We start from the raw sequence: 43,013 nt of genomic DNA, 5'->3' as shown, positions 1-43,013 counted from the left end.
CAACTGGCATAAGGTCCTTCGCTCTGCTCAGGATGACAGGCGGGTTTCGTTGAAGTTGAAAGGCTTTTGCGCCCAACTCAACATCTAAAATTCGACACTCCCTACAACCCGGTGCGGATCTGGCCGGCGGCGGAGGCCAGCTTCTGGTTGAGGTGACGCAGGGCATCGTACTCGAAGCCGTGGCCGTCATAGGCAGCTTGGGCCGTGAGGTTGGAGAGGTTTTGCAGAGAATCAGCAATTTTGGTGATGTCGCTGCTGGTAGAGCCACCAATCATGCCGCGCAGGTGACGCATTTCGTCGACCATCGACGCGCTGATTTTGCCGTCGAAACCTTGCAGGCGGTTGATCCACTGGTCGAGCAGACCGGTGGCGTCCACGCGGTGCAGATCGTTGTCCATGGCGGCAATGGTGTTTTCGATATCGGAGGTAACAGACATGAGCAGGGAAATTGAAGAAGGAAAAACGGTTTTTCTACGGGCGCTTTACGGTGGCTGTTGCGGGCCGCCCATTGAGCCGGCAAGATAGGGGCATTATCTTCGACCACCAATTCTGACCCGCCAGACAGCCTTTTCGGTGCTGGCCTACCTCCTACCCTATGCGGCAGCACGTACGCGAGTGGTTGCGGCGCTACCTGCCGGCCGAGCTGGCCTCGGTGGCAGCCACGCTGCTGGGCGCGGCCCTGGCTTACGCCCTCACTCAGCAGCGCCTCACGGCTGCCCTCGCTGCCACCTGGGCCGGCAACGTGGCCTACTTCGGCCTGATCCTGGCCCGCGACGTGCGCACCACCCAGCGCCGCTTGCAGGCCACTGGTCATACCTACACTACCTCGGATTTGCTACGCAACCTGCGGGCGCTGGTGATTGAGTTTGGTGTGGCCGAAGTGCTCGACAGCTTCCTGATTCGCCCTACCCTACTGTACTACGTGCCGCTGTGGGTAGGCAATTTTGCCGGAGGTGTATTGCTGGCTAAGTTCGCGGCCGACGTCACGTTTTACGTGCCGGCCATTATCGGCTATGAGCTCAGTAAGAAAGGTTGATAACTACTAGTTGTTGGCTGTTAGCTTCCCATCGAACGAAAAGCTAACAGCCAACAGCTATTAGCTATCAGCTTATTTAAGCTCCATCGGCAGCCAGTAATTGTTGTTGGGATTCGCGTCGGGCAGTAGGTTGTCGGGGTTGAGGAGCACCAGAGCCAGGGGCGAGGTGGAGGGGTAGCGGAACGTCCAGGTGCCGCCGCGTTGCCACACTTCCACGGGTAGCTTCACGCGCCCTACCTTGCCATTGCTTTCACGCACGGCCACAAACACCGGCATGGCGGCGCGGTCCTTGTTTTCGATGGTGATGAGGGCACCCTGGGCAGGGTCCTGGTTCACATAGCTGACGGTGGTAACGGCCTGGTCGAGCAGCCAGTTTTCCAGAAACCACTCCTTCCAGAACCAACCCAAGTCCTCACCACCCACGTCTTCCATGGTCCGGAAGAAGTCTTTGGGGGTAGGGTGCTTGAAAGCCCAGCGCTTGATGTACGTGCGAAACGCGTAGTCGAACCGCTCCGGTCCCAAGATGGCCTCGCGCAATAGCACTAGCCCGAAGGCCGGCTTGGAGTAGGCCGCAAAGCCCAGATATTGGGATTGCGTGACGTCGGGTGCCGTGTAGGGCACATCGGCATCGGGCACCCGGAGCAGGTAAGGCAGAATGTACTTGGCGCTGTCGCTGTTAGGCTTGTACTCGCCGTTGTTGAAGTTGCGGGTGCTGTGAATGTTGATAAAGGTGTTGAAGCCCTCGTCCATCCACGGGTACTTGCGCTCGTTGGAGCCCACAATCATCGGAAACCAATTATGGCCGAACTCGTGGTCGGTCACGCTCCACAGGCGGCCGCCCTTCGAGTTGGCGCTGCAAAACACGATGCCCGGATACTCCATGCCGCCCACAATGCCCGCCACGTTGGTCGCCACGGGGTAGGTATATTCAAACCACTGCTTGGAGTTGTATTCGATGCTGTGCTTCACGTACTCCGTGGAGCGCCCCCAGGCCGAATCGGCAGCCACCTCGGGCGGGTAGAGCGACATAGCCAGCGACTTCTTGCCGCTAGGCAGGTTCATGCGGGCTGCGTCCCACACGAAGGCCGGCGAGGCGGCCCAGGCCACGTCGCGGGCCTGCTGGCAGCGGAAGTGCCACGTCAGGCGGCCGTTTTTGCCGGCCGGACGCGAGCTGGGTTGCGTCACCTCAGCGGGCGTGCGCACCATCACGGTTTTATCGGAGTTGGCGGCCTGTTGCAGGCGCTGCTGTTGGGCCGAGGTCAGCACTTCTTTGGGGTTCACCAACTCGCCCGAGCCGCCCACGATGTAATTGGCGGGCACGTTGATGGTATAGTCGAAGTCACCGTATTCAAGATAAAACTCGCCCGCGCCGAGGTAGGGCAGCGTATTCCAGCCCTCCACATCGTCGTACACGGCCATGCGCGGGTACCACTGCGCTATTTCGTAAATCTGGCCGTTGGGCGTCTGCTTACGGCCCAGACGGTCGGAGCCGTACTCCGGGATGTAGAACGAGTAGTCGATGCTGATGCGCAGCTTGTCGCCGTTGGGCTTCAGGGCCTCGGGCAGCTGAATCTGCATGCGCGTGTCCGTCACCACGTACTTGGCTGTGCTTTTCTTGCCGTGCAGCTCAATGCGCACCGTTTGGAGGCTGTCGCCACCGGCGGGCTCATCGGCCGCGTTGCCGAAGCGGGCGCCGTTGCGGGCCCCGCGGATGGGCGTTGTCAGGGCGCCGCGGGAGGTGCGCTTGAACAGGTTCTGATCGAGCTGCACCCACACGAAGGGTAGGGCGCTGGGGCTGTTGTTGGTGTAGGTGATGGTGACGGAGCCGTTGACCCGCTCCTGTTTTTCGTCCAGCGTAGCGTTGATCTGGTAGCTGGCCGCGTTTTGCCAGTAGGAAGCGCCGGGCTGGCCGCCGCCCGTGCGGTAGGCCGTACCGGGATCGTTCTGAAACAGCGGCGAAAACAGCGTGTGGGCGTCGTAGGTGCCAGCGTTGGGGGTTTGGACCTGGGCCTGGGCAGTAGCAGCCGTGAGGCCAACGGCAGCGGCTAATAGAAAACGAAGTTTACGCATTCAGCTAAAAGATGGGAATGGAGGGTGGTGGAATGGTCAAGACTAGTATGAAGGTGCCGACGAAGGTGCATCGGCATCCTGTCGTTTTTATGAACGACTCACATCTAGCTTTCAGATTGCACGGGAGACATAAAAGTTTTGTTTACGCCTCCCGCTATTACCATATAACATCCGAAAAGCACTATTTTTCGGCATGCGTTTCTGCCTTCTGCTGTTTGTAAGCCTGTTTCTCGCGGCTTGTCAGTCCAACCCTACCTGCCCGCCGCTGCCGGCGCCCTACACCATTCAGCACCCGGCCTGGGCGGCCCACGCCAGCATCTACCAGGTGAATGTGCGGCAGTACACGCCCGCGGGTACATTTCGGGCGTTTGAGGCGCATTTGCCCCGCTTGCAGCAAATGGGGGTAGGGATTTTGTGGCTGATGCCAGTGCAGCCCATCGGGGTGGAAAAACGCAAGGGCACGTTGGGCAGCCCCTACTCTATCCAGGACTACCGCGCCGTGAACTCCGAATTAGGTACGATGGCTGATTTGCAGCACCTAATTCAGGAAGCGCACCGGTTGGGCATGCATGTGATACTGGACTGGGTAGCCAACCACACCAGTTGGGACAGCGAGCTGGCCCAGCAGCATCCCGAATGGTTCACCAAAGGCGAAAACGGCGGCTTTGTAGCCCCTGTAGCCGATTGGCAGGACGTTATTGACCTCGATTATAGCAAGCCGGAGTTGCGCCAGTATATGACCGAAACCATGGCCTACTGGGTGAAAACCGCCGGGTTCGATGGCTTCCGTTGCGATGTGGCTGGCATGGTGCCCACCGATTTCTGGAACGACACGCGCCGGGAGCTGGAGAAAATTCAGCCCGTATTTATGCTGGCCGAGTGGGACGAGCTGCACCACCCGCCCTTCCTGAAAGCCGGCGAGTTCACGCCCAACACCCACCTGCTCGAACAGGCTTTCGATGCCACCTACGCCCTGCGCCTGCACTACTTGCTCGACAGCATCGCCCAGGGCAAACAGCCCGTGGCGGCCATCGACGCCTACCGACAAGCGGAGCGCGCCAAATACCCGGCGGGCATCTACCTGATGAATTTCACCAGCAGTCATGACGTGAACAGCTGGGACGGCACCGAGTATGAACGCCTGGGCGAAAACGCGCTGGCTATGGCTGTGCTCACCACTACCCTACCCGGCATTCCGATGGTGTATAGCGGGCAGGAAGCGGGCTTTGAACGGCGCCTGAAGTTCTTCGACAAAGACCAGATCGACTGGAACGCCTACCCTCTGGGCGACTTCTACACCAAGCTATTGCAACTCAAAAAGCGTAGCGCAGCCCTCACCAACGGTGACGCGTGCGCTACCTTCGAGCGCCTGTCCACGCCGGCTGGCGTGTATGCGTTCTACCGCCAGGGCCAGACGGTCCCTACCGATTCGGCCACTACAACGCCGGATACGCCCGCTACTGCGCGTCGCACCGGCAGCCGTGCACCAAGCACCGCCACGGTGGTGGTCTGCGTGAATCCCTCCGACCAGGAGCAGGCGTTTGGCCTACCCCAGGTGCCCGCAGGAACCTACCGCGAAATCTTCAGTGAGCGGACGTTGCGTCTGGGCGCTCGCAGCCGCGTCTCGCTCACGCCGCATGGGTACCAGGTATATGAGCTGATGGAAGCGGCAGCACAGGAGTAAAACGGTGTTGCCGGTCGGACGCCTAGGGCGTCGGACCGGTTGCCATTGCTGATGCCTGCGCCGCGGGGAGTAGGCGTCAGCAGGAGATTGGAGCAACGTAGCGACGATGACCGGTCGGACGCCTACGACGTCGGACCGGCAGGCGCAAACAATCAGACCGAACCGGACCTCCGGGCTGCTCTTGCGTATAGGACGGTACGTTTCGTTTCCGTCAACGCTGTTTTCATGCACGATTTCACCCCGCATCCGCACGAGCATTTATTTCAGGTTCAACACCCCGAGTGGGCTGCGCACGCCAGCATTTACGAAGTAAACGTGCGCCAGTACACGCCCGAAGGCACGTTTCGGGCGTTTGCCGAGCACCTGCCGCGCCTAGCGGCGATGGGCGTTGGCATTGTGTGGCTCATGCCGATTCACCCGATTGGGGAGCTGCACCGCAAGGGCACGCTGGGCAGCCAATACGCCGTGCGTGACTACTTCGCGGTGAATCCGGAGTTCGGCACGCTGGATGATTTGCGCTATGTGGTAGAAGAAGCGCACCGCCTGGACATGCACGTGATTCTGGACTGGGTAGCCAACCATACCAGTTGGGACAACCTGCTGGTAACCGAGCACCCCGAGTGGTTCACCAAGGACGAAAACGGCCAAATGGTGCCGCCCATTCCTGATTGGGAAGACGTGGTAGACTTGGACTACCACAGCCAGGAACTGCGCCGCTATATGACCGACGCCCTGCTCTATTGGGTGCGCGAGGCCGACATCGACGGCTACCGCTGCGACGTGGCCGGACTAGTGCCTACCGATTTCTGGGATGCTGCCCGCCAGGAGCTGGATCAGGTGAAACCCGTATTTATGCTGGCCGAGTGGGACGAGCTGTACCCCTCGGGCGGGCAAACCTGGGAGAACTTCAACAGCAACACCCGCCTGCTAGAGCGCGCCTTTGACATGACCTTTGGTCTGCGCCTCCACTATTTCCTCGACCACGTGGCTGAGGGCAAGCAACCGCTGCGCGAGGTAGATGCCTACCTCGCCGCCGAACGGGCCAAATACCCGCGTAATGTGTATCTGATGCACTTCACCAGCAACCACGACGTGAACAGCTGGGACGGCACCGAGTACGAGCGCCTGGGCGAAAACGCCCTACCCTTCGCCGTGCTGTGCACCCTGCTACCGGGTATGCCGCTGGTCTACACCGGTCAGGAAGCCGCTCTGAATAAGCGCCTCGCCTTCTTCGACAGAGATACGATTGACTGGAACGACTACCCCTTGCAGGCCTTCTACACCACGCTACTCCAGCTCAAAAAGCGCCACGCGGCCCTGCACAATGGCGTCCGCGAAAGCCGCTTCGAGCGGCTGCCAGCGCCAGATGCGGCTTATGCTTTTGTGCGTTGGCATGGAGAAGCGGCTGTGCTAGTGGTGGTAAACAGCACCCCTACTCCGCTGGAATGGGAACTACCCGACACCGTAACCAATGCCTGGTACGACGTGTTCAGCGGCCTTACGGAGGAGCTATTGCCGGGTAGGGCGCTGACGGTGGAAGCTCACGGCTGGCGGGTGCTGGAGTACGTAGCGTAAAAAGTCATTTGTATACCCTGTAGAGACGCATACTTGCGTCTCGTCGTTGAACGATTTGCGTCAGCACTGTTCTGGCGAACAACATCAGCAACGACGAGACGCAAGTATGCGTCTCTACATCCTGAAACTACCCACCCGCCCATGCCCGTTCCCCACCTCACCCTCGACCTTCGCGGCCTCACCACCAAGGCCGATTTGCATATGTTTTTCAAGCGGGAATTGGCGTTTGAGGACTGGTACGGTGTCAGCTGGGATGCTTTCTGGGACAGTATTGTGGCCATTGCCGATATGCCCATCATACTCACCTTGCAGCACTGGCAGGACTTCGCCGCGGCCTGCCCGCGGGACATGGAAATCCTGCGGCAGGTAGTGGCTGATTACAACGACTACGTGCCCGGCAAGCGCATCGAGCTGGACCCGCCGGCCTAAACTTATTGCTTGCCTATCGGGTACTACTACCCGGAGCCCTACCCGGTTCCTACCCACTTATTCTTTCAATCTTTCTCATGGAAAAACGCGAACTGGGCCGCTCTGGCCTGTATATCGCCCCGCTGGTGCTGGGCAGCAACGTATTTGGCTGGACCGCCGACGAACAAACTTCTTTCCGCGTACTCGACACGTTTGTGGGCGAGGGCGGCAACGCCATCGATACGGCCAACGTGTACTCGGCTTGGGTGCCTGGCCACCAGGGCGGCGAGTCGGAAACCATACTTGGCAAGTGGCTGCAACAACGCCACCGCCGCGACGACATCATTATCGCCACCAAGGTAGGGATGCAGATGGGCGACGGCTCCCAGGGCCTGGCCAAAGACTACATTAAGAAGTCGGTGGAAGCCTCGTTGCGCCGCCTGCAAACCGACTACATCGACCTGTACCAGTCGCACAAAGACGACGAGACGCTGCCCGTAGAGGAGCCCTTGCAGGCCTACGCCGAGCTGATTCAGGAAGGAAAAATCCGGGCCATTGGGGCCAGCAACTTCTCGGCTGAGCGCCTGCGTGCGGCCCTGCAAGCCAGCACCGACCAGGACCTACCCCGTTACGAGTCGCTGCAACCCGAGTACAACCTCTACGACCGGGAAGACTTCGAGAAGCAATTGCTGCCCGTGGTGCAGGAGTTCGGCATCGGCGTGATTCCGTATTACGGCCTGGCTTCGGGCTTCCTCACGGGCAAATACCGCTCAGAAGACGACTTGCAGAAAAGCCAGCGCGGTGGCGGCATCGGCAAGAAATACCTGAACGACCGGGGTTTCAAGGTGCTGGCCGCTCTGGATGAGGTAGCCGAACGCCACCACGCCACCCAGGCCCAGGTGGCCCTCGCCTGGATTATGGCCCAGCCCGGCCTCACGGCCCCCATTGCCAGTGCTACCAACATGGAGCAGGTGCGTGACATTATGAAGGCGACCATCCTCACGCTCAGCCCCGACGACGTAAAAATCCTGACCGACGCCAGCGCTTACTGAGGAGTTTACGTAGTAGCCCTACCCAACGGCCCGAATCCGCACGTGCGTGGTTCGGGCCGTTGGGTTTTGTAGCTATTTGCTTGTTTATTATGGAGCAGATTACTCCTTTCGATTGGCACCGCATGTTGTGGTCCGAGGATGCGCCGCCGGCTTTTTTGTGGGAAGTTCTGCTGCGCTGCGTTGTCACCTATCTGCTGGTGCTGGGCGCTCTGCGCGTAACGGGTAGGCGCGGCGTGCGGCAGTTGTCCATCTTCGAGCTGAGCATCATTCTGGCCCTGGGCTCGGCCGGCGGCGACGCCATGTTTTACCAAGATGTGCCCCTGCTGCACGTGGCGGTGGTGTTCGTGGTAGTGCCCACATTGTACCTGATTTTCAACCGGATAACCGAGAAGTCGGTAAAGTTCAGCAACTGGCTGGAAGGTGCTACCATCTGCCTGATTGAGGACGGTGTGATTGACATAGAGGAGTTTCGCAAGCACAACCTTACCTATAAGGAGCTGTTTGGTGAGTTGCGCCAGCGGCAGGTAGAGCACCTGGGGCAGGTGCGCAAAATGTATATGGAGGCTACCGGCGAAATCAGCGTCTTTTTCTACCCCACCACCGAACCCGTGCGCCCTGGCCTACCTATTTGGCCCGAGGTACTGAAAACAGCGCAGGCCCACGTAGCGGAGCCCGGCAGCTATGCCTGCACCGAATGTGGCCGTGTTGTGGAGCTGCCGGCGGCTACGTCCGTTTGCACCGGCTGCCACCAGAACTGCTGGGTACCCGCCTGCACCCGCCAGCGAGAGACATAGGCAATTAGGCCGCTACGTTACTATAGCGCCGCCGGTCTACCTTGCACCCATGAAATTGTCGACAACGCTTCCCGTGCTGGGGTTGGCTTCTTTTCCAGGCATACCTGTGCAGCGACCCTATTACGCGGAGCACCTACAGACACACGTTGCCAACTTTCCTCACGTTGCCACGGCCCATGCCCACGATTTCTACCTGCTGCTATACGTAACGGCCGGCCATGGCACGCACACCATCGATTTGGTTACGTACGACCTGCGGCCAGGAAGTTTGTTTTTTATAGCGCCTGGCCAAGTGCACCGCTGGCACTTGTCTGCCGATGTGCAGGGCATTATTGTTTTTTTCACGGCTGATTTCTACCTGTTTCGGTATCCGGAGAATCAGCTGTTTAATTACCCTTTTTTCACTCCCGCACAGCTGCCCGTTCTCTACCTGGTTCCCAACGAAACCGAGCTATACCCGCTGTTTGCCCGGCTGCTGGCAGAAAATACCACTGCCCATTCCAATCAGGCTGAAGTAGTTCGTTCCTACCTGCACTTGTTGCTAGAGCTGGCTACCCGCCACTACGCCCAGCCCGATACCGCACTGCCTACCCTCAGCCACAGCGAAGCACAAATCCGGGAATTTGGCCGCCTACTCAACCAACACTTTCGCACGCACCGCACCGTGCATGCCTACGCTCACTTGCTGCACCTCACGGCCAACCACCTGAACGCCGTGTGCCGACAGCGACTCAATAAAACAGCCAGCTCTCTCATTCACGAACGGGTAGTGATGGAAGCACAGCGCCTACTTACGCACTCGGCGCAGTCGGTGGCACAGGTAGCAGCAGCCTTGGGCTTCGAAGATGCCTCTTACTTCAGCCGATACTTCCGCAAATACAGCGGCCAAACGCCCGAAGTCTTTCGGCGGACCCGTTGATTTGTCCTGTAGTTGCCCGCAAGTAGTCCGTGCAGACTCGGGCCGGGCAAGGTACTTTTGCACCTGTTGTGGGGTACTCTTCTTACAAGAACCAGCCACAGCTTCCTATTGCGCGTAGAATGGCTATTGCGCGTTCTTTTTTCCTGCTGCCCTATGCAACCTATCCAATCGTCTGTTCTTGCTTCGCTTGCTCAGCGCTGCCCACGCTGCCACCAGGGGCCGCTGTTTACGCACGGCGCCTACAATCTTTCGCACTTCACCGATATGCCCGAACGCTGCCCCGTGTGTGGGCAGGCCTACGAACCAGAAACTGGTTTCTACTGGGGCGCTATGTACATCAGCTTTGCCTTCAGCACGGGCATTATGTTGATAGTGGGCGTGCTGCTCTACTACCTCGCCGGCGACCCCGACACGTGGGTGTATGTGTCGGCGGTGGCTTTGGTGACGGTGGTGCTGTCTCCGCTCAGCCTGCGCTACTCCCGCACCTTCATGCTCTACCTGTTTGGCGGCATCAGCTACGACCCTGATTGGGCCAACCACGCGCCCGTGCGGCGGCGCGGGTAGCAAAACCTTTCACTAGCAGTTGCTTAAATAAAACCTTACCGTAAAAGAGCACAGCCTATGCTTGCGCTGCAACGCGTCCATCACATTGCCATTATCTGCACCAATTACCCCGTCTCAAAGCACTTTTATACGCAGGTGCTAGGCTTGCAGGTAGAGCGCGAGGTGTACCGCGAGGCGCGCGACTCTTGGAAGCTGGATTTGCTGCTGGATGGGCAATACATTATCGAGTTATTTTCGTTTCCTACCCCGCCGCCCCGCCCCAGTCGGCCCGAGGCGGCGGGCCTGCGCCACTTGGCCTTCGCCGTAGCCGATCTGGATGCAGCCGTGGCGCACCTGATGCAGCACAACGTCCAGACCGAGCTCATTCGGGTAGACGAGTTTACCGGACGGCGCTTCACGTTCTTCGCCGACCCCGACGGCCTACCTCTGGAGCTGTACGAGGGGTAGATTTTCCACTACTGGTCTTAGCAGCAGAAGCCAACAGCCGCGCGCTCGTTGGCTTTTTTGCGTGGGGTGATATAGCAATATTTCATTGTAATACTCTTGTCTCAGCGCAGGCTAAGACAATGCTCCGCTCTACTATATTTCTATTTCTCTTTTTAGGAATAATAGCGTATAGATAGTCTATTATTCATTCTATCGTGCACAACTGAACATTCGCCGAAATAGATGTACATACACTAATACGCATTCTACCTTTGCTGCATCCAATTAGTATTTCTTCTACCCGTTGTTATGCAGCATTTCACCCAGCGTTTACTAGCAGTACTTTTCTTTGTTATCCTAGCTGGAAGCACCCGTGCTCAGACTGTAGTAAACCTTGCTCTGAATCAGCCTACTATGGCTTCGTCTTTCGAAAACGAAGCTAGCTACCCCGCTTCTGCGGCCACCGATGGTAAGTTAAATACGCGGTGGTCGAGCCAGTTTAAGCACGATCCGGAATGGATTTATGTAGACCTGGGCTCTATCGTTTCATTTGATCGGGTGAAACTGAATTGGGAAGGAGCCTATGCTAAAGACTACCTTCTTCAGATATCCAATAATGGGACTAGCTGGACAACAATCCGTACTATCACCGGCAATACGGAACTGGTAAACGACTTTTCGGCGCTGCATGCCATGGCCCGTTACGTGCGGGTATACGGCACCGCCCGCAGTCAGGAGTTATATGGCTATTCGCTGTTTGAGATTGGGGTGTATAATGTATCCAATCTAGCCTTTGGGAAGCCCGGCACTGCTTCCTCTACCCTCGGCAACAACACCACAGCCAACGCATTTGATGAGAAAGACAACACACGCTGGGAAAGTACCCACGGCATCGACCCAGGCTGGCTGTACGTGGACTTGGGCCAAGTATATACCATCAACGAAATCAAGCTAATCTGGGAAACTGCAGCCGGCAAAGACTTTCTGGTGCAGGTATCCAACGATGCCACTACCTGGACTACCGTACGGAAGGTGGCCGGTAATACCAGCCTCCTCAACGATTATGCTGGTCTGAACGTGCAGGGCCGCTACGTACGGATGTATGGCACCGCCCGCACCACTCAGTATGGCTATTCGCTCTACGAGTTTGCGGTATATGGTTCCGGTAACGGCGCCGCCTTGGTTCCCCTACCCGTCACGCTAACGTCTTTCACGGCGGCGGCAAGCCACAACGGCGTGCAGCTGTGCTGGACCACGGCCACCGAGAAAGACAACCAGGGTTTTGAGGTGCAACGCTCCGTGGATGGTGCTGCCTTTGAGCGTGTTGCTTACCAGCGCGGTGCCGGCACCAGCACCAGCACACGCTCCTACCACTACCTGGATACCAACGCCCCAACGGGCCTGGTGTACTACCGCCTGCTCCAAACCGACACCGACGGCACCACTACGTACAGTCCAGTAATAGCCACACAAGTAACTCGTCAGGAAGCTGTTGTATCTGTTACCTACAGCGTCTACCCCAACCCTGCCACGGAAGAAGCCCACCTGGCCTGGACCACCACCGCCCCCACGCCGGTTGTACTGCACGTATACGATGCCCAAGGCAAAGCCATAGCCCAGCGTACGTTGACGGAGGAATACGGCCAGAACAGCCTGGTCCTCGATCTGCACTCCTACCCCACTGGTATCTACTTCCTAGCCCTGCGCAATGCTACCGGCGTGGTGTATCAAACCAGAGTGGTGAAACAGTAAGCTGCTGGTCTAGCAAACAGAAAAGCCCGCTACCATTGGTTGGTAGCGGGCTTTTCTGTGTTTCATTGGCAAGAGGTAGCTTACTCTACTATCAATTTCTGCACTACGCTGCGGTTCGGCAGCTCAGCTTCGAGCAGATATACTCCCTTCGCGAGGGTGTGCCGCACGGTCATTTCGGTGGCATTTTTGGGAGGAACCTGCACAAGCACTTCCCTACCCGTGAGGTCGCGCACCACCACGCGGGTAGGCTGCTGCCGGCCGTCTTCGAACCGCACCCGGAAGCTGCCGCGGCTGGGATTGGGGTAGACTGACAGGATAGCCGCAGCCTGTGCGGTTTTGTTGCTAAGCGTTGATTGATACTTGAATTCCAGCCAGTTCAGGTTGAAGGAGCTGGTCTGCATCAGCACGCGCAGCACGTGGCGCCCGGCGGTAAGCGGCACCAGGGTAGGCGCCGTGAAGGTGCGCCAGGTTTGCCAGCCGCCCGTGACGGCAAACGCGGCCGTGTGCAGGTCTTGGGCCGTGCCGCTGTCCATCAGCTGGAGCTTCACCGCCCCCGCCGTCGACTCGCTGGCCACGCGGTAGTCTACCTGGTACATGCCCGACTGGTTTACGCGCACCACGTACTCCAGGTAGTCGCCGGGGTCGGCGTGGCCCACGTTGAGGCCACCGTCGGTGTCGGAGCTGTTTTCGGTTTCGAGGCCACTGTTGACGGTGAAGTTGGCCGCCTTGATTTTGCCCGGAATCAGGTTGGTAATAACTTCTACTTTATTGATGATGAACTGAACATCAAAAGCTTGCAGCGCCTCGCCGGTGGTGGCTTTCACGTCGCCCGTCCCGTCGTAGCTCACCTTCACCACGGTAGTAGGCGTGGCGGCTTGTGGCAGCACCAACACCACTTGCTGAGTGGCGTTCAGCGAAGCAGCACCAATGGTAGCGGCCGTACCATTCAGCAGCAAGCCAAAGCCTTTATTGCTGACGGAGGTAGGCGCCACGGGCCGGTTCAGCGTCAACAGCACGGCCGTGCCATCTGCATTAGTCTCACCCGACACCACGCGCAGCGGCGTACCGGCTGGCACGCTGGTCAGGCGGAACTGCATCCAGTTCAGATTGAACTCGCCCGATACCACATCGATGCGCAGCTGCTGGTCGCCGGCAGTCAGGCTAAAGGGCTTGCCCGACACGGTTTGCCAGGTTTGCCAGCCGTTGGTGCGGGCCACCGTGAGGGTTTCCAGCAGCGTCGTCTGCCCATTCACCACGCTCGACACGTTGATGACGCTGGGGCCGGCGTTGTCGCTGGCTACGCGGTAGTCTACCTGGTAGGTGCCGGTTTCCTTCACCGTCACGTTGTAGCCGAAATAGTCGCCGGGGTTGAGGTAGCCCACCTGTGAGCCGCCGCCCACGTCGGCCGCACCGCCGATGCTCACGCCTTCATTCACGTCGAGGTTCTCGGCCTCCAGGCGCCCCGGAATGATTTTCTGCGTGGCCGGATTCACCAAATCCACCATCACGGGCTGGTTGGTGAAAGCGGCCAGCGCCACGCCGGCGTCGTTGGCGACGGCAGTGCCAGCGTAGCTCACCGTCACCACGTCACCGTAGGTCACAGGCTGGGCCAGCGTGAGCGTGAGCCGCTGCGGGCTACCCGCGGGCTGCGCTGCCGCGCTGACGGTTGCATTCGTGCCGTTCACCTGCACCGAGAAGCCCGCGGGCGTCGTCACGGCCGCCAGCGCCTGATTAAACGTCAGCACAATGCTTTTGCCTACCTCAGCCGTGCTGGCTGAAAGCAGTTGCGGCGCCGCCGTGGCCGCGTGCGGAGCACTGAATTGCAGGTAGTTGAGGTTGAATCCACCATTCACCACGTACAGGCGCAACTGGTTGGTGCCGGCTGTCAGGTACAGGTCCTTGATGTCGGCTGAGGTCCATTTCGACCAGTCGCCGGAACTGGGTAGGGTGACGGTTTTAGTGAGCGGCACGCCGTTGCTGGTCAACCGAATCTGCCCGCCGCCGCTGGCCGAGGCAATGCGCACCTCCACATCGTAGAGGCCGGTGGTAGGCACTTGCACGGTGTATTGTAGCCATTCGCCGGTCGAAATCCAACCCACACCGTAACCCGTGCTCACGGCGTCGGAGTTGCCTTCAATATCCACCCCGTCGTTGCGGTAGCTCCAGCCTTGGTTCCAGGCCTGATAGGTGTTGGTATTGGTATGGTACGTGGCCGTGTCGAGGTCGTAGTAGGCGGCACCGTTGCGGCCCAGGTCGTAGTCGACGGCAAACAGCGGCGTAGTTGTATTGAGCGTGTAGCGCTTAAAAGCCTTGGTAGCCCCAGGCGTTTGCACCTGCCGGAACATTGCGTCGATATAATCGGGGTGATAGAAGCAGTTTTCTACCTTGTAGTTAGTGGCCAGCGCCAGCAGCGCAGCCGAGGCCTCGGCCGCCGAAGGCTGCGTGCCGGTGCCCTTCCAGTAGTCCAGCAGGCGCTGGTAGCTGGCGGGCTTGCGCACTTCCAGCGGCGTGTTCAGCCCTACCTTCTTATACGTCCACCACGACCAGCCAATGTGGTTGTCTTCCAGCAGCTTAATGGCGGCGCGGTGCCAGGGGTTGGAGTTCTCGCCCGACTCGCCCATCCACAGCGGCACGTTGTAGCGGCTGCTCAGATCCAGCATTCCCTGGATAGAAGCCTTGTCGTTGTAGTTCCAGTATTTATGGAAGCTCAGCACCACGTTGTTGTCGCTCATGGGCCACAAGCCGTTGTGGTTGTTGGCGAAGCAATTGCCTTCGATGTAGATAATATGCTGCTTATCCACCTCCCGGATAGCGGCGGTGATGTCGGTGAGCAGGGCTTTGAGCGGGGCGTTGGTCTGCTCGTCGCAGCCCTGGGCGCCGGCGCCAGCCGTGAAGTTCCAGTTGGTTTCGTTGATGAGGTCGTAGCCGCCAATCCAGGGCTCATTGGCGTAGTGCTCGGCAATGCGCCGCCACAGGGCCACCGTTTTTTGGCGGTTGGCCGCGCTTTCCCACAGGGCGGGCTTGCTGGGGTCGTAGTCCGATATAGCGGCATCCTTGCCCTGGCCGCCGGGGGTAGCGTGCAGGTCCAGAATCAAATACACGTGGTTGGCCTTGCACCACTCCAACAAGCGGTCGGTCAGCTCGAAACCCTTCGGCCGCCAGGTATTCTGCCCGGCCACCGGCTCCTCCTCAATGGGCGCCGTGAACAGGTTGTAGTGCAGGGGTAGGCGGATAGAGTTGAAGCCCCAGCGCGCCAGCGAATCCACGTCGCGCTTGGTGATGTAGTTATCGAGCCAGGCGTCGTAGAACGCTTGGGTTTGCGCGTCGCCTACTAGGCCCTTGATCTTGGCGCGCAGCTCGTGCTGGGTGTTGGCAACGCTCTCCGTTTGTAGCATGTAGCCTTCTTGTAGCATCCAGCCGCCCAGGCCCATGCCGCGTAGCAGCACCTCCTGCCCTTGGTCGTTCACGATGCGGCGGCCGTCGGCGCGCAGTAGTTGGCCGTAGCCGGGAGCAGCGCCCAGCAGCAACAATAGCAAGAGCCAGACGGCCCGTGCGGGTAGCATTTTTTTCATGCGAATGGTGGAATTTGGAAAGGTTAGGGGTCGGAAGGGTAGGCGGCACGCACGAGGGCACCACGGGGTAGCAAGCGGCGCATACAGCAGCCGCACTTACTGGATAATAGCCTGAATAAAAGATAAAAATCAGGTACTTGAAAGCGCTGCTTTGCGTAAATCACCCCATCTTTCCAGTCAGAATCCGGTTGCGTGTGCTGTAAGCGTATAGCCCATAACCGTAAAAAATTGCGCAACACAGCGTGTTCTACCTTTCAGATGCGCTTGTTCCGTCATTCTGTTCTACCTTGCTTTTTCTATGTCTTCTCCTCCTACTGCTCCCCTCCCCTACCTCATCATCGACTTCGACAGCACGTTCACGCAAGTGGAAGGCCTCGACGAGCTAGCCGACATTGCCCTCACTGGCGACCCCAGCCGGGAGAAAATTGTGGGCGAAATCCGCGCCCTCACCGACCAGGGCATGAACGGCAGCATTAATTTTTCGGAGTCGTTGCGGCGGCGGCTGGCCTTGCTGCCGGCCCGACGCGAGCACCTGCCGCTGCTGGTAGAGCGTTTGAAAGGCAAAGTGTCGGACAGTATCCGGCGCAACGGCGACTTTTTCCGGCAGTTTCCGGGGCGGGTGTATATTATTAGTAGTGGCTTCCGGGAATTTATTGAGCCGGTGGTAGCCGATTTCGGCATCACCGCCGACTACGTGCTGGCCAATACCTTCACCTACGACCAGGAAGGCCGCATCACCGGCTTCGACCCGGAGAATGTGCTCAGCCGCGACGGTGGCAAGATTGAGCAACTGCGCCGCCTCGACCTGACCGGCGACGTGTATGCCCTCGGCGACGGCTACACCGACTACCAGATCCGCGAGGCCGGCCTGGCCAACCGCTTCTACGCCTTCACCGAAAACGTGTCGCGCGAGGCCGTAGTGGCCCGCGCCGACGAGATTCTACCTTCTTTCGACGAGTTTTTGTACCAGAACAAACTACCCATGTCGCTTTCCTACCCCAAAAACCGCATCCGCGTCTTGCTACTCGAAAATGTTGAAGCCTCGGCCGAAAAGCTGTTCCGCGACGAAGGCTACCAGGTAGATATTGTGGCTGGCGGGCTGGACGAGGACGAGCTGGTGGAGCGCATTCAGGGCGTGAGCATCCTGGGTATTCGCTCCAAAACCAACGTTACGCAGCGCGTGCTGGACGCCGCCAACCGTCTCATTGCGGTGGGCGCCTTTTGCATCGGCACCAACCAGATTGACCTCACGGGTTGCATGAAAAAGGGCGTGGCCGTGTTCAACGCCCCCTTCAGCAACACCCGCTCGGTGGTGGAACTGACACTGGCCGAAATCATTATGCTGGCCCGCCGCATTCCGGAGAAAAACCCCAAGATGCACCAGGGCGAGTGGGACAAGTCGGCGAAGGGTGCGTTTGAGATTCGCGGCAAAAAGCTGGGCATTGTGGGCTACGGCAACATCGGGGCGCAGCTCTCAGTAGTGGCCGAGGCAGTGGGCCTGCAAGTGTACTACTACGATGTGGCCGAGAAGCTGCAACTCGGCAACGCCACCAAGTGCCGCACCCTCGACGAGTTGCTGCAACAAGCCGACATCGTGACCCTGCACATCGACGGCCGGCCCGAGAACAAGAACTTCATCGGGGCCGAGCACTTTGCCCAGATGCAGCCCGGTGCGCTGTTCATCAACAACGCCCGCGGCCACGTGGTAGACGTGCCCGCCCTGGCCGAAGCTCTGCGCTCGGGCCACCTGGGCGGTGCGGCCATCGACGTATTCCCGCACGAGCCCAAGACCAACGACGAAAGCTTTGAAAGCGAGCTGCGCGGCCTACCCAACGTGCTGCTCACGCCCCACATTGGCGGCAGCACGGCCGAGGCCCAGCGCAACATTGCGCACTTTGTGCCCGAACGCATCATGGACTACATCAACAGCGGCAACACCCAGCAGAGCGTCAACTTCCCCAACATCCAACTGCCCGAGCAGCAGGCGCACCGCCTCATCCACATTCACGCCAACGTACCCGGCGTGCTGGCCCGCATCAACAACGTGCTGGCTACCCGCCACGTGAACATTTTGGGGCAGTACCTGAAAACCAACGAGCACATCGGCTACGTGATTACCGATGTAGACAAGCAATACGAGCCCGAGCTGCTGGACGAATTGCGCCAGGTAGAGCACACCATTAAGTTCCGGGTGCTATATTAGGCTGTCTTTCAGCCACCTGCCGTGCTAAGCGCCGCGCAAAACCCAGGGAGACGCCGCCCGGGTTTTGCGCGGCGCTTGGCATTTAGGCCAGGTAAAATTATATGTGTAGTACCTGTTCTTTCACTTATAACTCTATTTCAATGAAAAAGTATCTGCTTGTTTTATTTCTCGCGGCGCCTTGGGTAGCACAGGCGCAAACACCTATTCCTTTCACCGTGAAAGGCACTATTGGCAAGCTAAATCCACCAGATAAGGTGTATATGTTGTGCGATGGTGATTTTATCGCTTCTGCCTCGCCCATCAACGGTGTATTTGAAATAACAGGCACTGTTGATACGCCCCGTTGGGCGTGGCTATTGTTGGCGCGGGATGGTAAAAGTGTTTACACTGTGGGAGCTGAACGATTATCGTTGTTCTTGAGCAAAGGCACTATCACAGTAAGCAGCACCGATTCGATACACAAAGCCATCATCAAGGGACCAAAACCCATGATGGAGTATCAGGCGCTACAAGCATCTATTAAACAGGCGTACACCGACCACCGACGCCAACCAGCACCCCATACTACCGACACGCTAATAATTAAGAACTGGCGAAAGGCGCAAGACTCGATTTTTAGTAGGAAGAGCACCCAGATACTCAAAGCATACGCCCAGGCTAATCCTACCTCTTTTGTAAGTTTGGATGCCCTCCAACGAGCCGGGGGAATATCTGTGCCCAACTATGAGGAGGTAGGGCTACTGTACCAGAAACTCAGCCCAGAGGTGCGCAATAGCCCCGAAGGCCGGAAGTACGGCGAACTGCTACAGGTGGTCAAGAAGGCGAGTAGTCCACCAGCAAGCGCCTACCGCGTTACGGCGAAGATGCCCAACCAAGTAGCCGGCGCGAAATCACAAGCCCTTCCAGTTGTCCCAGATTCGGTGATAAGGAAGGCGGTTATGCAGTACCAAGAATCGCAGGCAGCCACTTATCAGGCCGTACATGAGCATCGCCGCAAGGCACGTAATCAACAACTGGCCGCCTACGTCAAAGCTCATCCCGATTCCTACGTCAGCTTGGACGCTGTGATGCAGATTGGTGGCCCGGTACCAGACTACGCCGAAGTAGCTCCACTTTACAAAGCGCTATCACCTGCAATAAAAAACACATCAGAAGGTAAGAAATACGGCGAGAAGTTATCCGTTTTGGCTGCTACTGCCGTGGGTGCGCAGGCCCCTGGCTTCACCCAGCCAACGCCCGAGGGCAAACAAGTATCATTGGCTGACTACCGCGGCAAATATGTATTAATTGATTTCTGGGCCTCGTGGTGCGGGCCGTGCCGGGCCGAAAATCCTAACGTTGTAAAACTTTATAATGATTTCAAGCACAAGAAGTTCGATGTTTTGAGCGTTTCACTTGACAGTGAAGAAGACCGCGAAAAATGGCTAAAGGCTGTGCAAACGGACCAACTCGCCTGGACGCAGGTATCGGACCTGAAAGGCTGGGACAATCAGGCGGCCAAGCTCTACCACATACAAGCCATTCCACAGAACTTCCTGGTAGACCCCAGCGGCAAAATCGTAGCCACTAACCTGCGCGGCGACGAGTTGCAGGCGGCTTTAGACAAGTATATCAAGTAGCACACAAACGCTTTATTCTTTCACCTGTTTACTTCTATTTTCATGAAAAAGTATCTGCTTACCCTATTAGTCGCAGCGCCCTACCTAGTGCAGGCGCAAACTTCCTTTCCCTACACCGTGAAAGGCACCGTTGGCAAGCTCAATGCGCCAGCGAAAATCTATTTGGTGCGGGGTATTCAACCACTAGATTCCACTGTGTTGAAAGATGGTGGGTTTGAGTTTAAAGGCTCCACTGACCGCCCCATGGAGGTGGATATTGTGGTGCAGCGCAATGGCAAGCTGAAAGATGGTTTCTCACTTTCCCGCAACCGTACCAGACTTTTTCTAGAGCCCGGCCCTGTTATAGTTGCTACCCCCGATTCACTGCCGAATGCCACGTTTACGGGTACGCAAATGACAGCGGACTATAACAAAATGAAGGCTTCTTTTGCGCCTATCGTAGCCAAAACAAAGGCTTTCGGCGCAGAAGCCCAGAAAGCCTCGCCGCAGGAACAGAAGGACCCAGCGTTCCGGGAGCGTATGCAGGAAAAATTTAATGACATCAACAAGGAATATCAGCAAGCCTACGCAGCCTTCATTAAAGCCAACCCTGCTTCCTGGGTGAGCCTAGACGTGATGCAGTTTGCAGCGGGCAACGTGCCCCAATATGCAGAGCTGGCATCGCTTTATAATGCGCTGTCGCCTACCCTTCAAAACACTCCTGAAGGGCAACGTTACAAAGCAATGTTGCCAGGGTTGCAAGCTATTGCTATTGGCGCGCAGGCGCCCAACTTCACCCAGCACACCCCCGAGGGCAAACAGGTATCGTTGGCCGACTATCGCGGTAAGTACGTGCTGGTCGACTTCTGGGCGTCGTGGTGCGGCCCTTGCCGCCAGGAAAATCCCAACGTTACGAAGGCTTATACTGCTTATAAAGGCAAGAATTTCGATATCCTGGCCGTATCATTGGACGATGAAAAAGCAAAGTGGGTGAAAGCCGTACAGGAAGATAAGTTGGCTTGGACGCAGGTATCGGACCTACAAGGCACGAAAGGTGACGTGGCAACTCGCTACCACATACAAGCCATTCCGCAGAACTTCTTGGTTGACCCCAGCGGCAAAATAGTAGCCGTGAATCTGCGCGGCGCCGATCTGCAAACGACCTTGGCCAAGTATATTAAGTAATGCAACCCGCTGAACGTAATACTCTACTTTAGTACAGCTCACCTCCAAATCCCTACCTTATCTCTACTCTGCTCTCATGAAAAAACACCTGCTTGGACTTCTATTGCTGGCGCCCTGGCTGGCGCAAGCGCAAACGCCTACCCCGTACACGCTGAAAGGCAAAATTGGCAAGCTCAGCGCGCCGGCCAAGGTATATATGCTGCGCGACGGCAAGTTTACCGACTCCACCGCCCTCACCAACGGCGCCTTTGAGCTGAAAGGCACCGTGGAAGCACCGCAGCAAGTGATGCTGGTGCTGGCCCGCGACGGCAAGCTGAAGCAAACGCTCGCGAATTTCATGAAGGCCGATCGCACGACGTTGTTCCTGGAAAAAGGTCCGGTAATGCTCACCAGCGCCGATTCACTGACCACCGCCAAAATCACTGGCTCCAAGCTTACGGCGGAGCACCAGAAGCTACAAGCCACTCTGAAACCCGCCAACGACAAAATGAAGGCGCTGATGGTCGACTACCGCGCCGCCTCGCCCGAGCAGCGCAAAGACCCAGCCTTTATGAAGCAGCTGGATGAGCGCGAAGAAGCCATTTCGGCCGAGAGTAAGCAGCACTACCTGGCTTTTGTGAAGGCCAACCCCAACTCGCCCGTGAGCCTGGGCGCGGTGAAGCAGGTAGGCGGATCCGTACCCAGCTACGCCGAGGTAGCCCCATTGTATGAGTCGCTGGCGCCGGCCGTAAAGAATAGCCCCGAGGGCAAGAAATATGGGGAAATGCTGCAAGCCATCAAAGCCGTTTCAATCGGCGCTACAGCTCCTAACTTCACCCAGCAAACCCCCGACGGCAAGCAAGTTTCCCTGGCCGACTACCGTGGCAAATACGTGCTGATTGATTTCTGGGCGTCATGGTGCGGCCCCTGCCGCCAGGAAAACCCCAACGTCACCAAAGTCTACAACGACTACAAAACCAAGAACTTCGACATTCTGGGCGTGTCGCTCGACAACGAAAAGGCCCGCGAGAAATGGCTGAAAGCCATTGCCGACGACCAACTGGCCTGGACGCAGGTTTCAGACCTGAAAGGTTGGCAGAACGACGTGGCTGTGCAATACCACGTGCAGGCTATTCCACAGAACTTCTTGGTAGACCCCACCGGCAAAATCGTCGCCACCAACCTGCGCGGCGACGACTTGCGCGCAACGCTAGCCAAGTACATCAAGTAGGTTATCTCCGATAGTTGTTGTCATGCTGAGCGGAGTCGAAGCATCTCTACCGCTTCACTGCAATTAGGGAGGATTACTCACGGTAGAGATGCTCCGACAAGCTCAGCATGACGTTCTGAAAAGCGCCTTTCTCACCTGAGAAGGCGCTTTTTTGCTTGTCCCCTACCCTACCAACGTGCTCGTACCTGCGTGAGCACGCGCTCCATCTCGGCGCGCACGGCGCTGGTGGGCACCACATAATTGTTGTTGAGAAAGCTGAACGCCACCAGCCTACCCGACTTGGTACGCAGGTAGCCGCAGAGGTTATGCGTGTTACTGAGCGTGCCGGTTTTGCCCCACAGCCACGGACCCTTCGGGTCGCGGTACACGCGGCGCAGGGTGCCGTGGCCACCGCCAGCCGCCAGCAGGCTCAATAGGCGCGCTTCCGTTACTTCCTGGTGCAGCTTGAGTAGCAGTACCGTCAGGTCGCGGGGCGTGACGAGGTTTTGGCGCGAAAGGCCCGAGCCGTCTACCCAATGCGGCGCGTCGGGCAGGTCGCGGAGGTAGTTGGCCAGCGTGACTTTGATGGGTAGAGCCGAGTTGAGTGAATCGGGACGGAGCTGACCGGCGCACATCAGCAGCAGCTGCTCGGCCAGAAAGTTGTCCGACACCTGCAACATGCGCCGGTACAACGAATCGGCGGGTAGGCCGCGCACGGTATACACGGTTTCGGTGGCGTGCGAGCGGAAGGGCACGGCCACCACAGGCCGGTGCAGGGTATCCTGCAACAGCAGGCGCGTCAGCTCCGGCCCTACCCGGAAGGGTGTTTCGTCAATCCAGTTCTTGGCCCACGGCAACACGAAGAAGCGGTTTTCCAGCACGGCCCGGCGCACGTGGTCGTCGGAGGCGACGGGGTAGTTGGCGGGCATGGGCTCTACCACCGGCGCGAAGTAGCGCGGCACCAAGCGCAGGTGCGGCGTAGGGCCGGTGCGGGCGTAGAAGCGCACGGTGTGGCCGTACAGCGGAAATGGCCCGCGTTCGGGCTGGTAGTAATAATTGTAGTCGTCCCAGCTCCAGCTGGGCCCAAACGCCGACACGCAGGGCACGGAGGCGTAGTACAGCTTCTCGGGGCGGCTGGCCAGAAAGTCGAAGGCGCGGCGCGAGGGCACGTCGCCGTGTAGCAGGGTAGGGTCGCCGGTGCCCCAGAAAATCAGCGAATCCTGGTGGCGCACGTAGCGCAGGCTGGAAAGGGAGTCGCCCAGCAGGTGCAGGCCAGCGTAGAGCGAAAACAGCTTCATGGTGCTGGCCGGCAGAAAGTAGCGGTCGGCCTGCTGCTCGTAGAGCGTTTCGCCCGTCGTTGCATCTATCAGACTCACGCCCACGTGGTGCTGCCGCAGCACCGCCGATTCGGTGAGCAGCTTGGTGAGCCACGCCGTATCGGGCGGGCGCGGGGTAGGCGGGTTGGCGGCAACAGCCGCCAGGGTAGGCAGCAACAGAAACGCCAGTAACGCGGCGCGGCGGCAAAAAGCAGTCAGCATAGACGCGCAAGATGCGGAAGCTGCGCAGGAGAACAAAACGGGACGGGTGGATTTTAGGGCTTTGAACTCGGCGCCCTAACCCTGCGCACTCGCTCGGCTGTGCCGAGTGAGGCTTACACCTGAGGGGTTGCACCCCGAATCCGTTTGCGCCGTTTGGGTAAAATTGACCTGGGGTTAGCGCAGACGCGCGCAGCAAAGCTGCTGGGGCGTAGTGCTCACTCGGCACAGCCGAGCGAGTGCGAAGAACGGCCGCGAAGCAGCACTTCCTATGCGCACTGGCTACGCCGCTTCTACAGAATCTGGCAAAACTCCAGCCGCTCGCCATCAGGCCCCAGGATGTTGAGGTATTTGCAGCCGTTTTGCCAGAAACCCAGATACACCGGCGCCTCCTCTACGATATGAAACCCGTCTGCTTTCAGCGTGGCGTAGGTTTCGTCGATATCATCGACATCAAACGCCACGTGGTCGATTTTACCATTTGTGCGCTTTCTGATTTCCGTTAGCGTGGGCTCGGGCATTTGGTACAGCTCCACGATAATCGTTCCGTGCTGCATCATCATTACCCTACCCTCGCTGCCCTCGTGCGCAAAGGTGGAGGTCATCACGTTTCCGAAACCCAGGCGTTGGTAGAACTTTTCCGACGATTCGATATCTGTTACTGAAATACCGACGTGTTGCAGGTGGTTTATTTTTATGTTCATACAGAAAGCAAAAAATTAAGTATTCTTTTTAATTCACATGTCTATCCTGAATACATTTTTGAAAAGCAGCCTCATCAATTATATCAATTGAGATGCTTTTATCAAGTTTTTGCAAAAGGACAAGCTCTTGCTCATTTAAATTTTCAAATTGAATCATATTTTCGTGATTGATAAAAATACCAATGAGTTTATTACCAGAAAAAAAGTATAGTTCATCAAATTCATAATAGTAATGCTTTTCATCGTATTCAAAAATATTTCTAGGTGGAAACATCCCTATCTCATGCACTGAAAAATCTTGTCTCAACAATCTTTCTTTGCAATCATCATTCAATTTAAACCTGCATACAATGTCATCATTTACTTCTACCAAATTCATTTTCTCAAGATTCCAATTCTTAAAAAAATCTAGATACTTTGGAGATAAATCATTTTCACTATAAACATTCATAAAAGCAAAACTATCTGATATTTTATAGAAGTACTCTTCAAGTATAGTTCGCCATGTATCATTCGGAATATTCGACCACGAAGGACTATATTCTCCTGTTAAATCTATTGAATTAAGATACAGCTTATCTGCCATGCGTCTTTCTTGTTTTGCTATTAATTCGCTTCCTATGAATCAGTAGGACAATATAGCTGTCATCACTTGTTTCAAAGCAATCATAGCACATTAGCTTTCTAACGCCCTCTATCCTCCCCTACGCCAGAAATACCCGAAAAGCAACACCTCTCCGCCCGGTTCTTTTCGTACCTTTGTTTCCCGTTATGCCAGACCGAAATTCCACGTCCGCGGCTCCAACGGCCAAGTATATTTTTGTCACCGGCGGGGTGACATCCTCCCTCGGAAAAGGAATCATTTCCGCGTCGCTTGCCAAGCTGCTGCAAGCGCGGGGCTTCCGGGTCACCATCCAGAAGTTCGACCCCTACATCAACATCGACCCCGGCACGCTGAACCCGTACGAGCACGGCGAGTGCTTCGTGACCGACGACGGCGCCGAAACCGACCTCGACCTGGGCCACTACGAGCGTTTCCTGAACACGCCCACCTCCCAGGCCAACAACGTAACCACCGGCCGCATCTACGACCACGTGATTACCAAGGAGCGTGAGGGCGCCTACCTCGGCAAAACCGTGCAGGTAGTACCACACATCACCGACGAGATTAAGCGGCGCATGCTGCTGCTGGGCGAAACCGGCCAGTTCGACGTGGTGATTACGGAAATCGGTGGTTCCATTGGCGACATAGAAAGCCTACCCTTCGTGGAGTCGGTGCGGCAGCTGCGCTGGGAACTGCCGGAAAGTAGTTCCCTGGTCATTCACCTCACCCTCCTACCCTACCTGAAAGCGGCAGGCGAACTGAAGACCAAGCCTACCCAGCACTCGGTGCGCGATTTGCGCAGCGCCGGCCTACAACCCGACATTCTGGTGTGCCGCTCCGAGCACCCGATTCCGCCGGAGATGCGCCGCAAGATTGCGCTGTTCTGCAACGTCAACATCAACTCCGTTATTGAAAGCCTCGATGCCGACACTATTTACTCGGTGCCGCTGCTGATGCTAAAGGAGCACCTCGACGAGCGTGTAATCAAGAAGCTGCGCTTAAACGGTGGCACGCATCCCGATCTGGAAAACTGGAAGGATTTCCTGGGCCGGCTGAAAAACCCTACCGAGGAAGTGACGATTGCACTGGTAGGCAAGTACGTGGAGCTGCCCGACGCTTACAAGTCCATCAACGAGGCCTTCGTGCACGCTGGTGCGCAAAATGAATGCAAAGTGCACCTGCGCAGCATTCAGTCAGAGCACATTACGGCCGAGAACGTGGCCCAGCTGCTGCACGGCGTGGATGGCGTGCTGGTGGCGCCGGGCTTTGGTGAACGGGGCTTCGAGGGCAAGATTGCGGCCGTGAAATACGTGCGTGAGAACAAGATTCCGTTCTTCGGGATTTGCCTGGGCATGCAGGTGGCCGTGGTGGAATTTGCCCGCCACGTGCTGCAATTGGAAGGCGCCAACTCCACGGAGATGGACCCAATGTCGCCGAACCCCGTGATTTCGATGATGGAGGCCCAAAAGGCCATCACCCAGAAAGGCGGCACCATGCGCCTGGGCGCCTACGACTGCGAGCTGCGCCGCAACTCCAAAGCCGCCAAGGCCTATGGCCGCAACCACATCAGCGAGCGGCACCGCCACCGCTACGAGTTCAACAACGACTACCTCCAGCAGTTCGAAAACGGCGGCATGGTGGCCTCAGGCACCAACCCCGATACGGGCCTGGTGGAAGTAGTGGAAATCCCGAATCATCCGTGGTTTGTGGCCGGGCAGTTTCACCCGGAGCTGAAAAGCACCGTGCAGAACCCCCACCCGCTGTTTGTGCGCTTCGTGAAAGCCGCTATCCAGCGGCACAAGAACGAGTTGTAATTTAGCTAGCTGTTAGCTATTGGCTGATAGCTATTAGCTCCTGTTGAACGAGAAGCTAATAGCTATCAGCCAATAGATAACAGCTAAACACCCCCTGCCAAAACTACCGGGCTAGGAAAAATCGCCTGACAACCACGACCTTTGTAGGAGTTGCGCCGGATTTTTGTGGCGCGGCTCCTACTTCTTATTTTTTCAGTACCCATTTTTCATGGATAGAAATTCAGCAACGGGCCTGTTTTTGATGGCGGCCATGCTTCTGGTGTATCTCTTCTTTTTTGCCCCCAAGGTGGAGGAAGAGGCCAAACACGCCACCAAACCAGCCGCAACTACGGCTGTCGTGCGCGACACGGTCGCTACTGCCGCCGCTCCCGATTCGGCGATGATGGTGCGCCAGCTGGGCGCTTTTGCCGGCGCAGCACAGGGCACGGCCCAACAGGTGCAGCTGCAAAACGACAACCTCACCCTGACCTTCACCAGCAAAGGCGGCCTGATTGAAGCGGTGCGCCTGAACAACTACAAGACATTTTTTGGCAAGCCGCTGTTCTTGCTGGATGCGCAGAGCGCCAAACTGGACACCCGTTTCCGTACGCTGGACGGCCGCACGGTGCGCTTCTCCGATCTGTATTTTGAGTCGAGTGGCCCGCAGCCGTTTGCAGCTGATGGCAAAAACGGCCAGCGGCTGACTTTCACGGCCCAGGTAGCCGGCGGCAGCATCGAGCAGGTGTATACGCTGCTGCCCGGCAGCTACGAGGTAGGCTACAACCTGCGCATGCAGGGCCTAGACCGTGTGGTGGCGCAGGAGCCGCTCACGCTCACCTTCGTGGATAACGTGCGCCAGACTGAGCAGGACGCCAAGCAGAACCGCAACCACAGCACCATCAACTACTACTTGAAGGACGACCACGGCGCCCTGGCCGAAACCAGCGAAAATCCCGAGGAGCAAACCTTCAACGAGCCGCTGAAGTGGGCCGCGCACAAGCACGACTTTTTCGTGGCCGGCCTGATTGCCGACAACAACTTCTCGACCGGCAAATTCAACTCGACGGTAGACCTGAACGATTCCACGTTCATCAAAACCCTCACCTCTTCGCTCACTATTCCGGTGGCCGACGCGCAGAGCAGCAAAGCCGGCATGCGGTTTTTCTTCGGCCCGAACTCGTTTAGCTTGCTGAAGCAGGTAGCGCCCGAGTTTGACCGCAACGTGTACCTAGGCTGGGGCTTTTTCCGGTGGGTGAACCGTTTTGTGATTATTCCGATTTTCCACTTTTTGGAGCAATTCATTGGTTCCTACGGTATTATCATCGCCATTCTGGTAGTGATTATCAAGCTAGTAACGTGGCCGCTGACGTACAAAACGTATGAGTCGCAGGCGCGCATGAAGGTGCTGAAACCCGAAATCGACGAGATTAAGGAGAAGTACCCCGACGACCAGGTGAAGCAGCAGCAGGAAACGATGAAGCTGTACCAGACCTTCGGGGTGAGCCCGTTGAGCGGTTGCGTGCCTACCCTGCTCACCATCCCGATTCTGTTTGCCATGTTCCAGTTCTTTCCCAACGCCATTGAGCTGCGGCAACAGAGCTTCTTGTGGGCCAAGGACTTGAGTAGCTACGATGTGTTTATCAAGCTACCCTTCTACGTGAAATGGTACGGCGACCACGTGAGCCTGTTCACGCTGCTCATGACGGCCTCTACCCTACTCATGACCTGGCAGAGCCAACAGATGAACACGGCCATGCAGGGCCCCATGAAGTTCTACAGCTACCTGATGCCGCTGGTGTTCATGTTTGTGCTGAACAGCTTCGCGGCGGGCCTTACGTGGTATTACTTCGTATCGAACATGGTTACGTTTGCCCAGCAGGCCATTACGCGTAGCTTCGTGGATGACACGAAAATTCGGGCGAAGCTGGAGGCTAATCAAGTGAAAAACAAGGACAAGAAGCCAAGCGGCTTCCAGGCTCGTTTGGCCGAGGCTATGAAGGCCACCCAGGAGCGCGAGGCCGCCGCCAAGCGCCAAGGAGGTAAAAAACAAGGCTGATTTTCTGTCTGTTTGAAAAGACCTGCGCCTACCCGGCGTGGGTCTTTTTTATGCGTGACACGTTAGGGCACTATACTTGGGCCTGGTTTTTGGCCTACTATTTCTGCACATTCTCCTACTTCCTATGCGTCTTTCCCTGTTGCCTATACTTATTGTGTGTGGTAGTATGGCGGCCTGTTCCACCAGTGCCCAGCAGCCTACCTCGTCGCAAACGCCTGCCCCTACCCAGGGAAACATGCCTGTGCAGTATGACACTGCAAAGGACCCAGCCATGAATCCACCCCAGGCCCCGCAGAAAGACCAACCCGTAGTAAAACCAGCAGCGAAAGACGCCCCCGTTATGGTGTTTCGTAAGACGCGCTGCTTTGGCACCTGCCCCGCCTACACCGCCACCGTGTACGCCGATGGCCGCGTAGCCTACGAGGGCCTTGATTTTGTGACACTCAAGGGCAAGCACGAGCTGCGCCTACCCACTGCGGTTATCAATCAGACTATACAGCAGGCCAACGCCTTGCATTTCAGCCAGCTACAAAGCCACTATTTGTCTGGCGTCAGCGACTTACCCTCTACCTACCTCACCCTTACCCTAGCCGATGGCACGCAGAAAACCGTGCAGGCTGAACTGACCAACGACACGCCCCCGCAACTGAAAGAATTGCTTACCTACGTTGCGGAGCAAATGGATAAGATAACGACCAATCTGGAGAGATAGAGAAGAGCCATCATTACGGCCTGTAGCCCCTACCCTGCCCGCCAGCGGGCGAGGTCGGCGGCAGAGTCTACGTCGTGGAGGGTAGGGAGCAGCGCCGTGCGCAAGCCCAGGCGTTGCGCGTCGGCGAGGGTATCGGCGAAGACGGTAGGCGTGCTCCAGGTTTTGTTTTCAAATAGCACCGGCTGCGGTTGGCGCAGGCCCAGTAAGTAGTAGCCACCGTCGTTGGCGGGGCCAAGTACCACATCGTGGTCGGTTAGGAGTTGAAATGCCTGGGCGAGGTGCGCGGCTGTCAGGCCGGGGCAATCGGTGCCGATGATGGCGATGCGGGTAGCACCAGTGGCAAAAGCTTCGGCGAAGGCGTGTGCCATGCGTGCGCCCAACAAGTCGGCGGCAGGCTGCACCTGCCAGGGCAGGCCGGGCCACTCGGGCAGTGCTTCGTTGGGGCCGAGTGGGCTGGTAGGCGCCTCAGCCAGCCACACCGTGGCGGGTAGCTGAGCCTCTGTTACGGCCTGCGCTGTGTGGGCCAGTAGTTCCCGATACACGCTCAATGCTGCTTCCGCCCCGATACCAGCCGCCAGCCGAGTCTTGACGCGACCCAGCACCGGCTCGCGGGCAAAAATCAATAGGTGTATTGAGGTATCCGGTGCGGTCATATAGCAGGTTTTTCTTGTGTCTCTACAATTTGCCCTTGCGGATAAAAAATCGATAAAATCGCACCAGGTTCTCTTGCGAGACGCCTACCCAATAGAGCATTGCAATGCTGGTAAACAACCCTTGCAGACGATACACGCCATTATCGAGGTACTTGCGGGCGGAGGTAGTGACGGTGCGCGGCACCACCCGGAACGGGCCTTGTGCTTTCAGCCGCACGATGATTTCCTGATCTTCCATCACCAATAAATCTTCCCAAAAGCCGCCAATCTGCGCGAATAGCGCTTTCGACACAAACAGGCTTTGGTCGCCGAAGCGCACGACCGTCCACGGAAAGCGCGTAAACCACGCATTGGCACGCAGAAACCAGTGTGGGTGGTCGAACGCCAGGCGGTAGCAGCCGCTTCGGTATCCTTGCGCTAGCGCCTGCCGGATGTCGGCGAGGAAGCCCGCAGGCGGATAGGTATCGGCGTGCAGAAAGTACAGTATCTCGCCGGTAGCCATGTGGGCGCCGTGGTTCATTTGGGCAGCACGACCCTTGCGCGGACACACTACTACCCGCGCTCCGGCCGCTTGCGCCAGGGCCGCCGTAGCGTCCGGGCTTTGCCCATCGGCCACCAAAATTTCCACTTCATCGCCCACTGTAGCGGCGCGCAGGCAACGCACCAGTTCCGCAATGGAATCGGCTTCGTTGAAGGTAGGAATGATGATGCTGACGGATGGGGCAGCACTATTTCCTGAACTGCTAGACGACGGCATCAGAAACTAACAGCCGCAGGAAGAGTCCACTGCATCGGAATTAGCGGACGGAGACGGACCGCAGGGGAATAAGCCAAAGTGTCGGGTTTTGTCACCAGTCACGTTGAAATACGAGGCGTAGCGCGTTTGGCTGAGCATATCGGCGGCGTTGCCACACACCAGCACGGGCCGACCGGTTTCAAAGTAATGGTGGTCGTCGAGGGTGAAGCCGTGGGGCTCGTCGGGTAGGGAGCCCAGGTAGGTAGCCACCTGGCCGTAATCCTCGCACTGGTCTTCCAAGTCAAGCTTGAAGGCCCGCACCGTGAGCGAGTAGAACTTGATATTGCCCACTTTCTGCTCGATTTCCGCATTTTCTATCGTCAGGCGGCGACGCTCGGTGAGGCGGTAGTCACGTATGCCCAACTCGTGCAGCAGGCGCCGAAAATCCTGCTCATACAGCGCGCCGCTCAGGCACTCGCCATACAGTACAGGATCCTGGCGCAGGGCTTCGGGTATGCGCCGATCAGCAAAAACATCCGAGATAAACAACTCGCCCCCAGGCTTCAATACCCGAAATATTTCGCGGTAGGTAGCGGCTTTGTCGGTGCTCAGGTTGAGCACACAATTGCTTACTACCACGTCTATGCTGTTGTCAGCTATGTCGGCAGTGCGCAGGTCTTCAATGTAGCCCTTACGAAACTCCACATTGGGCTGGGTGTAGCCAAACCGCTCGGTATGCGTGGCCACGTGCCGCCGGGCCACGGCCAACTGCTCGTCGGTCATGTCCACCCCAATCACGTGGCCGTCCTCGCCTACCAGCTTCGAGAGCAGGAAAGCGTCGCGGCCGCTGCCGCTGCCCAAATCCAGCACGGTGCAATCGGCTACGGCTGGCGGTACGCACACGCCGCAGCCGTAGTATTTATCCAACACTTCGGGTTCCAGCGTGGCCAGAATCTGACGGTGCGCCGCCGGAATATCGGTGGTGCAGCAGGCGTTGGTTTTCAGGTCCTGGCTGGTTGTCAGCTGCGTGCCATAGTAGTCGCGGACCTGCGTTTGAATAGTAGTCTCCATTGCTTTCAGTAAATAACTAGACCGTAGCGCCGCCGCAGCTGGAACCCGCACCAGCCGTGCAGCCGTAGCAGTGCTGATTTACAACCACGGTGCGGCCTTCCAACGCCATTTGGTCGAAATCCTGAATGTGGCGCGGGGCCGATACTTCTACCAACAAATCGAGCTGTTGGTTGAAGTCGCAGTCGTAAAGCTGGCCGTCCCAGCCCACAGATAGCGTGCTGCGGCACATCACGTTGGCGGCGGCAGCCGGGTTGTAGGCTGTCACCAGCTTCTCCATATACAGCTCGTACTTGCCGCTTTCCAGCAGAAACTCCAAGAAGCGGTTGATGGGTAGATTGGTGATGGTAAGCAAGTTGTTGAACACAATGCCGTAATCCTGCATCAGCTGGCGCTTGTAGTCCACTTCTAGCGCCGCCTGCGGGCCGGGTAGGGAAGCACCGCCTGGATTGAACACCAAATCCAGCACCAGCCCTGTATCGGCCACGCCGTAGCCCACGGCATTCAGCATTTGTAGGGCCCGGATGGAGCGCTCAAACACGCCGTCGCCGCGCTGCTTATCAGTATTCGCGGCCGTGTAGCACGGCAGCGACGACACCACCCGCACCCGATGCTGGGCAAAGAACTCGGGCAGATCGTGGTACTTCTTATTGGCCACGATGATGGTGAGGTTGCAGCGCACGATGACGCTACGCCCCAACGCCGAAATCTGCTCCACAAACCACCGGAAATCCGGGTTCATCTCCGGCGCGCCGCCTGTGAGGTCTACCACCGGAATATCGGTCTGCGCCAGCGCATCGAGGCACTGCTGCATGGTAGCGCGGGTCATGATTTCCGTGCGGTCGGGGCCGGCGTCTACGTGGCAATGGTGGCAGGTCTGGTTGCACATCTTACCCACGTTAATCTGCATCACCGTGAGGCCCGTGGGACGCAGAGGCAGCAATCCGGTTTCGCGCAGCTTAGCAGCAAACGGCGGCAAGTGACTACCGGCAGCCTCCGCGTGGGTGAGCACGTTCAGCTGGTAGCGGAGGTCGGCGAGCGGGTGTTGCTGGGTGTGGAGGGATTTCATACGGGGTAGGGATACGGATAAGGTAAGCAATACGACGTGTCATTTCGAACGCAGTGAGGAATCTGAGTATGGAAGCTTTAAACTCAGATTCCTCGCTGCGCTCGAAATGACATATTTACTCCTTCCGAACGCGCTCCAGCGTGAGCTGGTTCATGGGATTGGGCCGCAGGCCACGTACATTATTCTGCGTCAGGCGCACTACCTCGTCGTAGTAGAGGGGCACCACGGGCGCGTCGGCCATCATCAGGCGGTCCATCTGGCGATAGAGGTCGTAGCGCTTAGCGGTGTTCTGCTCGCCGTTAGCCTGCTGATAGAGACGGTCGTAGGTCGTGTTTTTATAGTGCGTTTTGTTGGGACCAGCGGGCGAGAAGTTGGGACTGTAAAATAAGGCCAGGTAGTTCTCGGCGTCAGGGTAGTCGCCCAGCCAGCTTTTGGTGAAGAAGGCGGCACGACCGTTATCCACCAGCTCCTGGTGGGCAGCGGCCTGGTTCACATCAATCTGAACCTGCGCGCCTACCTCAGCCCATTTTTTCTGCATGTACTCGCAGATTTCCTTGCGTTCCTGCACCGTGCTCAGCCGCAGCCGCAGCGGCCGGCCCGGCCCGAAACCAGCTTCCCGCAGCAGCGCCCGCGCTTTTTGGGGCTGGTAATCGTAGCCCGGTACCAGGGTAGCGCTGTACGAGGGCAGCGACGACGGCACGAAGCCCGATACGCCCGGCACGCCCACATTATTCAGAAAATACGCCACCATTTCGGGCTTGTTGAGGGCGTAGCTTAGGGCTTGGCGCACGCGCCGGTCGCGCAGAGCGGGCGTGTCGTCGTCGGTGGGTAGGTTTTTGGGGTCGAGCTGAAAGCCCAGGTACTCCGTGTTGAGGTAGGGCACTTTCTCTACCCTGAATTTATTGCGAAATTCCTCGCGCACGGTGCCATCGGGGTGCATAATCAGGTCGCGCGAGCCTTCCCGAATACCCGACAAAAAATCCAGCTTACCCTGCTGAAACGTCAAGAACTCCGTCTTACGGTCCGTGATGAAGCTGATCTGTACCGCGTCAAGGTAGGGCAGCGTGTGGCCCTGGGCATCGCGGCGCCAGTAGGTAGGGTTGCGGTGGTAGATGATGGCGTTGCTCTCGTCCCACACCTTGAACCGAAACGGCCCCGTGCCTACTGGGTGCTCCCGGAAGTCTTTGCCGTAGCGTTGCACCGCTTCGCGCGGCACCACGTAGGCGTAGGGCATCGTCAGAATGCCCAGAAACGGGATAAACGGCTCCTTTAAATAAATGCGCAGGGTAGAGTCGTTGGCGGCCACAAAGGCCGTGTCGCTAATTTCTCCCTGACTGTTTTCCAGCACCTTCCCCCGAAAAATCCAGCCGCCGGGACTGGCCGTGGCGGGGTCGAACAGGCGCCGGAAGCTGTATACAAAGTCCTGCGCCGTGACGGCCCTACCCTTACCGCCGGCAAACACCTCCGAGTCGTGGAAGCGCACGCCGGAGCGTAGGGTGAAGGTGTACGTCTTGCCATCGGGCGAGATTTGGTAGCGGCGCGCAATGGCCGGGCCGGGCTTTAGGCTGTCGTCCAACTCTAGCAGGCCGTTGTAGAGCTGGGTCACGGCCCAGATATTCGCCTGCTTGTTGGCAAAGGCCGGGTCCAGCGAGGTCAGGGCCTCGGGCTGGTTGTAGCGAAACACGCGCCGGTCGTCGGTGGGCTGCGCCGGGCCGCCGCAGCCGCTCAGCAGCCCCGTGCAGACAAAGGAAAAACCGGCCAAACGACGCAAAAACGAACTCATGAGAAAGGCGAAACAGTGTATCTTTGTGCTAAACTAAGCTGTTCGCGGTTATTAGTTGTCAGTTGTCAATCAAATAAGACTGTCATCCTGAGCGCAGCGAAGGACCTTTTCACGCTGGAACGAGTCGTTGTTAACGCTTGTCGTTCAATTGGCATGAGGTCGTTCGCAAGCTCGGGATAACCATCCTACACAACTGCAACTTGATAACCCGCAACTGACACACCTGCATTACTCTATATGAAACTGACCTACTTCGGCCACGCGTGCTTCCTTCTTGAAACCGGTGGGCAGAAAGTGCTTTTTGATCCGTTCATTCGCCCCAACCCTTTAGCTAAAGACGTGGAGGTAGAGAAGATTGAGGCGAACTACATTCTGCTCACGCACGGCCACGGCGACCATGTGGCTGATGTGGAAGAAATTGGCAACCGCACCGGCGCCGAACTGGTGGCCATTGCCGAAATAGCTGGCTGGTTTGGGCAGAAAGGCCTGAAAGCCGCTTACCCCATGAACATTGGCGGCAAGGTAACCCTACCCTTCGGCACCGTAAAAATGGTAGCCGCCACGCATTCCAGCTCTCTCCCCGACGGCACCTACGGTGGCTTGGCGGCTGGGTTTATCGTGGAAGCGGAAGGCAAAACGTTCTACTTCGCCGGCGACACAGCCCTCACCTACGACATGAAAATCATTGGTGAGCAATACAAGCTGGACTTCGCTATCCTGCCGATTGGCGACAACTACACCATGGGCATCGACGATGCGCTGGTAGCGGCCAACTGGGTAGGCGCCACCAAGCTCATCGGCATGCACTACGACACGTTCCCGGCTATCAAAATCGACCAGGAAGCCGCCAAAAACAAAGCGCAGCAAGCCGGCAAAGAGCTGACGCTGTTGCAAATAGGCGAAACGATTGATCTGTAACAGAAGCTGCTGGCTGCTAGCCACATTCTTCTCTACAGCGCGAGTATACTTTATAAGAAAAGCTAACAGCTAACAGCTAACAGCCAACAGCTTTAAAACACATGGGCAAAATCATTGCGGTAGCCAACCAGAAGGGCGGCGTAGGCAAAACCACCTCGGCCATTAACCTGGCAGCCAGCCTGGCGGCGCTGGAATATCGGACGCTGCTGGTCGATGCCGACCCGCAGGCCAATGCCACGTCGGGGGTAGGGTTCGACCCCAAGGATATCGAAAATAGCGTGTATGAGTGCATGGTGGACGGCGTGAGTGCCGAGGACACCATCCTGCAAACCAACATCCTTCCTCACCTCGACCTGATGCCTTCCCATATTGACCTGGTAGGCGCTGAGGTAGAGATGATTAACCTCCCCAACCGGGAGGAGAAGATGAAAGATGCGCTCCGCCCTTTGGCCGATCAGTACGACTTCATCATCATCGACTGCTCGCCTTCGCTAGGCCTGATTACGGTGAATGCCCTTACGGCGGCACACTCGGTTATCATTCCGGTGCAGTGCGAGTATTTTGCGCTGGAAGGCTTGGGCAAGCTGCTGAACACGGTGAAAATCATTCAGGGCCGCCTAAACGAGACGCTGGAAATCGAGGGCATTCTGCTTACGATGTACGACGTGCGCCTGCGCCTCTCCAACCAGGTAGTAGAGGAAGTGAAGCTGCACTTCCAGCAGTTGGTATTCGATACCATTATTCCGCGCAACGTGAAGCTATCGGAGTCGCCAAGCTTTGGTATTCCCGTGATTCTGCATGATGCTGAGAGCAAAGGCAGCATTAGCTACCTGAACTTGGCCCGCGAGATTGTGGAGAAGAACGTGGTAGCCGCTACCCCAGAAGCTGAAGCAGAGCAAGAAGAAGCCAGCGACGAGGCCGCATAACTATTAATCAAAAGCTTTGTCATCCTGAGCAGAGCGAAGTACCTTCTCGCCTAAGAACGATGCTCGTACCAACGACTCGTTTTTAGGCGAGAAGGTACTTCGCTCTGCTCAGGATGACAAAGCTTTTTAGTCGGAAGCAGTCCCCGGCTTCCCTACCCAACGAAATTTCCCTAACCTTCCCGGCGGTTTGTGTATTTTTGAATCCGGCTTTATCCGCTGATGAATAACAGCCGCTCGCAGGTATGTCAGAGAAAAACGAAGAGAAAAATATTCCGTCGCTCCCCAAGCGCAAAGTAGGCGGCCTGGGCCGTGGCCTGAACGCGCTGATTGAGGGTAGCTACGAAAAGAAAAGCGACCGGGTAGGCTCCACGGGCCTGGTGCCCCACCCCGTCAATTCCGTGGGGTTGATTCCGGTGGGTCACATTGAGGCCAACCCCTACCAGCCCCGCACGCACTTCGACCAGACTGCGTTGCAGGAACTGGCCGAATCGATCAAGATTCAGGGCATCATCCAGCCCGTAACGGTGCGCCAGATGGGCACCAACTCCTACCAGCTGATTTCGGGGGAGCGGCGTTTGCAAGCTTCGCGGCTGGCGGGTCTGGAGACTATTCCGGCCTACATCCGCAAGGCCGACGACCAGCAGATGCTGGAAATGGCGCTCATTGAGAACATCCAGCGCGAGAACCTCAACGCCATCGAAATTGCCCTCAGCTACCAGCGCTTGGTGAGCGAGTGCAACCTGAAGCAAGAAGAGCTAGGCGACCGGGTAGGCAAAAACCGCTCGACAGTCACCAACTACCTGCGCTTGCTCAAACTGCCGCCCGATATTCAGATCGGCCTGCGCGACAACGTGATTTCGATGGGCCACGCACGTGCGCTGGTCAATATCGACAGCGTAGAGCAGCAGTTGGCGTTGTTTCACCGCATCGTGGATGAGGAGCTATCAGTACGCAAGGTGGAGCAGTTGGTGCGCAACGGCCTCACGCCGCCCGCCAAAGCCGATGCTGCTACCTCGGAGCCTACCGAGCCACAGGTACCCGTAGCCGAGCTGCGCCGCACCGAGCGCCACCTCTCCGACCGTTTCGGCAGCCGCGTGCAGGTGAAGCCAGGCCCACAAGGCCGGGGCGAAATCAAGATTGCCTTTGATTCGGTGGAGGACATGCAGCGCATCCTGCATATTCTACAACCGGCATAGAGTAGAGTTAATAGGCCAACATACTACCGGCCAGCCGGATATCGTTGAGGCGCTATACAGCGCCCCAACGTGTGGCGGCATTTTTTTCTACCCTCTCTATGTCTACCTTGTTTCGTTACTGGTCGCTATCCTTATTATTGCTGACGTTCCTCGTCACTGCTCATCAAGCCCAAGCGCAAATAGCCGTTACGGCCGGGCCGGACTCGTCGCAGGTAGCAGAACCCCGGCAGGAAACCGTTGCCGACTCACTCCGCAAAACAGAAATGCTATTTGGCCGTCGCGTGACGCGCCCGACCAAAGCAGCAGTATGGGCGATTATTCCGGGTGGTGGACAGGCTTATAATCGGAAATACTGGAAGATTCCGCTGGCAGTAGGATTGATTGGGGGGGTAGTAGCTATGGAAGTCTATTCCCAAACCCAATTTCACCGTTATGTGGAGCAAAGAAAATATTTAGATAAAATAGGTGCGACTGGTAGCACGAAGATTACAGTAGCCCAGTTAAATGCTTCTCCTTATCCTAAACTAGTAAATGGTGCGACCTTCTACGGTACAGAGCGAAGCATTATCCGCTTTCGTCGCTACCGCGACCAATTTATTGCCTACTCAGCTGTTGCCTACGGCCTCACCGTGCTTGATGCTCTAGTAGACGCCCACCTCAAAGACTTTGATATCAGCGACGACCTCAGTCTGAATGTGGAACCCGCTATGCTGCGCACACCAATGGTAGCTGCGGCGCCGGGCGTATCGCTTACTTTTTCGCTTACCTCTACCCGCTCTTTTCCTCGAAAATGAAGTTGCTTCTTATTGGCTACGGCAAAATGGGCCAGGCCATTGCGGCCCAAGCCACGGCCCGCGGCCACCAGATTGCCGGCATTGTAGACCCTACCCATCCAGGCGTGCAAATCACTGATTTCACCCCCGAAACCGCCGATGTTGCTATCGAATTCACCCACCCCGACGCGGCTTTTGGCAACGTGCGGGCGTGCTTGCAGCAGGGCATTCCGGTGGTGTGCGGCTCTACGGGCTGGCTACATCATTTCCAGGAGGCGCAGGCGCTGAGTCAGGAAACCGGCACGCCGCTGTTCTATGCATCCAACTACAGCGTGGGGGTGAACTTGTTCTTCCACTTCAATGAGTACATCGCTGCCAAAATGCACCAGTTTGGCGGCTACGATGTGCAAGTACGCGAGATTCATCACACTCAGAAGGTAGACCAGCCCAGCGGTACGGCCCTTACGGCCGCCGAGGGTATCTTGCGTCACTTTTCGGCCAAAACCACCTGGCGTAACGAAGCCACCGATGCGGCGAATGAGCTGGCGGTACTGTCGGAGCGCACGGGCGCAGTAGTGGGCACGCACATCGTCACGTATCATTCCACCGCCGATACCATTGAGTTGAAACACGAAGCCCACACCCGCGACGGGTTTGTGCAGGGCGCCCTACTGGCCGCAGAGTGGCTGCCCGGCCGCCAGGGGGTGTTTGGAATGAAAGATTTGTTGGGTTTGTAAGAGCCAGTCTATTCGGAAAAGGCCGTCGTTTCGACCAGCGGGAGAAATCTCGCGTGCTCCGATAATCCCTGACCATTGGATTAGCGTGGCACGCAAGATTTCTCCCGCTGGTCGAAACGACGGTACTAGCCTAGTAATCAAAATTTACCCGTTCTTTGGGTAGTGAGCCGGACGTTACTCCGGCGTTATTCTGCATCTCCGCCTTTCGTATCATGGCCGTACAATCCTGGGAAGACCGCCTCAAGGCGCAACAAGCCAAACCGAAACCGACCCAACACAAAAAAGCCAAGAGCGTATGGCGGGAGTGGGGCGACGCGATTCTGTTTGCCGTGGTGGCCGCCACACTTATTCGCTGGGCCACATTTGAGGCTTACACCATCCCTACCCCTTCCATGGAGCACTCCTTGCTGGTAGGTGACTATCTGTTTGTGAGTAAGCTGCACTACGGCCCACGCACGCCGCAAACGCCCTTGCAGGTGCCACTCACGCACCAGACTATCTGGGGCACAAATCTGCCGAGCTATTCCGATGCCATTCAGCTGCCATCGTATCGCCTACCCGGCTTTTCGGAGGTGAAGCGCAACGACGTGGTGGTGTTTAATGTGCCGTTTGAAAGCCAGTTTCCGGCCGATTTGCGCACCAACTATATCAAGCGCTGCATCGGCACGCCCGGCGACGTGCTTGAAATCAAGGATACCCAGGTATACATCAACGGGCAGCCCATCCAGACGCCGGTGGAGTCGCAAAGTACCTACGACTTGGTGACCACCGCACCCGTACGCGACAAGTTTTTCCAGGAGCAGAGCGTACTTGATTATCAGATTGATGGCAGCGGCATGGCGGGTGGCAATGGCCTACCTTACCCCAGCGCCCAGACGCAAACCGGCGATTACGTGTATCAGAACCTGCACATGACCAACGCGGCCGTCAGCTACTTCCGCCAGCAGCCCTACGTGAAGAACCTGGTGCCAACCAAAGCCGCGCCCGGCGTGGCCAACCCTACCCTGTTCCCCAACCGCGTCGATTACCCTTCCCTGACCATGACCAGCGCCACTGAGCGCCCCTGGAACGTGGACAACTACGGCCCCCTACCCGTCCCGAAGGCAGGCCAGACCATTACCCTGACCCCGGAAAACGCGGGTATCTACTACAAAATAGTGGCCCGCTACGAGCACAACGAGGGCATCACGTGGCAGAACGGCATGATTTACCAAAACGGTAAACCGCTCACCAGCTACACCATCAAGCAGAACTACTACTTCATGATGGGCGACAACCGCCACAACTCCGAAGACTCACGCTTCTGGGGTTTCGTGCCCGAAGACCACATTGTGGGCAAGGCCGTGCTCATCTGGATGTCGGTAGATCCTTATGCTGATTTCTTCCATAAAATCCGCTGGAGCCGTCTTTTCAACCTGATTAAGGATTAATGTCTGAACCACGGATTCGCTCGGATATTGAGAATTTCGTGGATGATTTTCATAAGGCCGTAAAACCAAAAGAGCTTGCCAAACGGCAAGCTCTTTTGGTTTGAATCAACTACGCAATCCGTGTAATCCTCAATATCCGAGCGAATCCGTGGTTCAGATAAGCTACCAGGTAATCGGCTGCTCGCCGTGCTGTTCTAGGTAGGCGTTGGTTTTGCTGAACGGGCGCGAGCCGAAAAAGCCGCGGTCGGCGGCGTAGGGCGAAGGATGCGCGGCCTTTAGCACCAAGTGCTTCTTCGCGTCGATGATTTCGCCTTTTTTCTGGGCGTAGGCGCCCCAGAGGATGAATACAACGTGTTCCTTTTGCTCCGATATTTTTTGGATAACGGCATCCGTGAACTGCTCCCAGCCCTTTTTTTGGTGAGAGCCGGGTGTGCTGGCTCGTACGGTTAGGGTAGCGTTTAAGAGCAGCACGCCTTGCTCGGCCCAGCGGTCGAGGTTGCCATCGGGGGCGGGAGCGGTACCGGGGATATCGTCATACAGCTCCTTGAAAATATTTTGCAGCGAAGGGGGCGTGCGTACCCCGTGCGCCACCGAAAACGACAGGCCGTGCGCCTGACCTTTGCCGTGGTAGGGGTCCTGGCCCAGAATCACGACCTTCAGCTGATCGAACGGGCAGGCCTGAAACGCATGAAAAATCTGCGGGCCGGGCGGGTAAACGGCCGTGGTGGCGTACTCGCCACGCAAAAAGGTGGTCAGGTGCTGGAAGTAGGGTTTCTCGAATTCTTCGTGCAACACCTTGCGCCAACTCTCATCTATCTTTACATTCATGCGGAAATAGTTTATTTTGCGAAGTGGGTAAGCCCTAGATGATGCCAACTGCGTAGATAAACCAAATTCCGCAGACTAGCGTTAGTCCTATTCTACACAGCACAGCAGCAGCCATGAATACTACCACTACGCAGGGAGTAACGGTGAGTGTTACGACCAACTACCTACCCGATTACTCAAGCCCCGGCCAGGAGCACTACGTGTTTGCCTATAAAATCGATATTCGGAACAACAGCGAGTATACGGTGAAGCTGTTGCGCCGCCATTGGCACATCTACGACGCCAACGGCGTAGTGCGCGAAGTGGAAGGCGACGGCGTGGTAGGCCAGCAACCCGTGCTGGAGCCTGGTGAGGCTCACCAGTACGTATCGGGCTGCAACCTGAAGACAGGTCTGGGCAAGATGCGCGGCACCTATCAGATGGAGCGCCTCGCCGATGGCCGAGAGTTTACTGTCGAAATTCCCGAATTCACCCTCATCGTGCCGTTCCGGCTGAATTAACTTTTTAGTCTTGAGGCGATAGTTGTTAGGTATTCACTGTTTCCTAACAACTACCTCCCCACAACTAAGCAACTCACAATTTCTTTTGCTTCACCAAGCACTTAGTTACTTACGGTTTTTGGCCCGCTCGGGGAATGCACATGGGCTGCATTCCCCGTTTGTTTTTGGGTTGTATAACGATGTCATTCAGCATACGGGTACCTACCAGGCATTTGCCCCGATAGAAGAACGACGGCAGTTCTTGCGCGACAGCGAAGACCGTATCACGGTCACGGATTTTGGGGCTGGCTCGCATACGGGTGCGGGCCAGCAGCGCCGCCTGCGCGATGTGGCCCGCACGGCCGCCAAGCCGCCCGCGCTGGCGCAGTTGCTATTTCGGTTGGCAAACTGGCAGCAGCCGCGCACAGTGCTGGAACTGGGCACGTCGCTGGGGCTGACTACCGCCTACCTGGCCGCGGCCGATTCGCGTGCCCGCGTTATCACGTTTGAGGGCTGCCCCGAAACCTCCCGCGTGGCCCGCGAAACCTTCGCGGCCTTGCACCTGCACAACGTGGAGCTGGTATCGGGCAACCTCGATGCGACCCTCACCCCCACCCTCCAACACCTGCAGGCCCCCCTCGACTTCGCCTTTTTCGACGGCAACCACCGCTACGAGCCTACCCTGCGCTACTTCGAGCAGTGCCTGGCCCACCGCACCGACCACAGCCTGTTTGTGCTGGATGATATTCATTGGTCGGCGGAGATGGAGCGCGCTTGGGCAGCCGTGCAGCAGCACCCCGCCGTATCACTCACCATCGATTTATTTTATGTGGGCCTCGTCTTTTTCCGGCCCAATCAGCCCAAGCAGCACTTCACCCTCCGCTTCGACCATCCGGTAGATCGGCTGCTGGAGCGTGCAGGAAGGTTGTCGGCGTAATTGGATGGTTGAGCAAGCGTTTGTCATCCTGAGCGGAGCGAAGGACCTT

37 protein-coding genes are annotated in these 43,013 nt (G+C 57.3%); 25 read left to right on the top strand and 12 right to left on the bottom strand.

Annotated features, from left to right (window positions below; genetic code table 11):
• Positions 1 to 101: 101 nt before the first annotated feature.
• On the bottom strand, positions 102 to 437 hold the full coding sequence (locus KYK14_RS10325) for a hypothetical protein (protein WP_185280830.1): 336 nt from the start codon (positions 435 to 437) through the stop codon (positions 102 to 104).
• 158 nt (positions 438 to 595) lie between these two features.
• Here KYK14_RS10325 and KYK14_RS10320 point away from each other — a divergent pair, with 158 nt between their 5' ends.
• Positions 596 to 1,036, top strand: a complete 441-nt coding sequence (locus KYK14_RS10320) for a hypothetical protein (protein WP_219158776.1) — start codon at positions 596 to 598, stop codon at positions 1,034 to 1,036.
• A 72-nt stretch (positions 1,037 to 1,108) separates the two neighbouring features.
• Here the strand turns inward: KYK14_RS10320 and KYK14_RS10315 are convergent, their stop codons facing one another.
• Positions 1,109 to 3,106 (bottom strand): M1 family metallopeptidase, encoded by a 1,998-nt coding sequence (locus KYK14_RS10315; RefSeq protein ID WP_219158775.1) that lies wholly within the window; start codon positions 3,104 to 3,106, stop codon positions 1,109 to 1,111.
• Between the two features lie 193 nt (positions 3,107 to 3,299).
• On the opposite strand from KYK14_RS10315, the gene KYK14_RS10310 reads away from it, so the two are divergent.
• The 9 genes from KYK14_RS10310 (at position 3,300) to KYK14_RS10270 (ending at position 12,280) form a co-directional block, all read left to right on the top strand.
• Complete coding sequence (locus KYK14_RS10310; RefSeq protein WP_219158774.1) at positions 3,300 to 4,790, top strand: alpha-amylase family glycosyl hydrolase; 1,491 nt, start codon at positions 3,300 to 3,302, stop codon at positions 4,788 to 4,790.
• 225 nt (positions 4,791 to 5,015) lie between these two features.
• Positions 5,016 to 6,365: an alpha-amylase family glycosyl hydrolase gene (locus KYK14_RS10305; RefSeq protein WP_219158773.1), complete on the top strand. Its 1,350-nt coding sequence runs from the start codon at positions 5,016 to 5,018 to the stop codon at positions 6,363 to 6,365.
• 141 nt (positions 6,366 to 6,506) lie between these two features.
• On the top strand, positions 6,507 to 6,794 hold the full coding sequence (locus KYK14_RS10300) for a barstar family protein (RefSeq protein WP_219158772.1): 288 nt from the start codon (positions 6,507 to 6,509) through the stop codon (positions 6,792 to 6,794).
• A 77-nt stretch (positions 6,795 to 6,871) separates the two neighbouring features.
• Positions 6,872 to 7,825 (top strand): aldo/keto reductase, encoded by a 954-nt coding sequence (locus KYK14_RS10295; protein WP_208308203.1) that lies wholly within the window; start codon positions 6,872 to 6,874, stop codon positions 7,823 to 7,825.
• A gap of 89 nt (positions 7,826 to 7,914) precedes the next feature.
• A complete protein-coding gene (locus tag KYK14_RS10290; protein WP_219158771.1) occupies positions 7,915 to 8,619 on the top strand; it encodes a DUF421 domain-containing protein in 705 nt (234 codons plus the stop codon).
• Positions 8,620 to 8,668: 49 nt separating this feature from the next.
• Positions 8,669 to 9,538, top strand: coding sequence for an AraC family transcriptional regulator (locus tag KYK14_RS10285; protein WP_219158770.1), 870 nt, complete (start codon positions 8,669 to 8,671; stop codon positions 9,536 to 9,538).
• 153 nt (positions 9,539 to 9,691) lie between these two features.
• Positions 9,692 to 10,102 carry a DUF983 domain-containing protein gene (locus tag KYK14_RS10280; RefSeq protein WP_243900330.1) on the top strand — a complete coding sequence of 137 codons (411 nt, stop codon included), beginning with the start codon at positions 9,692 to 9,694 and terminating at the stop codon, positions 10,100 to 10,102.
• A 57-nt stretch (positions 10,103 to 10,159) separates the two neighbouring features.
• Positions 10,160 to 10,549: a VOC family protein gene (locus KYK14_RS10275; protein WP_219158769.1), complete on the top strand. Its 390-nt coding sequence runs from the start codon at positions 10,160 to 10,162 to the stop codon at positions 10,547 to 10,549.
• A gap of 393 nt (positions 10,550 to 10,942) precedes the next feature.
• Positions 10,943 to 12,280 (top strand): T9SS type A sorting domain-containing protein, encoded by a 1,338-nt coding sequence (locus tag KYK14_RS10270; RefSeq protein WP_219158768.1) that lies wholly within the window; start codon positions 10,943 to 10,945, stop codon positions 12,278 to 12,280.
• An 80-nt stretch (positions 12,281 to 12,360) separates the two neighbouring features.
• Here the strand turns inward: KYK14_RS10270 and KYK14_RS10265 are convergent, their stop codons facing one another.
• On the bottom strand, positions 12,361 to 15,852 hold the full coding sequence (locus KYK14_RS10265; protein ID WP_219158767.1) for a carbohydrate-binding protein: 3,492 nt from the start codon (positions 15,850 to 15,852) through the stop codon (positions 12,361 to 12,363).
• A gap of 298 nt (positions 15,853 to 16,150) precedes the next feature.
• On the opposite strand from KYK14_RS10265, the gene serA reads away from it, so the two are divergent.
• From serA to KYK14_RS10245, 4 genes are all read left to right on the top strand, one after another.
• Positions 16,151 to 18,055 (top strand): phosphoglycerate dehydrogenase, encoded by a 1,905-nt coding sequence (gene serA, locus KYK14_RS10260; protein ID WP_219158766.1) that lies wholly within the window; start codon positions 16,151 to 16,153, stop codon positions 18,053 to 18,055.
• A 140-nt stretch (positions 18,056 to 18,195) separates the two neighbouring features.
• Positions 18,196 to 19,674: a TlpA disulfide reductase family protein gene (locus KYK14_RS10255; protein WP_219158765.1), complete on the top strand. Its 1,479-nt coding sequence runs from the start codon at positions 18,196 to 18,198 to the stop codon at positions 19,672 to 19,674.
• Between the two features lie 42 nt (positions 19,675 to 19,716).
• Positions 19,717 to 20,838, top strand: coding sequence for a TlpA disulfide reductase family protein (locus tag KYK14_RS10250; protein ID WP_219158764.1), 1,122 nt, complete (start codon positions 19,717 to 19,719; stop codon positions 20,836 to 20,838).
• A gap of 76 nt (positions 20,839 to 20,914) precedes the next feature.
• Complete coding sequence (locus tag KYK14_RS10245; protein WP_219158763.1) at positions 20,915 to 22,048, top strand: AhpC/TSA family protein; 1,134 nt, start codon at positions 20,915 to 20,917, stop codon at positions 22,046 to 22,048.
• A gap of 167 nt (positions 22,049 to 22,215) precedes the next feature.
• Here KYK14_RS10245 and KYK14_RS10240 read toward each other — a convergent pair whose 3' ends face one another.
• The 3 genes from KYK14_RS10240 to KYK14_RS10230 all read right to left on the bottom strand — a co-directional run bounded on the left by KYK14_RS10240 (position 22,216) and on the right by KYK14_RS10230 (position 24,852).
• Positions 22,216 to 23,565 carry a D-alanyl-D-alanine carboxypeptidase/D-alanyl-D-alanine-endopeptidase gene (locus KYK14_RS10240; protein WP_219158762.1) on the bottom strand — a complete coding sequence of 450 codons (1,350 nt, stop codon included), beginning with the start codon at positions 23,563 to 23,565 and terminating at the stop codon, positions 22,216 to 22,218.
• Between the two features lie 290 nt (positions 23,566 to 23,855).
• Positions 23,856 to 24,266, bottom strand: a complete 411-nt coding sequence (locus tag KYK14_RS10235; protein ID WP_219158761.1) for a VOC family protein — start codon at positions 24,264 to 24,266, stop codon at positions 23,856 to 23,858.
• A 28-nt stretch (positions 24,267 to 24,294) separates the two neighbouring features.
• Positions 24,295 to 24,852: a hypothetical protein gene (locus tag KYK14_RS10230; protein ID WP_219158760.1), complete on the bottom strand. Its 558-nt coding sequence runs from the start codon at positions 24,850 to 24,852 to the stop codon at positions 24,295 to 24,297.
• 185 nt (positions 24,853 to 25,037) lie between these two features.
• Here KYK14_RS10230 and pyrG point away from each other — a divergent pair, with 185 nt between their 5' ends.
• The 3 genes from pyrG to KYK14_RS10215 all read left to right on the top strand — a co-directional run bounded on the left by pyrG (position 25,038) and on the right by KYK14_RS10215 (position 29,431).
• Positions 25,038 to 26,684, top strand: coding sequence for a CTP synthase (gene pyrG, locus KYK14_RS10225; protein WP_208308214.1), 1,647 nt, complete (start codon positions 25,038 to 25,040; stop codon positions 26,682 to 26,684).
• A gap of 208 nt (positions 26,685 to 26,892) precedes the next feature.
• A complete protein-coding gene (gene yidC, locus KYK14_RS10220) occupies positions 26,893 to 28,719 on the top strand; it encodes a membrane protein insertase YidC (protein ID WP_219158759.1) in 1,827 nt (608 codons plus the stop codon).
• A 124-nt stretch (positions 28,720 to 28,843) separates the two neighbouring features.
• Complete coding sequence (locus tag KYK14_RS10215; protein WP_219158758.1) at positions 28,844 to 29,431, top strand: DUF6438 domain-containing protein; 588 nt, start codon at positions 28,844 to 28,846, stop codon at positions 29,429 to 29,431.
• Between the two features lie 29 nt (positions 29,432 to 29,460).
• Here KYK14_RS10215 and KYK14_RS10210 read toward each other — a convergent pair whose 3' ends face one another.
• The 5 genes from KYK14_RS10210 to KYK14_RS10190 all read right to left on the bottom strand — a co-directional run bounded on the left by KYK14_RS10210 (position 29,461) and on the right by KYK14_RS10190 (position 34,740).
• The gene (locus KYK14_RS10210; protein WP_219158757.1) at positions 29,461 to 30,084 is read right to left on the bottom strand and encodes a TIGR04282 family arsenosugar biosynthesis glycosyltransferase; all 624 of its coding nucleotides are present in this window, start codon (positions 30,082 to 30,084) and stop codon (positions 29,461 to 29,463) included.
• Positions 30,085 to 30,106: 22 nt separating this feature from the next.
• Positions 30,107 to 30,841 carry a TIGR04283 family arsenosugar biosynthesis glycosyltransferase gene (locus KYK14_RS10205; protein ID WP_219158756.1) on the bottom strand — a complete coding sequence of 245 codons (735 nt, stop codon included), beginning with the start codon at positions 30,839 to 30,841 and terminating at the stop codon, positions 30,107 to 30,109.
• A gap of 6 nt (positions 30,842 to 30,847) precedes the next feature.
• Positions 30,848 to 31,891, bottom strand: a complete 1,044-nt coding sequence (locus tag KYK14_RS10200) for a methyltransferase domain-containing protein (RefSeq protein ID WP_219158755.1) — start codon at positions 31,889 to 31,891, stop codon at positions 30,848 to 30,850.
• A gap of 16 nt (positions 31,892 to 31,907) precedes the next feature.
• Positions 31,908 to 32,957, bottom strand: a complete 1,050-nt coding sequence (arsS, locus tag KYK14_RS10195; RefSeq protein WP_219158754.1) for an arsenosugar biosynthesis radical SAM (seleno)protein ArsS — start codon at positions 32,955 to 32,957, stop codon at positions 31,908 to 31,910.
• Positions 32,958 to 33,072: 115 nt separating this feature from the next.
• Positions 33,073 to 34,740: an ABC transporter substrate-binding protein gene (locus KYK14_RS10190; RefSeq protein ID WP_219158753.1), complete on the bottom strand. Its 1,668-nt coding sequence runs from the start codon at positions 34,738 to 34,740 to the stop codon at positions 33,073 to 33,075.
• A 237-nt stretch (positions 34,741 to 34,977) separates the two neighbouring features.
• Here KYK14_RS10190 and KYK14_RS10185 point away from each other — a divergent pair, with 237 nt between their 5' ends.
• The 6 genes from KYK14_RS10185 to lepB all read left to right on the top strand — a co-directional run bounded on the left by KYK14_RS10185 (position 34,978) and on the right by lepB (position 40,720).
• A complete protein-coding gene (locus KYK14_RS10185) occupies positions 34,978 to 35,658 on the top strand; it encodes a metal-dependent hydrolase (RefSeq protein ID WP_185280857.1) in 681 nt (226 codons plus the stop codon).
• Between the two features lie 101 nt (positions 35,659 to 35,759).
• On the top strand, positions 35,760 to 36,584 hold the full coding sequence (locus tag KYK14_RS10180; protein WP_185280858.1) for a ParA family protein: 825 nt from the start codon (positions 35,760 to 35,762) through the stop codon (positions 36,582 to 36,584).
• Between the two features lie 242 nt (positions 36,585 to 36,826).
• A complete protein-coding gene (locus KYK14_RS10175) occupies positions 36,827 to 37,780 on the top strand; it encodes a ParB/RepB/Spo0J family partition protein (RefSeq protein WP_185280859.1) in 954 nt (317 codons plus the stop codon).
• A 98-nt stretch (positions 37,781 to 37,878) separates the two neighbouring features.
• Positions 37,879 to 38,574, top strand: a complete 696-nt coding sequence (locus KYK14_RS10170) for a DUF5683 domain-containing protein (protein WP_208308222.1) — start codon at positions 37,879 to 37,881, stop codon at positions 38,572 to 38,574.
• Positions 38,571 to 39,290: a 4-hydroxy-tetrahydrodipicolinate reductase gene (gene dapB, locus KYK14_RS10165; RefSeq protein WP_219158752.1), complete on the top strand. Its 720-nt coding sequence runs from the start codon at positions 38,571 to 38,573 to the stop codon at positions 39,288 to 39,290. Before KYK14_RS10170 ends, dapB begins: the two co-directional genes overlap by 4 nt.
• Positions 39,291 to 39,502: 212 nt before the next feature.
• Positions 39,503 to 40,720 (top strand): signal peptidase I, encoded by a 1,218-nt coding sequence (lepB, locus tag KYK14_RS10160; RefSeq protein WP_219158751.1) that lies wholly within the window; start codon positions 39,503 to 39,505, stop codon positions 40,718 to 40,720.
• Between the two features lie 162 nt (positions 40,721 to 40,882).
• Here lepB and KYK14_RS10155 read toward each other — a convergent pair whose 3' ends face one another.
• Complete coding sequence (locus KYK14_RS10155; protein WP_219158750.1) at positions 40,883 to 41,548, bottom strand: uracil-DNA glycosylase; 666 nt, start codon at positions 41,546 to 41,548, stop codon at positions 40,883 to 40,885.
• Between the two features lie 113 nt (positions 41,549 to 41,661).
• On the opposite strand from KYK14_RS10155, the gene apaG reads away from it, so the two are divergent.
• On the top strand, positions 41,662 to 42,048 hold the full coding sequence (apaG, locus tag KYK14_RS10150) for a Co2+/Mg2+ efflux protein ApaG (RefSeq protein WP_185280864.1): 387 nt from the start codon (positions 41,662 to 41,664) through the stop codon (positions 42,046 to 42,048).
• Between the two features lie 118 nt (positions 42,049 to 42,166).
• Positions 42,167 to 42,964 (top strand): O-methyltransferase, encoded by a 798-nt coding sequence (locus tag KYK14_RS10145; RefSeq protein ID WP_246601780.1) that lies wholly within the window; start codon positions 42,167 to 42,169, stop codon positions 42,962 to 42,964.
• Positions 42,965 to 43,013: the final 49 nt, after the last annotated feature.

This window comes from Hymenobacter profundi (genome assembly GCF_019334315.1).
In the GTDB taxonomy this organism is placed as follows: Bacteria; Bacteroidota; Bacteroidia; order Cytophagales; family Hymenobacteraceae; genus Hymenobacter; species Hymenobacter profundi.
Note: the sequence above shows the minus strand (reverse complement) of the source record. Positions and strands in the feature narration are given on the sequence as shown.

Coding starts and splice junctions, on each gene's coding strand:
- KYK14_RS10205 (WP_219158756.1), bottom strand. CDS start 30,841: ATGCCGTCGTCTAGCAGTTCAGGAAATAGTGCTGCCCCATCCGTCAGC.
- KYK14_RS10275 (WP_219158769.1), top strand. CDS start 10,160: ATGCTTGCGCTGCAACGCGTCCATCACATTGCCATTATCTGCACCAAT.
- yidC (WP_219158759.1), top strand. CDS start 26,893: ATGGATAGAAATTCAGCAACGGGCCTGTTTTTGATGGCGGCCATGCTT.
- apaG (WP_185280864.1), top strand. CDS start 41,662: ATGAATACTACCACTACGCAGGGAGTAACGGTGAGTGTTACGACCAAC.
- KYK14_RS10305 (WP_219158773.1), top strand. CDS start 5,016: ATGCACGATTTCACCCCGCATCCGCACGAGCATTTATTTCAGGTTCAA.
- KYK14_RS10285 (WP_219158770.1), top strand. CDS start 8,669: ATGAAATTGTCGACAACGCTTCCCGTGCTGGGGTTGGCTTCTTTTCCA.
- KYK14_RS10210 (WP_219158757.1), bottom strand. CDS start 30,084: ATGACCGCACCGGATACCTCAATACACCTATTGATTTTTGCCCGCGAG.
- KYK14_RS10230 (WP_219158760.1), bottom strand. CDS start 24,852: ATGGCAGATAAGCTGTATCTTAATTCAATAGATTTAACAGGAGAATAT.
- KYK14_RS10190 (WP_219158753.1), bottom strand. CDS start 34,740: ATGAGTTCGTTTTTGCGTCGTTTGGCCGGTTTTTCCTTTGTCTGCACG.
- serA (WP_219158766.1), top strand. CDS start 16,151: ATGTCTTCTCCTCCTACTGCTCCCCTCCCCTACCTCATCATCGACTTC.
- KYK14_RS10235 (WP_219158761.1), bottom strand. CDS start 24,266: ATGAACATAAAAATAAACCACCTGCAACACGTCGGTATTTCAGTAACA.
- KYK14_RS10290 (WP_219158771.1), top strand. CDS start 7,915: ATGGAGCAGATTACTCCTTTCGATTGGCACCGCATGTTGTGGTCCGAG.
- KYK14_RS10320 (WP_219158776.1), top strand. CDS start 596: ATGCGGCAGCACGTACGCGAGTGGTTGCGGCGCTACCTGCCGGCCGAG.
- KYK14_RS10265 (WP_219158767.1), bottom strand. CDS start 15,852: ATGAAAAAAATGCTACCCGCACGGGCCGTCTGGCTCTTGCTATTGTTG.
- KYK14_RS10245 (WP_219158763.1), top strand. CDS start 20,915: ATGAAAAAACACCTGCTTGGACTTCTATTGCTGGCGCCCTGGCTGGCG.
- KYK14_RS10280 (WP_243900330.1), top strand. CDS start 9,692: ATGCAACCTATCCAATCGTCTGTTCTTGCTTCGCTTGCTCAGCGCTGC.
- KYK14_RS10300 (WP_219158772.1), top strand. CDS start 6,507: ATGCCCGTTCCCCACCTCACCCTCGACCTTCGCGGCCTCACCACCAAG.
- KYK14_RS10200 (WP_219158755.1), bottom strand. CDS start 31,891: ATGGAGACTACTATTCAAACGCAGGTCCGCGACTACTATGGCACGCAG.
- arsS (WP_219158754.1), bottom strand. CDS start 32,957: ATGAAATCCCTCCACACCCAGCAACACCCGCTCGCCGACCTCCGCTAC.
- KYK14_RS10295 (WP_208308203.1), top strand. CDS start 6,872: ATGGAAAAACGCGAACTGGGCCGCTCTGGCCTGTATATCGCCCCGCTG.
- KYK14_RS10155 (WP_219158750.1), bottom strand. CDS start 41,548: ATGAATGTAAAGATAGATGAGAGTTGGCGCAAGGTGTTGCACGAAGAA.
- pyrG (WP_208308214.1), top strand. CDS start 25,038: ATGCCAGACCGAAATTCCACGTCCGCGGCTCCAACGGCCAAGTATATT.
- KYK14_RS10185 (WP_185280857.1), top strand. CDS start 34,978: ATGAAACTGACCTACTTCGGCCACGCGTGCTTCCTTCTTGAAACCGGT.
- KYK14_RS10310 (WP_219158774.1), top strand. CDS start 3,300: ATGCGTTTCTGCCTTCTGCTGTTTGTAAGCCTGTTTCTCGCGGCTTGT.
- KYK14_RS10180 (WP_185280858.1), top strand. CDS start 35,760: ATGGGCAAAATCATTGCGGTAGCCAACCAGAAGGGCGGCGTAGGCAAA.
- KYK14_RS10175 (WP_185280859.1), top strand. CDS start 36,827: ATGTCAGAGAAAAACGAAGAGAAAAATATTCCGTCGCTCCCCAAGCGC.
- lepB (WP_219158751.1), top strand. CDS start 39,503: ATGGCCGTACAATCCTGGGAAGACCGCCTCAAGGCGCAACAAGCCAAA.
- KYK14_RS10215 (WP_219158758.1), top strand. CDS start 28,844: ATGCGTCTTTCCCTGTTGCCTATACTTATTGTGTGTGGTAGTATGGCG.
- KYK14_RS10315 (WP_219158775.1), bottom strand. CDS start 3,106: ATGCGTAAACTTCGTTTTCTATTAGCCGCTGCCGTTGGCCTCACGGCT.
- KYK14_RS10325 (WP_185280830.1), bottom strand. CDS start 437: ATGTCTGTTACCTCCGATATCGAAAACACCATTGCCGCCATGGACAAC.
- KYK14_RS10255 (WP_219158765.1), top strand. CDS start 18,196: ATGAAAAAGTATCTGCTTGTTTTATTTCTCGCGGCGCCTTGGGTAGCA.
- KYK14_RS10270 (WP_219158768.1), top strand. CDS start 10,943: ATGGCTTCGTCTTTCGAAAACGAAGCTAGCTACCCCGCTTCTGCGGCC.
- KYK14_RS10240 (WP_219158762.1), bottom strand. CDS start 23,565: ATGCTGACTGCTTTTTGCCGCCGCGCCGCGTTACTGGCGTTTCTGTTG.
- KYK14_RS10250 (WP_219158764.1), top strand. CDS start 19,717: ATGAAAAAGTATCTGCTTACCCTATTAGTCGCAGCGCCCTACCTAGTG.
- KYK14_RS10170 (WP_208308222.1), top strand. CDS start 37,879: ATGTCTACCTTGTTTCGTTACTGGTCGCTATCCTTATTATTGCTGACG.
- dapB (WP_219158752.1), top strand. CDS start 38,571: ATGAAGTTGCTTCTTATTGGCTACGGCAAAATGGGCCAGGCCATTGCG.